Consider the following 56,541-nt stretch of genomic DNA (forward strand, 5'->3'; position numbering starts at 1 on the left):
AACCGAACTCGGCCAGGTACCCCTGAACCACAACGTCGATATAACTAAGCAGCACCGGATTGTCGTTCGTTGGCGGCTGATGCTTGCCGTCCTCGATGGCATAGATGGCCACGTCGGCTGTTTCGACGCCATGTTGCACCTCGGGTCCAAGCGGGACGCGCCTGTAAGCGCGCTCTCGGTGGTCCAGTGCTGCCCAATCTGCGCCAGGGACCGAGGCTATCATCCCCTCGATGTAATCCTCGCGATCCGGAACCGCAGTCAGATAACAAAGCTTGCGCAGCGGTGACCGTCGCCACGCGCGCCGCCACCCCGTCACCCGCGCGGGTTGCGCGTTCTCAAACGCATGGGTGCGGCGGTTCACAAGCGAGCCATAGCCGAAGAAAAACGGATCCTGCATGACCCTACCCTGCCGTGGCATGCAGTTGTGTTCAACCTCTTGCCGAAATCGGTGCAGACGGATAACGTATCGCCATCGCATCGGGAGAATCTGGCGAAAGCTGGTGCCGAAGGAGCAACCGCCCCGGTAAACTCTCAGGCCCACGGACCGATGCGGCGCACAGGACTCTGGAGAGAGGCACACAGATGCCCGCCGAAGGGATAACGATCTCAGGCGACACGGACAGAGGGGGCATCACTGGACGCCGAGGCGTCTGAAAGATGCCGGGCGCATGGCTTTCATGACTTACCGGTAGCAATTGGAGGAATGGCCATGGGTGCAGCCCAGGACGATCTGAAACGGACGGGTCTTTACGACCTGCATCTGGAGCTTGGTGCCAAGATGGTACCGTTTGCCGGTTACGAAATGCCCGTACAATACCCGCTGGGTGTGATGAAAGAACACCTGCACACGCGGTCGGCGGCGGGACTGTTCGATGTCAGCCATATGGGTCAGGTGATCCTGCGCGGTGACAATCCCGCCCTGTCGCTGGAACGGATTGTGCCGCAATCCATCGTGCCGCTTGCGGAAGGGCGGCAACGCTATGCCATGTTTACGAATGATGATGGCGGCATTCTGGATGACCTGATGGTCGCGAACCGGGGCGACCACCTGTTTTTGGTCGTGAACGCCGGGTGCAAGGACGCCGACATCGCCCATATGCGCGCCCGCCTGACCGATTGCGAGATTGAGGTGATTGAGGACCGCGCCCTTCTGGCCCTGCAAGGCCCTGCCGCCGAAGCCGCGCTTTCGCGTCTTGTGCCGTCGGCCAGGGACATGAAGTTCATGGATGTCGCCGTGGTCGACAGCGACTATGGCGAGCTGTGGCTGTCCCGCTCGGGCTATACCGGCGAAGATGGTTATGAAATCTCGGTGCCCGACGCCCACGCCGACGCCTTCACCCGCGCCCTTCTGGCGATGGACGAGGTTGAACCGATCGGCCTTGGCGCCCGCGACAGCTTGCGGCTTGAGGCGGGGCTGTGCCTTTACGGAAATGATATCGACACCTCGACCACGCCGGTCGAGGCCGCGCTGGAATGGGCCATTCAGAAGGCGCGCCGCAAAGGGGGCGAGCGTGAAGGCGGCTTCCCCGGTGATACGCGCATCCTGTCGCAGCTTGAAAACGGCGCAGACCGCCGCCGCGTTGGCCTGTTGCCTGATGGCCGTGCGCCAATGCGGGCGGGAACTCAGCTTTATGCCTCGGCCGAGGCGGACACACCGATTGGCCATGTCACGTCAGGCGCATTCGGCCCCTCGATCGAGCGGCCCATGTCGATGGGCTATGTCACCACGGATCACGCCGAAATCGGCACCACGCTTTACGGCGATGTGCGCGGCAAGCGCCAGCCCGTCACGGTCGCGGAGACACCCTTCCGCCCCGCCACCTTCAAACGTTGACCCTATATTTCCAGCAGGAGACACAAGATGAAATATACCGAAGAACACGAATGGCTGCGCGAAGAAGACGGCGTTTACGTGGTGGGCATCACCACCCACGCGGCTGAGCAACTTGGCGACGTTGTCTTTGTCGAACTGCCCGAAGTGGGCGACACAGTCTCCAAGGATGACGAAATCGTCGTGATCGAAAGCGTCAAGGCCGCGTCCGACATCCTCAGTCCGCTGGATGGCGAGATTACCGAGGTGAACGAAGCCATCGTCGATGAACCCACCAAGGTCAATGAAGACGCCGAAGGCGAAGCGTGGTTCTTCAAGATCAAGGCGTCCGACACCAGCCCGTTGGACGACTACATGGACGAAGCCGGATACAAGAAATTCATCGGCTGATCCACAGGCCACGCGCCATCAAACACAGGGTCAGGGGCCAACACGGCCCTTGCCATTCCCCTTTGCCCGCCCCCCGTACGGAGAAACGCAATGTCGTTCACGCCCACCGGTTACAAACCCTATGATTTCGCCAACCGCCGCCATATCGGCCCCTCGCCCACTGAGATGGACGAGATGTTCAAGACCATCGGCGTGAAGGATCTGGACGAGTTGATCGACCAGACCATGCCGAAGAGCATTCGCCAGAAGGAACCTTTGGACTGGGGTCCGGCGCTGTCGGAACGCGAGGCGCTGCACAAGATGCGGTACACGGCGGCACGCAACAAGGTCATGCGGTCCTTGTTGGGTCAAGGTTATCACGGGACAGTGACGCCCCCGGCAATCCAACGCAACATTCTGGAAAACCCCGCTTGGTACACCGCCTACACACCCTATCAGCCCGAGATTTCGCAGGGCCGGCTTGAGGCGCTGTTGAACTTTCAGACGATGATTTCAGACCTGACCGGGCTTGAGATTGCGAACGCCTCGCTTCTTGATGAAGCGACGGCCTGCGCCGAGGCGATGACCATGGGCCAGCGCATCGCCAAGTCGAAAGCCACAAAGTTCTTTGTGGACGAAGGCTGTCATCCGCAAAACATCGCCGTGATGAAAACCCGTGCCGAGCCGTTGGGGATCGAAATTGTCATCGGCGACCCCGAAAAAGATCTGGCTGCAGACGAGGTGTTCGGCGCGATTTTCCAATACCCCGGCACCTATGGCCGGGTCAGTGACTTCACGGACCAAATCACCGCCCTGCACGAGGCAAAGGCGGTTGGCATCGTATCCGCCGACCCGCTGGCGCTGACCGTACTGAAAGAACCGGGCGCAATGGGGGCTGATATCGCGGTCGGCTCGTCGCAGCGCTTTGGCGTGCCGATGGGCTTCGGCGGCCCGCACGCCGCCTATATGGCGACCGCTGACAAGCACAAACGCGCCATGCCGGGTCGCCTGATCGGCGTGTCGATTGATGCGCGCGGCAATCAGGCCTATCGCCTGTCGCTGCAGACCCGCGAACAACATATCCGCCGCGAAAAAGCGACCTCGAACGTCTGCACTGCGCAGGCGCTTCTGGCCGTGATGGCGGGTTTCTACGCCGTGTTCCACGGCCCCGAAGGCTTGAAAGCCATCGCGCAAGACGTGCATCTGAAAACCGTGCGTCTGGCCAAAGGGCTTGAGGATGCGGGCTTCACCATCACTTCGAAGCACTTCTTCGACACGATCACCGTCCATGTGGGCGCGCTGCAGAACACCGTGCTGAAATCGGCCCGCGAGGAAGGTATCAACCTGCGCCCGGTGGACAGTGAATATGTCGGCATCACGCTGGACGAAGCCACCCGCCCTGCTGTGATCGAAGGGGTCTGGCGTGCCTTTGGCATCACCCGCGGCTATGACGACAGCGACAACGAATATCGCCTGCCGGATGCCAGCCTGCGCACGTCAGATTACCTGACCCACCCCGTGTTCCACATGAACCGGGCCGAGACCGAGATGATGCGCTATATGCGTCGTCTGGCCGATCGCGATCTGGCTCTTGATCGCGCCATGATTCCGCTGGGCTCTTGCACGATGAAGCTGAACGCGGCGGCGGAAATGATGCCCGTGACGTGGCGCGAGTTCGCCTATATCCACCCGATGGCGCCGGAAAACCAGGTCGAAGGCTATGCCGAGATGATCGAGGATCTGAAGCAGAAGCTGTGCCTGATCACCGGCTATGACGATATGTCGATGCAGCCAAACTCGGGCGCGCAGGGTGAATATGCGGGGCTCCTGACCATTCAGGCCTATCACAAGGCCCAAGGCCAGGGGGACCGCAATGTCTGCCTGATCCCGATTTCCGCGCATGGCACGAACCCTGCCTCGGCCCATATGGTTAACATGGATGTGGTGGTCGTGAAGTCCGCTGAAAACGGGGATATCGACCTTGATGATTTCCGCGCCAAGGCCGAAGCCGCGGGCGACAAGCTGGCGGCGTGCATGATCACTTATCCGTCCACCCACGGCGTGTTCGAAGAAACCGTGCGCGAGGTTTGCCAGATCACCCATGACCACGGCGGGCAGGTCTATATCGACGGGGCGAACCTGAACGCGATGGTTGGCTTGTCGAAACCCGGCGAGATCGGCGGGGATGTCAGCCACCTGAACCTGCACAAAACCTTCGCCATTCCACATGGCGGTGGCGGCCCCGGCATGGGTCCGATTGGTGTGAAGGCTCACCTTGCCCCGCACCTGCCCGGCAACGGTTTGGTGGGCGAAGAAGGCGCCGTGTCCGCCGCGCCCTTCGGATCGGGCTCGATCCTGCCGATCAGCTGGGCTTATGTCCTGATGATGGGCGGTGACGGGCTGACACAGGCGACCAAGGTGGCGATCCTGAACGGCAACTATATCGCGACCCGCCTGAAAGGGGCGTTCGACGTGCTGTTCACGGGCAAAAACGGTCGCGTGGCGCATGAATGCATCATCGACACCCGCCCCTATGCCGACAGCGCGGGCGTGACCGTGGATGACATTGCCAAACGTCTGATCGACAACGGCTTCCACGCACCGACGATGAGCTGGCCGGTGGCCGGCACGCTGATGATCGAACCCACCGAGTCGGAAACCAAGGCCGAACTGGATCGCTTCTGCGACGCGATGCTTGCCATCCGCGAGGAAATCCGCGAGATCGAAGAGGGCAAGATCGACCCGGAAAACAACCCGCTGAAGAACGCGCCCCACACCTATGTGGACCTCGTTGGCGAATGGGACCGCCCCTATACCCGCGAACAAGGGTGCTTCCCGGCAGGCAGCTTCCGGGTGGACAAGTATTGGTCGCCGGTAAACCGCGTGGACAACGCCTATGGCGACCGGCATCTGGTCTGCACCTGCCCGCCTTTGTCAGATTACACCGACGAAAGCTAAGCGGCGTTTAACGAATGAGAACGGGCAGTGGAGCAATTCACCGCCCGTTTTTCTTTACACCTTGAATGTTCAGCCCACATTGCGATCGCCTGAACCGAGGGGTGGGCGAGTAGCGCCCGCCCCGTGGGGGCGGTTCGGGTGCTGTCCGTGCAAACACGGACAGACCAAGGTTTCTTATGCCTTTGACCGCTCCAACATCCCGAACAAGTCACGCGGATCATCAGGGTCGGCCAACATATCAAGCTGGGTGAAAAACTCTGTCCCCTCAATCGCTTTCGAGATGTAGCGCAGGGCCGAGAAATCCTCGATCGCGAAGCCCACGCTGTCAAACAGGGTGATCTCTTTGTCCGATCTCCGTCCCACGGCCTGCCCGGTGATCACCTGCCACATCTCGGTGATCGGGTGATCTTTCTCCAATTGCTGAATCTCGCCTTCGACCCACGTTTGTTCAGGATACTCCACAAAGATTTTCGATCGCAGAAGAATGTCGCGGTGCAGCTCGGTCTTGCCGGGGCAGTCGCCTCCGATGGCGTTGATATGCACCCCCTCGCCGATCATGTTGTCGGTCAGGATCGTTGCATATTGCTTGTCGGCGGTGCAGGTGGTGATGATCTGCGCGCCTTCCATGCTTTCCTCGCCGGTCTTACACGGCACGACGGTCAAGCCGGACCCTTGCAGGTTGCGCGCGCATTTCTCGGTCGCGGCAGGGTCGATGTCGTAAAGCCGCACCGCGTCGATGCCGCAGATCGCTTTGAAAGCAAGGCATTGGAATTCAGACTGTGCGCCATTGCCGATCATCGCCATCGTGGTCGCGCCTTTGGGCGCCAGATGTTTCGCCACCATCGCCGAGGTCGCCGCGGTGCGCAGGGCGGTCAGCACCGTCATTTCACTGAGCAATTTCGGATAGCCGCTGTTCACATCCGCGAGCAGTCCAAAGGCGGTGACGGTCTGCAGCCCTTCCTTGGTGTTCTTCGGGTGGCCGTTCACGTATTTGAACCCATACATCTCACCGTCCGAAGTGGGCATAAGCTCGATCACCCCAACGTCAGAATGGCTGGCGACGCGGGGGGTTTTGTCAAACAGATCCCACCGTTTGAAGTCGGCTTCGATTTCGTCGGCAAGGTCAACCAGCACCTTTTCGATGCCGATATGGTGGACAAGTCCCATCATGTTTTCGACCGACACGAAGGGCACATAAGCAAGTTCAGAGGGCAGAGGCGGCATTGGGCGTCCTTTCGAAGATCAATAGCTTTGGGTGCGGCGGTCAAGCACACGGCGGCCGAACAGGCTGGCGGTCAGGTCCACCATCAGGCGCGCGGTGCGGCCGCGATCATCCAGAAACGGGTTCAGTTCGACCAGATCCAGCGACGTGACAAGACCGCTGTCGTGCAGCATCTCCATGATGTGATGGGCCTCGCGGAAGGTGGCGCCGCCGGGAACCGTGGTGCCGACAGCGGGCGCAATGTCGGGTTCGATGAAATCCACATCAAGGCTGACATGCAAAAGCCCGTCAGCCGCCGCGACCTGATCCAGAAACGGAAGCAGCAGCTTGGCGATGCCGTGTTCGTCAATCGCCCGCATGTCATACGCAAGCGCGTCCGAGGCTTGCAGCAAATCCCGCTCCATCCCGTCCACGGACCTGAGACCGATCATGCAGACATTTCGCGATTCCAGCGGCGCGGGCAAGGGTTTGCCAAGTATGTCGGGAAACCCCTCCAATCCGCAGGCGAAGGCCACGGGCATGCCATGGATATTGCCGCTGGGGGACGAGGCCGGAACATTGAAATCGGAATGCGCGTCCAGCCACAGCACGAATTGCGGGCGCCCCAGTTCGGCAGCGGCGGCGACATGGCCGGTAACGGTGCCCATCGACAGGGCGTGATCCCCACCCAGATAGATCGGCAGCACATCCTGTTTCGCCAGATCATAGGCATGACGATGCAGGCTGCGCGCCCAGCCCGCAACCTGTGGCAGGAGTTTCAGATGCGTGTATTCGGTTTCAAGCGCGTCGACCTCGTCGCGTTGCGCATCGCCCAGATCGACCACCTCGTGCCCCAGTGACGCCAGTTCCTCGGCAAGACCGGCGGTGCGATAGGCCGCAGGCCCCATGATGCAGCCGCGACGACCCGCGCCTTCCTCGATCGGTGCACCAAGCAGATGGATGTTGGTCATTGGGCCTCTCCTTCAGGTGTGGATCGCGGCAAGGTTAGTCATGGCAGCGCATCAGGGTCAGCGCATCAGGGTGTGGGTGATCATAGCATAGGCAGGATTTCACTAATAATGAGCAAATTGCTCATTATCTTTTAAATGTATTGTCATTTTGATAGGGTTGCTTATCACTGCCTCATGCATATCTTTGATGACCTCGACCGCAACCTGATCGCCATTCTGCGCGAGGACGGACGCGCCCCAATCTCGAAACTGGCTGAGATTCTTGGTGTCTCGCGCGCCACGGTGCAGGCGCGGCTTGATCGGTTGCTGGACACCGGTGCGGTGTTGGGATTCACCATCCGCGCGCGGCAGGACCACGGGCCGGATGGCGTTCACGCCATCATGATGATCGAAGTGTCCGGCAAATCCGCCACGGCAGTGATCAAGCGCCTGCGCGGCCTGCCGGAACTGCGCAGCCTGCATTCCACCAACGGAAAATGGGATCTGGTGGCGCAACTGACGGCCGACAACCTGACCCATTTCGACCGCATCCTGCACGATGTGCGGATGGTCGAAGGCATCACCAACAGCGAAACGAGTATCTTGCTGAGCACCGTCTGACCCCTTGACGCAAACCTGCACCGGCATCATATGCTGTCCAATGAATGTAATGGAGCGCCCCATGTCCTCTTCCGCAAAAATGACCTGCCTTGATTGTGGCAGCGTAAATCGTGTCCCGACCGACAAGCTGACCGCCGGCCCCAAATGCGGCACCTGTGGGGCGAAACTGTTCGATGGCAGGGTGCGCGAGCTGGATCCGGCCACCCTGTCGAAAGCCGCACGAAACGACGACACGCCGCTTCTGGTGGATTTCTGGGCGCCCTGGTGTGGCCCCTGCCGTATGATGGCCCCGGCATTTGCGCAAGCCGCGCAGAGCATGGCGACAGACGTGCGGTTCGCCAAGATCAACACGCAGGAACATCCAAACGTTTCGGCAAAGAACAACATACGCGGCATTCCGGCCCTGATCCTGTATCAGAACGGCAAGGAAATCGCGCGTCATGCCGGGGCGATCCCCGCCAACGCGATCGAGGCTTTCGCGCGCACGCATATCAAAACGTAAGCCCGCCAATATTTCCTGACTATTTTTGTCGGAACCACTTTACGATATCTTGATCCGGCATTAGAACGGGGCGCAATTCCAAGGAGCTTGCGATGCGCGCCCCGGCAATCCTGGCCTTCATTCTGTTCGGCTGCCACATGGCACATGCCAAGGACGCCCCGCCATGGGGCGAGCCGCACCTGTCACCCAGCCCGCGCACCCAGGCAGAACAAGACCGTATCCGATCCACGCTAGGGGCCAATCCACGCGGCCTTTCGGCATATGAGACACGCCCAGCCGGCGCCGCCACCTCGATGTCCCCATCTGCACGGGCGCCATTCTCTGACCCTGTGATCGGGCTGACGGCAGACCAGAAGCTGGATTTCAGGCTGGGCGAGGCGCTGTTTGAGAAACTTTGGGTGCAAGGCCCTGCCTCGACCATCTCGTCCGACGGGCTTGGCCCGCTTTACAATGCCCGCGCCTGTTCGGCTTGCCACCTGAACGACGGGCGGGGCTATCCCCCGGCACATCCCGACGACACGACTCCCGGTCTGGTTCTGCGCCTGTCGCAGATCGGGGCAGACGGCAAGACGCACCCCGACCCCCAGTATGGCTTTCAGATACAGGATCATGCGACTTCCGGGCAGATCGCCGAAGGGTCGCTTGCGATCACCTATGCCCCGCAGGTGACACGATTTGCGGATGGGACGCACATCGACCTCCACACTCCGACATACAGCGTTGTCAACCCGTCTTCCGGCCCCATTGATGAAAGCACCCTGACCTCGCCCCGCGTCGCGCCGCCGATGATCGGGCTGGGGTTGCTTGAAGCGATCCCCGAAACAGACATTCTGAAGAATGCAGACCCCGATGACGCTGACAATGACGGCATCTCGGGGCGCCCCAACCGTGTCTGGTCGCGCGAGTTCGATCAGTGGATGCTGGGCCGGTTCGGCCACAAGGCGGGCAACCCCACCATTCGCCAACAAACAGCCGAGGCGGCGCATGGCGACATCGGCCTGTCCAGCACCCTTTTCCCAGCCCATTATGGCGATTGCACCCCGAAACAGACAGACTGCCGGGCCGCGCGCAATGGCAACTCTGCCCAGCAAGACAATCAGGAGCTTGGCGACACGGCGCTGGACCTGATGGCCTTTTATGCCGCGAACCTTGCGGTGCCTGTGCGCATAATGGCACAGGTACCACAGGTGCTGCGCGGCAAATCGCTGTTTCACGATGCTGGTTGCGCCGCCTGCCACACCCCGGCCTTCGTCACCCATCGCCTGCCCGATGATCCCGCCCGTTCGTTCCAACTGATCTGGCCTTACTCCGACCTGCTTTTGCACGATATGGGGGACGGATTGGCAGATCACCGCCCGGAAGGTCAGGCGTCAGGCCGGGAATGGCGCACGGCCCCTTTGTGGGGCCTGGGCAGCACGGAACGGGTTGGCGGGCGGAAGGGCTTTCTTCATGATGGACGCGCACGCTCGGTGCTGGAGGCCATCATGTGGCACGGGGGCGAAGCCACCGCCGCCCGTGAAAAGGTGCGCCTGCTGGACGTTGAAGATCGTGCGGCGTTGATTGCATTTCTGGAGTCGCTATGAGAACCCTTGCCACCCTCATGTCCGCCTGCCTGCTGCCCGGGATGCTCTGGGCGGCCGATCCGCAAACCGCCACCAATCCCGCCGTCGATCATGTCGCTCTGACCGATCAGGTGCTTGTGGTTCTGGACGATCAGTTCAGCGCCTTTCGTGATGACACCGCCCGCTTGTCCAAGGTCGCGCAGGCGTTCTGCGACGGCACCGCCAACCGGCAACAGGTGACGCAGGCGCTTGCCGCAGCATGGAATGCCTGGGCGCCGCTGGATGCCTATCAGTTCGGCCCGATCGAAACGCAGGCCGCCGCGCTGACGGTCAATTTCTTTCCCGACAAGAAGAATTTCGTCGGACGCGCGGTTGCCGAACTGTTGAAGCGACCAGCACAGGAACAGGCGGATCCGGAAACGGTTGCAGCAGCCAGCGCCGGCGCGCAGGGGCTGCCGGCACTGGAGCGTTTGCTGTTTGACGATGTTCAAACCTGCCCGGCGCTGATCGGCGTGTCGGGCAACCTGGCCCGGATCGGCGCGGCCCTTCATGACGGATGGTTCGCCCCCGAAGGGTGGGCCGATCTGGTCCGGGATGCTGGGGCTGACAACCCGGTCTATCTGTCCCATCAGGAGTTTACGCGCCAGATCTTCACGGCGCTGGATTTCTCGATCCTGCGTCTGCGTGAACACCGGATCGGACGCCCCCTTGGCACCTATGAACGCAGCTTCCCCACACGGGCCGAAGCATGGCGGTCGGGCGTCACCAACGACATCATGATTGCCCAGCTTGACGGCTTGATCGCGATGGTTGACGACGGTTTTTCCGATGCGGTTCCCGACGCGACACGGGCCGAGATCGTGAAAATCGCGCGGGATGTTCAGGCGCGTATCCACGCCATTGGTGCGCCGCTGTCCGAGGCGCTGGATGATCCGCAAACGCGCATCCGGGTCGAGGCTTTGCAACCCATGTTGGACCATCTGAAATCCCGCCTTGACCAGCAAATCGGAGAAAGCCTGGGCGTCGATGCCGGGTTCAGCGCCGGAGACGGAGATTGATGGGATGAAGCGACGCCGTTTTCTTGCAGGGGCGTCGGCCAGCCTTGGGCTGAGCGGATGGGCGACAGGGTCCTGGGCTGCCGCCGGGGCGCCCGATTTCATCACGGCGGGAAACCGCGCCGACAAAACCTCGTGGTTGGTGGGGCTGACACGCGCTGGCGATGTGGTGTTCCAGATCGCCCTTCCCAGCCGGGGTCATGCAGCAGCCATTCATCCGCATATGGCGCAGGCGGTCGCTTTTGCGCGTCGTCCGGGTCGTTTTGCCGTGGTCATTGACTGCACCGATGGCCGCGAACTTGCGCGATTGACGACACCCGCCGGACGGCATTTCTATGGCCATGGTGCTTTCTCGGCCGATGGCAAGCACCTGCTCACGACCGAGAATGATTATGACACCCCCGCGGGTGTGCTGGGCATCTGGGACGCATCCGACGGCTTTCGTCGGGAGGGCGAGGTGTCGTCAGGTGGGATTGGCCCGCATGACATCCTGCGCCTGCCGGATGAGGGATTTGCCATCGCCAATGGCGGCATCCAGACACATCCGGACATGGAGCGCGCCAAGCTGAACCTGCCGACCATGCGCACCAATCTGACCTATTTGAACGTCGAAGGCGCGATCGTGGACCAAGTTGAACTGACCGGCGCGATGCATCAGAACTCGATCCGCCATATCGCGCTGGACGGCACCGGCGCGGTGGTGGCCGCGCTGCAATGGCAGGGGGCACCAGGGAAAGATGTGCCGCTGGTGCTGCGACACCGCCGCGGTGACGACCCGACCTTCCTGCCGCATCCCGATCAGACCCGCCTGAAAAACTATGCCGGGTCCGTTGCCGTTTGTCCGCAGACCGGAGACATCGCCGTTACCGGACCGAAGGGCAGCACCGTGATCTATTTCGACGCAACGGGCCAGCCAAGCGGGTCAACCCAACATGGCACTGCCTCAGGGGTTGCGCCCGCGCCGCAGGGCGGATTGATGATCACCCGGGACGGCGGTTTGGTCCATCGCGCCAACGGGGTCGAGACCCTGATCCCCGTCGAAGGGGGCTGGGCATGGGACAATCACCTGATCGCGCGTCAGTCCAGATAGGTCCAGCTGTCAGCGCCATCGAAATGCCGAACTGGGATCGCAGCCAGATCATCGGGTGGCACCATGCGAAGGTTCAGCGCAAAGCGATCCTGGTCAGCGTTCTTGCCCGGTGCCCAATGCGTGACGCAGCCACAGGTCATGCAGGCACAGAAATCCAGCATGTGATCGCCCCAGCTATAGCGCGTCAGGTGGTCAGCACCCGTCAAAATCGAACCTTCGCTAGGCGGACAATGGGTCCATAGCGCGGAATATCTTCTACAAATCGAACAATTGCACGATACGACGTATTTTGGGCGGGCAACTTCGAATGTCACGGCGCCACAATGGCAGGAACCTTTGAGCTTCTCTGGCATGGCGTATCCTCCTGATCAAAACTGACACAATGAAAAAGGCCCCGCAATCGCAGGGCCTTTCCTTGGATGGTGTTGCACTTATCCGTCCTTGCGGATCGTCTCGTTCTTAGGATCATAGGGGCTGTCGACCGTGATCTCTGCATCCCAGAGCTTGTCGAACATCTTGACCTTCAGCTTGGTGCCCGGCACCGCCAGTTCAGGGCGCACATAGCCCATCCCGATGGATTTGCCGAACGCGACCGAGTAGCCGCCCGAGGTCAGGCGACCCACCTTGGTATCCCCGTCATACAGCGCCTCGCGGCCCCACGGGTCGGCGTCGTTCGGCCCGTCGATCAAAAGCGTCACGCATTTCGACCGGATACCGGTTTCCAGCATTGCCTCTTTGCCGTGGAAGTCTTTTTCCAGGTCGATAAAACGCGGCAGGTCGGCCTCTTGCGGGGTGGCATCTCGGCCCAGTTCCGTACCGAAGGCGCGATAGGATTTTTCCTGCCTAAGCCAGTTTTGCGCCCGCGCGCCGACCAGTTTCATGCCGTGCTTTTCGCCCGCCGCCATCAGCAAATCCCAGAGGTAGTTCTGCATCTCGATCGGGTGATGAAGCTCCCACCCTAATTCACCCGTATAAGCCACGCGGATCGCGTTCACCGGGCACATGCCCAGCTCGATCTGGCGCGCGGACAGCCACGGGAACCGTTTGTTCGACAGCGCGGTGGCCGGATCAGCATCCTTGATCACCTCGTTCAACACATCGCGCGATTTGGGGCCAGCGATGGCGAAAACACCCCATTGGGTGGTGACATCCTGAATTTCGATATAGCCGAACTCGTCCATCTTATCCTCGGCGGCCTTGCGCAGGAAATCGGCGTCATATTCCGTCCAGGCGCCCGCCGACACGAGGTAATATTCGTGCTCTTTCATCCGCACGATGGTGTATTCGGTGCGCGTCGTGCCCGCATCGGTCAGCGCATAGGTCAGGTTGATGCGACCAACCTTGGGCAGTTTGTTGCAGGTGAACCAGTCCAGAAACGCAGTCGCGCCCGGCCCTTTGACCACATGCTTGGTGAAGGCGGTGGCGTCGATCAGGCCGACCCCTTCGCGGATCGCCTTGGCTTCGTCCACCGCGTATTGCCACCAGCCGCCCCGGCGGAAGCTGCGCGCGTCGTGATCGAAATTCTCGGGCGCATCCAGCGGACCATAGTAGTTCGGGCGTTCCCACCCGTTCACCCAGCCGAACTGTGCGCCCTTTTCCTTCTGCCGGTCATAGGCGGGCGAGGTGCGCAGGGGCCGACAGGCCGGGCGCTCTTCGTCCGGGTGGTGCAGGATATAGACATGCTCATAGCATTCTTCGTTCTTGCGCGCGGCAAACTCGGTCGTCATCCAGCTTTGCGTGTATCGTTTCGGGTCCAGCGACGCCATGTCGATTTCGGCCTCGCCATCGACCATCATCTGGGCAAGATAGTAACCCGTGCCACCCGCCGCCGTGATGCCGAAGCTGAACCCTTCGGCCAGCCACATATTGCGCAGGCTCGGCGCCGGGCCGACCAGCGGGTTGCCATCGGGGGTGTAGCAGATCGGTCCGTTGAAATCGTCCTTAAGCCCGCTGTCGGCGCAGGACGGCACGCGTTCCGCCATCGCCATGTATTGGTCCGCGATCCGGTCCAGATCAAGCGGGAACAGGTCTGCGCGAAAACTGTCCGTTACGCCGTATTCAAACCGAGCCGGAGCGCCGTGTTCATAAATGCCAAGGATCCAGCCGCCACGTTCTTCGCGGGCATAGGATTCGTTGTCTGCATCGCGCACAACCGGATGCTCCGGGTTGCCGGCTGCGCGCCATTTGACCAGCTCGGGGTCCTGGTCCATCACGATGAAGGTGTGTTCGACCGGGATGGCGGGCATCTTGATGCCCAGCATCCTGGCGGTTCGCTGCGCGTGGTTGCCCGATGCAGTCACGACATGTTCGGCGGTGATCACCACCTGTTCGTCCGACGCCACAAGGTTGCCGCCCTTTTCCACCATCTTGGTGCAGGTCACTTCCCAATGGGTGCCGTTCCAGTGAAACGCGTCCGCCTGCATCTTGCGCACGATCTCGACCCCGCGTTGACGCGCGCCCTTGGCCATCGCCTGCGTCACATCTGCGGGGTTAATGTAGCCATCCGTGCTGTGATAGAGCGCGCCCTTCAGGTCCGAGGTTTCGATCAGCGGCCAGCGGGTCTTGATCTCGTCCGGGGTCAGCCATTCATAGGGTATGCCCACCGTTTCGGCGGTCGAGGCATAGAGCATGAACTCGTCCATACGCTCCTGCGTTTGCGCCATGCGCAGGTTGCCCACCACGGCAAACCCGGCGTTCAGACCGGTTTCTTCCTCCAGGGTCTTGTAGAACTTGACGGAATAATCGTGGATATGGGTCGTCGCGTAGGACATGTTGAACAGGGGCAGAAGCCCCGCCGCATGCCAGGTCGAGCCCGACGTCAGCTCGTCGCGTTCCAGCAACATCACATCGTCCCAACCCGCCTTGGCAAGGTGATAGGCGATCGAGGTGCCAACAGCACCACCGCCGACGACAAGGGCTTTGACTTGGGTTTTCATGGGGCGACTCCCTTCGGGCTTATGCGTTGCATCATACATGGCGCACGGTCAGCAAACGTGCCAAGCCAGCCCGACCTTTGCCTGCGGAAAAACGACATCGGGACCGTATTCAGCGCCCCAGCGCCTCGCCCAGCCGGGTGACGGGCAGAACGGGGCCGATCAGCGCCGCCAATTCGGCGCGGCGCGGGTTGGTCGGGTCAAACAGCGTCATGCACATGTAATCCTCGACCATAGCCGCCTGCGCCTCGAACCCATAGGACAGATAGGCGCCAGCCTCTCGCCCCGGCCAAAAGTAGGGATCACCCGGTCGCAAGCTTTCAGCCCCCGACCGGAAAGGCGTGTATCCGGTGCGGTCGCGGTTCTGCCACTGCCAGACATGCACAAGTTCGTGCATCATCAATAGGGCGTGCGGCATGGGCAGGCTGTTGGGCCAGCCTTCGAACATATCGTCGCGATAAAGGTCGCGTTTCAGAAACACCTGATTCCACAGGACAAAGCCTGCCGGGAACTCGATCCTGCGCACAGGCTGGGGCACGCGGTCGCACACGCCCTTGGGCAGCTTGCGCGCGTCCTGTCTGGGGGCGTCGGCTGGTATCGGATCAGGGTTCGGCAATGGCAGCACGCCAATCCCGGCCCGCACACGCACCTTGTCGGTGTCCAGACTGTCGCCGAACACCAGTTGCGACATCTCGACCTCGGTGTCCGACAGGGGACGCGCGCAGGCGGTCAGCACCACCAACAGCCCCACCCCCAGGATCAGACGTGCGATCATGTTATACCCGTGAACCTAAAGCATCCCCGGCACGACCTGATCGGGCGGGCGGTGGCCGTCGGCGAACGTCTTGATGTTGATCAGCACCTTCTCACCCATCTCGATCCGCCCCTCGACCGTGGCCGACCCCATATGCGGCAGCGCCACCACGTTGGGCAGGTCGCGCAGGCGTGGATTGATCTCGTTCCCGTGCTCATAGACATCCAGCCCGGCACCTGCGATCTCGCCCGCGCGCAGCATCCGGGTCAGGGCGTTTTCGTCAATCACCTCGCCGCGCGAGGTGTTCACGATCACCGCCTCGGGCTTCATCAGCTTCAGACGGCGCGCATTCATCAAGTGGAAGGTCGATGGCGTGTGCGGGCAGTTGATCGACAGCACGTCCATCCGCGCCACCATCTGGTCAAGGCTCTCCCAATAGGTGGCTTCCAACTGCTCCTCAATCTTCGGGTGCACACGCTTGCGGTTGTGGTAATGCACCTGCATTCCGAACGCCCGCGCACGGGCCGCGACAGCCTGACCGATCCGGCCCATGCCAAGAATGCCCACGCGCCGCCCCTGAATGCGGTGGCCCAGCATCGCGGTGGGCGACCAGCCAGGCCATTCGCCCGTCGCCATCAAACGAATCCCTTCCGGGAACCGCCGGGTGACGGCCAGGATCAGCGCAATCGCCATGTCTGCAGTGTCATCGGCCGAAACCCCGGCGGTGTTCGAGACCAGGATACCACGCTGCCGCGCCGACCCCACGTCGATGTGGTCGACCCCGGCACCGTAATTGGCGATCAGACGCAGCCTGTCACCCGCGCCCGCCAGCATGTTCGCGTCGATCTGGTCATTGATAGTCGGGACCAGCACATCGCAGCGTGTCATTGCGTCGGCCAGTTCGGATCGGGTCATCGGCGTGTCATCATCCCGAAGCTCGACATCGAAAAGTTCTTTCATCCGGGTCTCGACGACCTCGGGCAACCGTCGCGTGACAACAACACTCAGACGTTCAGCGGCCATGCCTGCCCTCCCTTTGGCTTTTCTTTTGCGCGTCTCAATGACAAAGTGACAAGGAACGAGGCAAGGTACAAGCACCGCCGGAACGCAAACGAAAGAAAATTGCGCGGGCGTCGGTGTGACACAGGAAATGAGGGCGGAAATGCGGTGTTCCAGCAGGCTGGCAGTGGTGGCGATCGCCATTATTGCAGTGCTTTTTACGCACCTTCCCACGGCACAGGCCGAACAGGCGTCGCAAAAACGCGGCTCTGTCACCAATCTGCCGATTCCCCGCTTTGTTTCGCTGAAAACCTCGGAAGGGAACGTGCGGCGCGGTCCGTCCCTGCGCCATCGCATCGACTGGGTGTTCAAACACCCCGGTATGCCGTTGGAAATCATCGGAGAGTTCGGGCATTGGCGACAGGTGCGTGACCGTGACGGCGTTGGCGGATGGGTGCATTATTCGCTTTTGTCGGGGGTGCGCACAGCAATTGTCGATTTCGACCTCAGCCCGCTTTACAACCGCGCCGATACAGAAAGCCAGATCGACGCCTATCTTGAGGCCGGCGTCATCGCGCGGCTTGAAAGTTGCGGCCTTGACTGGTGCCGGGTCAAGGCTGACGGCATCCGCGGCTGGACGCTGAAATCGAACCTCTGGGGTGTCCGCCCCAACGAAGTGATCGACTGACCGGCCCGACCACCCTTGCGCCCAACATGACCGCTGGGTAAGCCGGGAACATGACGGACGAGCGCATCAGACTGAACCTTTCCGCTGGAATCGCCTCGGCCCTGGTGGCAGTGACCCTGGTGGCGCTGAAGCTGTGGGCCTTGGGACAGACGCAGTCACTGTCGGTGGCCGCGTCGCTGGCCGACAGCGCAATGGATCTGATGGTATCCCTGGGAGCACTGGCCGCGATCTGGTATGCCGCGCGGCCCGCCGATGATGACCACGCCTTCGGGCATTCCGCGGCCGAGGATCTGGCCGCCCTGGGGCAGAGCCTGTTCATCATGGCTTCGGCCGGGGTGATCACATGGGCGGCCATCGCCCGGATGCTGTCGGGTGAACCTGCACCGATCATGGCCCATCAGCGCGGCATTGCCGTCATGGTCATCTCGATTGTCCTGACCGCCGCGTTGGTCCTGTGGCAAAGGCGAGTGGCGGCGCGCACCGGGTCGGCGGTCGTCAAGGCCGACAGCCTGCATTACCTGGGCGACCTGATCCCGAACATCGGCGCGATCCTGTCGCTTTGGGCAGCCGCGCTGTTCGGGATGGAGGTGATTGACAGCGTCGTCGCCATCGGGGCTGCGATCATGCTGGTTATCGGGGCGCTGCGCATTTTCAAGACCGCGTGGGACGGGTTGATGGACCATGCCGCAGACCCGGACCTTGTGGCCGGGGTCGAGGAGATCGCCCGCACCCACCCCGGCGTGCACGGCTTTCACGACCTCAAGACCCGGCGATCGGGTTCGATCACCTTCGTGAACATGCATATCGAGCTGGACGGCACGCAAAGCCTAAATGACGCCCATGCGATCGGCGCCAGCCTGCGCCGGGCGATCCTGCATGCCTATCCCGACACGGATGTGATGATCCACAAGGACCCGGTCGGGGTAACACCGCACCCCGACGACCCTTCACGCCGGGACGCTTAACCTCAGGCGGTGGCCAGACCCCGCCCTTTCAGCAATGCATCGACACCGGGCAGCCGCCCGCGGAACGCGGTATAAAGGTCTTCGGCGTCGACCGATCCGCCTTTCGACAGGATGTGGTCCTCAAGCTTTCTGGCCATTGCGGGGTCAAACGCATCGCCGGTTTCCTTGAACGCCTCGAACGCATCGGCATCCATCACTTCGGACCACATGTAGCTGTAGTAGCCGGACGAATAGCCGTCGCCCGCAAAGACATGCGCAAAATGGGGTGTGGCGTGACGCATGTTGATGGCGGGCGGCATCCCGATCCGCTCCAGCGTCGCCGCTTGCGCCGCCATCGCGTCGTCTGGCGCGGGACCATCGTGGAAATCAAGATCCACCAGCGCCGAGGACAGAAACTCGACGGTCTGAAACCCCATGTCATGGGTCGAAGCTGCCAACAGGCGCTGCAACAACGCCTTCGGCATCGGTTCGCCGGTCTTGGCGTGCGTGGCAAACTTGCCCAGCACCTCGGGCACTTCCAACCAGTGTTCGTAAAGCTGGCTGGGCAGTTCCACGAAATCGCGCGCCACCGATGTGCCCGAGATCGACGGATAGGTCACGTCCGACAGCATCTGGTGCAGCGCATGCCCAAATTCGTGAAACAACGTGCGGGCGTCATCCCAGGACAAAAGCGCGGACTGGCCCGGTTCGGGTTTGGCGAAGTTGCAGACATTCACGACCACTGGCCGAATATCACCCGCCAGTTTTTGCTGGCTGCGGATCGCCGAACACCATGCACCCGATCGTTTCGATCCACGCGCAAAGTAATCACCGATGAACACCGCCAAGTGTTTTCCGTTCCGCGTGACCTCCCACGCGCGGGCGTCGGGATGATAAAGCGGCACGTCAAGCGCGGCAAAGTTCAACCCGAACAAGCGGTGAGCGGTGTCAAACGCGGCGTCGATCATCCGGTCGAGTTGCAGGAAGGGCTTGATTTCGGCCTCGTCCAGATCATGTTCAGCCTCGCGCCGCCGTTCCGCGTAATAGTGCCAATCCCATGGCTCCAGATCGCCGTTGTGACCGTCGGCATGCAGCATTTCTGTCATTTTGGCGGCATCTGCTTCGGCGGCTTTGCGGGCCGGTTCCCAGACCTGCATCAGCAGGTCGCGCACCCGGTCAGGATGGCCGGCCATCTCGGTTTCCAGCTTGAATTGCGCGAAACTGTCATAACCCAGAAGCCGCGCGCGTTCCTCGCGCAGAGCCAGCGTTTCGGTGGCAATCGCACGGTTGTCGGTGTCGCCGCCATTCGCCCCACGCGCGGTATAGGCCATGTAAGCCGCCCTGCGCAGATCGCGCCGAGGCGAATGCTGCAAGAATGGCGTGATGACAGACCGCGATAGTGTGATCGCAGGGCCATCGCATCCTTTGTCGGCACCGGCCGCACGGGCGGCGTTGATGACGAAATCAGGCAGGCCTTGCAGATCATCCTCGTCCAGCGGCAGGAACCAGGACCGTTCATCGGACAGCAGGTTCTGGGTGAACTTGGTCCCAAGACTTGCCAGCTGCTCTTGCACGTCTTTCAGCCGGTCGCGATCACTGCCTTGCAGCCTGGCCCCCGAACGCACGAAACGGCGGCGCGTCAGCATCAGCACACGGGCTTGTTCATCCGTCAGATCCAACGTGTCGCGGGCTTGCCACAATGCCTCGACGCGCGCGAACAGGGTCTCGTTCATCATCACTTCGGACGAAAACGCGGCCAATCGAGGGGAAAACTTGCGCTGCAACGCTTCCCGCGCGGGCGTGCTGTCGGCACCAGCGACGTTGTAGAACACGCCCAAAACCCGATCCAGCGCGGCATCGGACAGCTCCAACGCCTCGATCGTGTTGGCGAAGGTTGGGGCGGCTTTGGCGTCGGTGATCGCGGCGATCGCGGCGCGTGTCTGATCCAGCGCGGCATCGAAGGCAGGTTCAAAATCCGCATCCTGGATGTCATCGAAGGGCGGCAGGTTGAACGGGGTGTCCCAGCGGGCCAGAAGCGGATTGGTCATCGGCAAGTCTCCTTTGCAGGGAAGCTATGCTTCACGATGCAGGATTACCACCCGTCCCGGCAGCCTTTCGCCTGTTCAGTCCTGATCAAGATCGCGACGGAAGGTGTCGCAGTCCAAATCACCGATCTGCGAAGTGCCGGTGCGGATGAACCCCACCTTTTCCAACACCCGTTTCGACGCGATATTGTCGCGCAGCACACGCGCCTCAAGCGCCCAGATACCCCGGTCGCAGGCCTCTTGGCAGATCAGGGCAACGGCGCGCGTGGCGATGCCCTGCCCGCAATGAGCCCGCCCGATGCGATAGCCCAGTTGCGCGACCCCATTTTCCAAAGCCGTCACATTCACCCGGCCGACAATCCGACCGCCGATTTTCAGCAGAAACATCATCTCGCCTGCCTTCACCTGCTCGCGGATCAGGTCGGTCAGGGTGTCGAGCTTCCAATAGATATCCGGCCTTGGCCCGACCTGTGTTTCGAACCAGTCACGGTTCTTGCGCTCGAACGCGAACAGGCCCGGCGCGTCACCTACGCCAAGCGGAGCAAGTTCCAGATCAGCCACAGCAGGGGCACCCGTCGCGTTTGGCGGTGCGAATGACCCGCGTTTCGGCATACATCGCGTCATAGATCAGCATTCGCCCGCGCAAGCCCTCGCCCGCGCCGGTGATCTCTTTGATCGCTTCGGTCGCCATGATCGCACCGATGATGCCGGGCAAGGGCCCGACCACGCCCGCCTCGGCGCAGTTGGGGGCAAGCCCCGGTGCCGGGGCCTTGGCAAAAATGCATTGATAACAAGGCGCACCATGGGCCGGGTCGAAAGTGGAAACCTGACCTTCCCACTGGCTGAGCGCCCCGCCAATCATCGGGATGCCAAGTTTTGCCGCCACCCGGTTGACCAGATAACGGGTTTCGAAATTGTCCGTGCCTTCCAGAACGAGGTCGTAATCGCGCATCAGGTCCTCTGCGATCTCATCCGTCAGACGACGTTGGTATGGCCGCACGTTGATCGCGGGGTTCTGTGCCTTCATTGCGGCTTCGGCGGAAAAGACCTTGGGCACGCCGATATCGGCATCCCGGTGGATGACTTGCCGTTGCAGGTTGGAATTGTCGACCACATCGTCGTCGATCACGCCGATGGTGCCCACACCTGCCGCCGCCAGATACAAAAGCACGGGCGAGCCAAGCCCACCTGCCCCCACCACAAGGACACGCGCGTTTTTCAGGGCCACCTGCCCCGGCCCTCCGATTTCGCGCAGCACTATGTGGCGGGCGTATCGGTTCAGTTCGGTATCCGTGAACGGGCCGTCTTGCGTTTTTGCCACAGGCACGCTTGGCGCGCGGGCTTTCATCCACGCCAGCCCGCGCCCGTAAAGCGCGCCCAGCGCAATCACGGCAAACAGCACAGCCCACGAGGTGAAGTTGCCGCCCAGCGCCTGACGTATGCCCGCGCCTTCCGGCAGAACAAGATGGCTGATCAGAACCACAAGCGCCAGAAGCGCGGTCAACTGCCAGCGGCGCGCAACGGACAAGCCGCCAAAACTGCCGCCCACCCAGATCACTGCCGCCCAGATCAGAACCCAGATCACCTTTGCCCCCGATTATCCACGCCCGGTCGAACCAAACCCGCCCGCGCCGCGCGTCGTGTCGGACAGGTTGTCGGCCAGGGCATAGTTCGCCTGCACCACCGGGGCAATCACCGCCTGCGCAATGCGATCTCCGTGACCAATGACGAATGGCGCATCCCCAAGATTGATCAGGATCACCCCAAGCGGGCCGCGATAGTCACTGTCGATGGTGCCGGGCGCATTCGCCAGCGTGATGCCGTGCTTCGCGGCCAGCCCCGAACGCGGGCGTATCTGCATTTCAAACCCGTCGGGAATTTCAACGCGTAGGCCCGTTGGCACGATGCGCCGCTCCATCGGGGCAAGCGTCCAGCCGGCTTTGCGATCCGCATCCGGCAAGTTCGCGCGCAGGTCTGCCCCGGCCGAGCCAGAGGTTTCATAGCAGGGCAGGGAAACGGCCGGGTCGGCGTCGGGTTCCCGCAAGACGTTGATGGTCGGCATTAGGTGTCACCCCCGATCTCGTCGGCAATTCGGGCAGCGAGTTGTCGTGCCACGTCATCCTTTCCCATACGCGGCCAGTCGTCAGCACCTTGGTCTGTTATCAACGTCACCGCGTTTTCTGACCCTCCCATAATGCCGGTTTCCGGGCTGACATCATTGGCGACGATCCAGTCACAGCCCTTGCGGTCCCGTTTGGAGGTGGCGTGGTCGACCACGTCATGGGTTTCGGCGGCGAAGCCGACAACAAGGGCGGGGCGACCTTTCTCCATCTGGCTCACGGTGGCCAGGATGTCGGGGTTTTCGGCGAACTCCAACACCGGCAAACTGCCCTTCTGATCTTTCTTGATTTTCTTGTCCGATGCGGATGCCACCCGCCAATCCGCCACCGCGGCGGCAAACACCGCAGCATCTGCGGGCAATGCGGCCTGAACGGCGTCCAGCATCTGTTGCGCCGTCTGCACCCTGACCACCGTCACCCCGCCGGGGGGCGGCACGTCAGCAGGACCGGTGACAAACGTCACATTCGCCCCAAGGGCCGACAACGCGCGCGCCAGAGCTGTGCCCTGTGCGCCTGACGAACGGTTGGCGATATAGCGCACCGGATCAATCGGTTCATGGGTGGGGCCGGATGTGACAAGCACGTGCTTGCCCTTCAACGGGCCGTCCATCAGGGCAGCTTCAACAGCGGCCACGATGTCCAGCGGTTCTGACATCCGGCCGGGGCCAAACTCTCCACACGCCATGGCCCCGTCGGTCGGCCCGACAAAAAGCACACCATCCTCTTTCAGCGTGGCGACGTTGCGCTGGTTTGCCGGATGCTCCCACATCCGCACATTCATCGCGGGGGCCACCAGAACGCGCTTGTCCGTCGCCATCAAAAGGGTCGAGGCCAGATCATTGGCCAGCCCGCCCGCCATCTTGCCCAGAAGATCGGCGGTCGCCGGGGCCACGACCACCAGATCGGCGGCGCGGCTGAGTTCGATATGGCCCATCTCGGCCTCGTCCGTCAGATCAAAGAGGTCGGTGTATACCTTCTGCGCCGCCAGACCGGACGCCGACAGGGGCGTGACAAATTCCTGCCCTGCACGGGTCAGAACGGGCGTCACCTCGGCCCCACGTTCGCGCAGACGACGGATCAGATCCAGCGCCTTGAAGGCCGCGATGCCGCCGCCGATGATCAGAAGAATATGTTTGCCAGCCAGCATGGACGCCCCCGGTTTTGGTTCTTCAAACAGTTACGGGACCAACGCGGATGGATCAATGGGCAGGACGATACACGGTCACTTGAAAGTGTCGCACGGGTCGGGACGATCTACGGCGGGGGCATCATAGACAAGGTCATATCCGCCTTCGGGAACCTGCCCGTCCTCGGCCTGGCCGATGCTTTTGACCACAAGTGCCGGGCGCGCCTGCCCCAGCATGGCCGGGACCCCCCAATCCTTGCGGGCATGTCCATTGCCGGTGATGATGATCACCGGCTTTCCTGTGGAGTCGAGCGCATCCAGCGCCGCCTTGGCCAGCGTGGCATCGCGCAGGCGCTGCACCTCGATCATGCCGCCCAGTGCGACGCGTGGAATCGCCTCGCAATGGGCGAAGAACTGAAGCTCGATCCGTTGGTCGTGCTGATCCCCGGGCAGAGGTTGGTCCAACCCAAACAGCGCCGAATCCCCGTCAAAATGTGCCGCCACGCCGTCAGTGTAACTCGCCCGGGCCACCTCACGCGACACGGCAGCCCCAAAGATCGCGGCATCCGAGGCGGTGAAGATCGGCAGATACATCTCGAAATCGGGCCAGCCGGCCTTTTCCCACGCGGAGCCAAAACCCGCCATGTCCCGGGTCATGTCGGTCACCTGATCAGGTGTCAGCATCTCAAGCACAAGGGCTTTGGGCTGCAAGGCCGCGACGATCTGTGCCTGGACCGCATGATGGGCGGGATTGTCGTGGGTTTCCCCGATCACCACCACATCCGCCGTCGCAAGCCCTGCCAGATCATCGGCACTGGGGCCGCGTTCAAGGGCATGCGCGATGGACGGGATCACTAGCGTGACAAGGGCAGCGACAAGTCTCATGCCCCAAGGCTATGTCCGGCGACCCGGTGCCTCAAGTGCTTTCGGCTTGGCGGACCCTGTGTCGCAGTGCTAGGCAAATGCCATGGTGCTTTCGCTTCCTCCTCTGACGCTCGTTCTGGGCGGTGCGGCTTCCGGCAAATCGGACTATGCGGAACGGCTGGCCGCAGCGACCGGGCGTCCGATGCTTTATGTTGCCACCGCGCAGGCCCATGATGGCGAGATGTCCGCCAAGATCGCGCGCCATCAGGCGCGACGCGGTGCGGGCTGGCGCACGGTCGAGGCCCCGCTCGACGCCACCCCAGCCCTGACCACCGCTGACAGCGCCGAGGTCATCCTGTTCGACTGCGCCACCATGTGGCTGTCCAACCATCTGCTTTCTGGCGCATTTCTGCCAGATGCCGAGACCGGTTTGATCGCCGCGCTGTCCAACTGCACCGCGCCGGTCGTCATCGTATCAAACGAGGTTGGTGCAGGCATCGTGCCGGACAATGCACTTGCCCGTCAGTTTCGCCAAGCCCAGGGCGAATTGAACCAACGCCTTGCCCAGCGGGCCGATCTGGTTGTGACGGTGATGGCAGGCCTGCCAATGACCCTGAAAGGCCAACTGCCGGACGACGCCCCATGAACACGCCGGTCAGTTGGTGGTGGGTGCGGCATGGACCGACCCACGCAAAAAGCATGGTGGGCTGGCGCGACCTGCCCGCAGACTTGTCGGACACCGCTGCGCTGTCGCGCCTGTCCGATGCGCTTCCGGAACCTGCGGCCCTCGTATCGTCGGACCTGTCGCGCGCTGTGGCAACGGCAGATGCTTTGGCAAACAGGCGCCTGCGCCTGCCCCACCAGCGTGACCTGCGCGAGTTCAACTTTGGCGATTGGGACGGGCTGCACTGGAACGAGGTTGCCACCCGAGACCCGGACCTGTCGCGTGCCTTCTGGGAAGATCCCGGCCCACACCAAGCCCCGAATGGAGAAAGCTGGCACCAGCTTGCGACGCGGGTTTCTGCGACAGTTGACCGGGTGACATCCGACGGTCATCGCCATGTGATTGCCGTGGCGCATTTCGGGGTGATCCTGACCCAGATCGCACGGGCGGGAAACATGACGCCCTATGCGGCGCTGGGACATAAGATCGACAACCTGTCAGTGACGCGGCTGGATTGGGATGGGCGGCTCTGGTCCGTCCATTCAATCAATCACCGGCCCTGACAACCGACGGCGACGCTCGGTTTGCCGGCTTTGGTTAACCATTCAGTAACCACGACCGGCTAGGCTTTCAGGGACACAAAACAGGATCGGTGATGGTTGCGCGGATAAACACGGTCGCATTCGAAGGCATTCGCGCCCGGCTGGTCGAGGTGCAATGCGCCCTGTCACCCGGATTGCCGGGTTTCTCGATCGTCGGTCTGCCCGACAAGGCGGTGTCCGAGGCACGTGAACGCGTGCGCGCGGCGCTGTCCTCCATGTCCGTTGCCTTGCCGCCGCGCAAGATCGTCATCAACCTGTCGCCCGCCGACATCCCCAAGGAAGGCTCGCATTTCGACCTGCCGATTGCCATGGCCCTGCTGGCTGAAGCCGGGATTCTTGCACATGAAGACATTGCGGACGTGGTTGCGTTGGGTGAATTGGCGCTGGACGGCACATTGCTGCCTGTGACCGGCGCCTTGCCCGCGGCACTCGCCGCTGCCGAAAAGGAAATGTCGATGTTTTGCCCCCGGGATTGCGGGGCCGAAGCGGCATGGATCGGAGCCACCAAGGTGCACGCCGCCCCTTCGCTTGCTGCGGTCTTGCAGCATTTCACCGGGCAGACCCCGCTGAACGTGGCCGAACCCGGCAAGGTCACATCCGAAACGACCACCAAAGACCTGCGCGATGTCAAAGGACAGGAACGCGCCAAACGCGCCCTGGAAATTGCGGCAGCCGGGCGCCATCACCTGTTACTGGTCGGGCCACCCGGATCCGGCAAATCCATGTTGGCGGCCCGGTTGCCCGGCATTTTGCCATCCATGTCCCCTGCCGAGGCGCTTGAAACCTCGATGATCCATTCCGTCTCTGGCCTGTTGGACGGGGGTGGTATTTCGCAGTCACGCCCCTTCCGCGCCCCGCATCACACGGCCTCGATGGCGGCGATCGTGGGTGGAGGGCGCGGTGCAAAACCGGGCGAGATCAGCTTGGCCCATAACGGTGTTCTGTTCATGGATGAATTTCCCGAGTTCAGCCGACAGGTGCTTGAAACCCTGCGTCAACCGCTGGAAACCGGCGATGTGACTGTGGCGCGGGCGAATGCGCATGTGCGCTATCCCAGCCGGTTTCTGCTGATCGCTGCGGCCAACCCGTGCAAATGCGGGCACCTGACCGATCCCGGCCGGGCCTGCAACCGTGCGCCCCTGTGTGGCGAGGATTACATGCAACGTATCTCTGGCCCGCTATTGGATCGGTTTGACATGCGGGTCGAGGTGCCGCCGGTCACCTTCCAGGATCTGGATCTGCCCGCCAATGGCGAGCCCTCCGTCAACGTAGCCCAGCGTGTGACTCAGGCCCGCGCCATTCAGGCTGACCGTTACGCCGGGCTCAGCGATGTCACCACGAATGCGGATATCGAAGGAAAGACCCTGACCGAACATGCCAGCCCGGATCAGGACGGGCGCGAGACACTGCTGAAAGCGTCCGAACGGTTCGGATTGTCCGCGCGTGGGTATCACCGCGTGTTGCGAGTTGCGCGCACCATTGCAGATCTGGCCGAAGAACCGCAGGTCACCCGCAAGCATGTGGCCGAGGCGCTGAGCTTTCGTCTTGTGTCCCACCGCGAAACTGTTGGGTGATGAACTCGGCCACGCGCCGCAACGCCTGGCGGGCTTCGGGCACACAGCCATCCAGGATCACCCAAACATGCGGCGCGTCGGGCCATTCATCAAGAACGACCTGACCACCCGCCGCGCGCAGACGCTCGGCCATACGCAGGCTTTCGTCGCGCAGGATCTCGGTCGTCGAGAACTGGAGGAATGCAGGCGGAGGTGACCGGAAGCTATGCAGAATGGGCGAGGCGCCTTCATCCTCGGCCGCTTGTCCTCTCAAATAATGTTTAACGATGAGGTCGCGTCGCTCGGAAGGTAGGACCGGGTCTCTGGACAGATTGTCCCGGAAAGATGGCGAGGTGAAACGCAAGTCAACCACCGGTGAAAACGCAAAGACAGCGCGTGGTGCAGGCAGTTGCTCTTCAATCCGGGCCAGAACGGAAAAAACCAGCCCGCCACCGGCACTGTCGCCTCCGATGATGATGTTTCGCGGGTCATAACCTGTGTCCAGCAAAGCCGCGTAGGCTGCCACGCAATCATCCAGACCTGCCGGGAACGGATATTCGGGCGCCTTGCGATAATCCGGCGCGCACACCCGTATCCCGGTCAGCCATGACAGACGTGCCAACATTTTGCGATGGGTGCGGGGCGATCCCGCGACAAACCCGCCGCCATGCAGATACAGGATCACCCGGTCGGAAGGGGTTGGCCGCGTGGCGGGACGGGTCTCGACCCAAAGGACACCGAGGGTATTCGCAAGCGTCGCGTCCCGATACCACGCCAATGGGGGCGCACGAAGGATCCAGTCGCTTGCATGTTCGAACTCGCGCCGGGCGCGCGGTATGTCGTGAATATGGCGCAGCCGGGATTTGACAATCAAGCGCCCGCAAAACCGGGCCGTTGCAAGTTGCCAGCTCACATGCGACGCGCCTCGATCGCCTGCCAGATCTTTTCGGCGACGTTCACGCCGTCGAACCTCTCCAACTCCTGAATACCAGTGGGCGAGGTCACGTTGATCTCGGTCAGATAATCGCCAATCACGTCGATTCCGACGAATACTTGGCCCTTTTCACGCAGAAGCGGCCCGATGGCGTTGCAGATTTCGCGGTCACGTGCCGTCAGGCCGACCTGTTCAGGGCGACCGCCCACATGCATGTTGGATCGGGTCTCGCCCGCAGCGGGCACCCGATTGATCGCGCCGACCGGCTCGCCGTCGACCAGAATGATGCGTTTGTCGCCATTTGACACGTCGGGCAGGAACTTCTGCGCGATCAGCGGCTCGCGGTTGATGCCCGCAAACAGCTCGTGCAACGAGGCAAGGTTGCGGTCGTTCACGTCCAGCCGGAACACACCGGCCCCTCCGTTGCCATAAAGCGGTTTCAGAATGATGTCGCCATGCGCATCCTTGAAGGATTTCAGCGTGGCGAAATCGCGCGCGATCATTGTGGGGGGCGTCAGGTCCGGAAATTCCAGCACCAAGAGTTTTTCGGGATAATTGCGCACCCAGAACGGATCGTTCACAACCATCGTGGCCGGATGGATCATGTCCAGGATATGTGTCGTGGTGATATACCCCATGTCGAAAGGCGGATCCTGCCGCAGCCAGACAACATCAAAATCCCTGAGATCGACAATGGTGCGATCACCCAGCGAAAAATGATTGCCCGCCTCGCGCCGTACGGTCAGGGGCCAGCCCTGCGCAGAGACCGTGCCTTCCCGATAGCTCAGATGATCCGGGGTGTAGTAGAACAGCGAATGTCCGCGCGCCTGTGCCTCTTCCGCGATCCGAAAGGTGCTGTCCGCATCAATGTTGATGTGGTCGATGGGATCCATCTGGATGGCGACTTTCAGCGACATGACACACTCCTGCTTTGGTTTCCCCTACATGGGACAGCCGGGCGGAATGCGCAATGGGCTTCAATATGCCAAAGCGTTCTCGATGATATCGGTGGCACCCTGCGCGTTCACCAGAGCCACGTCAAAGCGACAAGGCGTCATCTGCCCTTTCGGCTCGCGTTCAAGATATTCGCAGGCGGTGGCATGGATGCGCTCCAACTGCGCCCGGGTGATCCGCTGGGCTGCGCGCATGAAATCACGAGATTTCTTGACCTCGACAAACACCACTGTGTCGCCATCGCGCGCGATCAGATCAACCTCGCCATAGGTGCCACGCCAGCGGCGCGCTTCGACATGTTGGCCCCGGCAGTCATAGTCGCGCGCCACAATATCTTCGGCAGCCTGTCCTGACAGATAGGAAACCAGCCCGCTCATCTTTTCGTCCCAAGCTCAAGTGCGGCCTGATAAACCTTGCGTCGCGGCAGGCCCAGCGCCTGCGACACCGCATTGACCGCGTCTTTCATCGACATATCCTGCATGGCCTTGATCAACATATCCTCCATCGCGCCCGCGTCCTGAACATCGCCCGGACGATCCAGCACAAAAACCACTTCGCCCTTGATCGGTGTGTCCGCCAACTGCTGCGCAAGGTCCGAAACAGTTCCGCGTTTTACCTCTTCGAATTTCTTGGTCAGTTCGCGACAGATCGCGGCCTGACGGTTATCTGCCCCAGAGGAACACAATTCAGCTAACAATTTCTGAACACGTTTGGCGCTTTCAAAAAACACAAGCGTTGCTGGCAGCGGAAGCAATTCGGAAAGCCATGTTGCCCGCGCGCCTTTGGCAGCCGGTGGGAAGCCGGCAAACAGGAACCTGTCGGTGGGCAGGCCCGACAAGCTGAGCGCGGCCAGGGTCGCGGACGCACCGGGCAGCGCGGTCACATGCTGGCCGTTTTCGGCCAGATCGCGCGCCAGCGCAAAACCCGGATCGGCGATCAGGGGGCTGCCGGCTTCGCTGGCATAGGCAACCGATTTGCCCGCTGCGATCAGCTTGCCGATGCCTGCCCGCGCGGCGTCTCCCGAATGATCGTGATAGGGGATCATCTTCCGTCCGTTCAGGGCGATGCCGTGAATATCCATCAACTTGCGCGTGGTTCGCGTGTCTTCGGCGGCAATCACATCCGCCGAAGCCAGAACATCCAGCGCCCTGAGCGTGATGTCGCGTGCATTTCCGATCGGCGTCGCCACAAGATAGAGGCCCGGATCAAGCTGGGTGTTTTGGGGTTTCACACTGGACCTGCCGATTGTTGCGTCTATGATATGTCCGTCTGCATCGGCCGTTCGGTGCCGTGTCTGGGAAAGGATTATCGTATGTTCTCTGTTTTCGTCCGCACCCGCAAGGCGATCGGTCTGCTGTTTGCCATTTTGGGACTCACCGCGCTTGCCGCCTGTGGCGTTCAGGGCCCCCAGGTCGGACAGAACATCAACCCCGGAAAACCTGTCCCTGTGGCGCTTCTGGTGCCCGGCGGGTCGGGGTCGGCGAATGATGCGAACCTTGCTGTTTCGCTTGAAAATGCAGCCCGTATGGCGATGGCAGAGCTGTCGGGGGTCGAGATCGAACTGCGCGTCTACAATACCGGCGGCAGCCCGAATCAAGCGGCCGCAATGGCCACCAAGGCGGTGAATGACGGCGCCAAGATCATCCTTGGCCCGGTCTTCGCACAAAGCGCAAACGCGGCAGGCGTTGCGGTGGCGCGGCGCAATGTCAACGTGCTGAGCTTCTCGAACAACACCGGTATTGCGGGCGGCAATGTCTTCGTGCTGGGCAACACGTTCGAAAACGTTGCAAACCGACTGGTGCGTTACGCCGCGCGCAATCGCAAGGGGCGCATCATGATCCTGCACGGCAACGATCAGGCCGAGGTTCAGGGAAGCCAGGCCATTCAGGCGGCGATCTCGAACTCCAGTGCGACACTGGCCGGAACCGCATCGTTCGAGCTGTCGCAGAACGGCATTATCAACGCGATGCCAACGATCAGTTCCAAGGTCAAAAGCTCGGGCGCGCAGTCGGTGTTCTTCACGTCGGGCACCTCGGGCGCGCTGCCCTTCCTGGCCGGTCTTCTGCCTGAAAACGGCGTCAGCCCTGCCACCACCCAGTTCATCGGCCTGCAACGCTGGGACATCCCGTCAAACGCGCTGGCCCTGCCCGGCGTTCAGGGCGGCTGGTTTGCCATGCCCGATCCCGGATTGTCCAGCCGTTTCGCCAGCCGCTATCAGGCGCGCTATGGAGCCTCGCCCCACCCGATTGCGGGGCTTGCCTATGATGGCATTGCCGCGATTGGCGCGCTTGCGAAATCTGGTCGCGCAAACGCCCTGACCTCGACCGCGCTGACCCAGTCGCAAGGGTTCGTGGGCGTCAACGGCATCTTCCGCCTGCGCCCCAACGGCACCAACGAACGCGGTCTGGCCGTCGCGCAAATTCAGAACAATCAGGTCGTCGTGATCGACCCTGCGCCCAGAAGTTTCGGCGGTGCCGGGTTCTGAGCCGGACCGGGACGCCTTCGCCCCGGTCCCCGATCTGATTTGCCCTCCGCAAGACATCATTGATGGCGATGCGTTGTGGGCAGACCTGCAACCAGAGTTCGACGACGCCCCGGACGCGGCGGCCGTACGCGCCGCAACCGTGACCCGGTTGAGAAGCGCCATGAAAACCGGGCGCGAAGCCATCGCAAACGCCTTGACCGAACACCCGCGCACGGCCTATCCCGCGATTGCGTCCTATGCCTATCTGACGGATGGTATCGTCACGCTGATCTATCGGGTGGCGGTCGAGCAGTTGCACCCCTTGGCAAATCCCACCGCATCCGAACGGATCGCGCTGCTTGCCGTGGGGGGCTATGGCCGGGGCGAAATGGCGCCCCAATCCGATGTCGACCTGCTGTTCCTGACGCCGTACAAAATCACGCCCTGGGCGGAAAGCGTCATTGAAAGCATGCTTTACATGCTGTGGGACTTGCGGCTGAAGGTGGGCCACGCCTCGCGCACGATCAACGATTGCCTGCGACTGGGTGAAGAGGATTTCACGATACGCACCGCCCTTCTGGAACAGCGTCACGTCTGCGGCGATGCCGACCTGGCCCGGCAACTGGATGACGAGCTGTGGAACAAACTGTTCAAGCACACGCTGGCGGAGTTCATCGAAGCCAAGCTGACCGAACGCGACACGCGGCACGAAAAGCAGGGTGATCAGCGGTTCATGGTCGAACCCAATGTCAAGGAGGGCAAGGGCGGACTGCGCGATCTGCAAACGCTGTTCTGGGTCGCCAAGTATCAGCACCGTGTCAGAGAACCCCAGGACCTTGTGTCAAAAGGAGTGTTCACCGAAGACGAGTTCGACACCTTTCGTGACGCCGAGGAATTCCTGTGGGCAGTTCGCTGTCAGTTGCACCTCGTCACCAATCGTCCGGCGGATCAGTTGACCTTCGACCTTCAGGTCGAAGTGGCCGACCGGCTTGGGTTCAAGGACACCGAAGCGCGGCGCGGGGTCGAACATTTCATGCAGGCCTATTTCCGCCATGCCACCCAGGTCGGTGATCTGACCCGCATCGTGCTGAGTGCGCTTGAGGCCGAACAGTTGAAAGAAGCCCCGGCCCTGCTGCGCCTGTTCAAGCGCCGCAAGCGGCTGAAACCGGGATACCGCGAGAAACACGGCCGTCTGGACGTGGTCAGCGAAACCGATTTCCTGTCCGACAAGCTGAACCTGCTGCGCCTGTTCGAAGAGGGTTTGCGCACGGGCATGCTGATCCACCCCGACGTGATGCGCCTGGTATCGGCCAATCTGGACCTGATCGACGACGATATGCGCAACAACAAGGAAGCCAACCGGATCTTCCTTGATCTTTTGCTCAAACACGGCAATCCGGAGCGTGCGTTGCGCCGGATGAACGAAGTGGGCGTGCTGGCCGCTTTCATCCCCGAATTTGAACCGATCAAGGCGATGATGCAGTTCAATATGTATCATTCCTATACGGTGGACGAGCACACGATTCAGGTGATTTCGAATTTCGCCCAGATCGAACGGCGCGAACTGGACGACGAGTTGCCGATATCGACCGAGATCCTGAAGCGGGGGATCAATCGTAAGGTTCTGATGGTGGCCATGCTGTTGCACGACATCGGCAAGGGCCAGCCGCAGGACCATTCCATCCTCGGGGCGCAGATCGCCCGCAGGGTTGCCCCCCGGCTGGGCTTGAATGCCAAGGACAGCGCGACCGTGGAATGGCTGGTCCGCTATCACCTTCTGATGTCGGACATGGCGCAGAAACGCGATATCGCCGATCCGCGCACCGTCCGTGATTTCGCCAAGGCGGTAAAAACGATGCGGCGGCTGGAGCTTCTGACGGTGCTGACGGTTTGCGACATTCGCGGTGTCGGGCCGAACACCTGGAACAACTGGAAGGCCACGCTGATCCGCACACTTTACAACCAGACACAACGCGCGCTGGAAGACGGGATGGAGGACTTGAATCGCGCCACCCGTGGTGCCGAGGCGAAGCGCGCCCTGCGGCAGGAGCTGTCAGACTGGAGTGCGAAAGACCTGCGCGCCGAAACCGCCCGCCACTATGACAGCTATTGGCAAGGGCTGCATGTCACCGCGCACAAGGTTTTCGCCAATCTTCTGCGCGACATCAAGGATGACGAGGTGCGCATCGACATCTATGAGGATGAAGAACGCGACGTGACGCGCGTCTATTTCGCGCTGGCCGATCACCCCGGCATCTTTTCGCGGATCGCGGGTGCGCTGACGGCGGTGCGGGCCAATATCGTGGATGCGCGGACCTATACCTCGAAAGACGGGTATGCGACGGCGTGTTTCTGGGTGCAGGATGCCGACGGGCACCCGTTCGATGTGGCGCGCAAGGAACGCATCGAAAAGATGCTCCATCGGCTCTTGAAAGGCGAGGTGATTGCGACCGAAGCCAACGCCAATAGCGAGAAGCTGAAAAAGCGCGAGCGGGTGTTCAAGGTGCCCACCCACATCACCTTCGACAATGACGGATCTGAAATCTATACGATCATCGAGGTCGACACGCGCGACCGCCCCGGCCTGCTGCATGACCTGACCCGGACACTGGCAAATGCAAATATCTATATCGCCTCGGCGGTGATTGCGACCTATGGCGAACAGGTGGTGGACTCGTTCTATGTCAAGGATATGTTCGGGCTGAAGATCATGGCCGAACACAAGAAACTGCAACTCGAAGCCAAACTGCGGCAGGCGATCGAGCAAACGGCCGAAAGGGCAACGGCATAATGGCATCCAGACTGGCGCGTGGCTTCATGACCGTGGGGGGCTGGACCATGGCCAGCCGCATACTTGGTTTCGTGCGGGATATCATGATCGGGGCCTTCCTGGGATCGTCTGCAGTGGCCGAGGCTTTTCTGATCGCCTTTTCGCTGCCCAACATGTTCCGCCGCTTCTTTGCCGAAGGCACGTTGAACGTGGCTTTCGTGCCCATGTTCGCCAAGAAGCACGAAGGCGGCGAAGGCGCGATGGAGTTTGCGCGTGACGCGATGTCGGGGCTGGCGTTCATTCTGGTGATCTTCACCATCATCGCGCAAATATTCATGCCCGCGCTTGTCTATGCCATGGCATCGGGCTTTGCCGAAGACAACCGCTTCGATATGGCCGTTACCTATGGGCGCATTGCGTTTCCCTATATCCTGTTCATCTCGATTGCCGCGCTTTTGTCGGGCGTTCTGAACGCCACTGGGCGCTTCATGGCGGCGGCGGCGGCGCCCGTGCTTCTGAACGTGATCTTCATTACGGCCATGTTCGTGGCCGATAGCCTTGACATGAACATCGGTGACGCGCTGGCATGGACGGTTCCGGTCGCCGGGATGGCGCAGGTGGCGCTGGTCTGGGTCGCGGCCAGCCGCGCGGGCTATCGCCTGCTGCCGCGCCGGCCGCATATGACACCCGAACTGAAGCGCCTGTTCATCATCGCAGCCCCTGCCGCCCTGGCCGGAGGGGTGACGCAGATCAACCTTCTGGTGGGCCGTCAGGTCGCCAGCTTCTTCGATGGGGCGGTGGCATGGCTTTACTATGCAGACCGTCTGTATCAATTGCCGCTGGGTGTCGTCGGCATCGCCATCGGCATCGTGCTCTTGCCCGAACTGTCGCGCAACCTGCGGTCAGGCGACAATCTGGCCGGGCGCAATGCATTGAGCCGCGCGGGCGAGCTGTCGCTTGCACTGACCTTCCCTGCGGCTGTGGCCCTGATGGTGGTGCCCACGCAACTGGTCGAAGTGCTGTTTCAACGCGGCGCGTTCTCGGCGGATGACACGGCATCGACCGCGCTTGCCACGGCGATCTATGGCGCGGGCCTGCCTGCCTTCGTGCTGCAAAAGGTGCTCGCCTCGGTCTATTTCGCGCGGGAAAACACCCGCACACCGTTCCATTTCGCGATTGTCGGGATGATCGTCAACCTTGTGGTCGCCGTCGGGCTGAGTTACTGGATCGGCTTCATCGCCGCCGCCATCGGCACCACGGTGGCAGGCTGGGCGATCACCGGGCTGACCTGGATCGGAGCAGCCCGCATGGGCGAAGACACACGCTTTGACGCCCGGTTCTGGCGCCGCTTCTGGCGGCTGGCCGCTGCCAGTTGGGCCATGGGTGCCTTGTTGTGGGTTCTGGTTGTGATCATGGGGCCGATGTTCGGCATCCCCGGTCTGAAGATTGTGGCACTGGTGGTTCTGGTCGTCAGCGGCATCGTCGCCTATGGCCTGCTGGGCCAGTGGTTCGGCGCCTTCCGTCTGTCCGAGATCAAGGCCACGTTCCGCAGGGGATAAGACCCCTAACGCGCACGCAACCGAGCCAGCACCCGCGACCAGCCGCCGGGGCTGACCAGAAACGACAGACTGAAGCCCGCGGCAAAGCCCGCAATCTCGGACACCCAGTTCAACCCGGCCCCGAACAGCAACCCAAAGATCAGTTGCAACAGCATCAGGAAGGCGATGATGCGAAAGGCCGAAAGCTGATTGCCACCCGTTGCGGCCAGATTGGTCCATAGCAGGAACGTGTATGCCCCGATCAGGCCATAGACCGCGGGAAAGCCCCCGAACAGGATCACCGGCGTATCCCACAGCACCCAATAGGCCAAAGCCCCCGCAATCGACGCCCCGAAATAGACCACCAGAAAGGCGAGCGGCGAAAACACCTCGCCCACCATCTTGCCCAGCGCCAGCAGAAACACGAGCACGAACAGAAGATGGGTGAAGCTAAGATGCAGGAAAGGATAGGTAAAGAACCGGGCCAGATCGCGCAGGGTGAAGCTGCTGGTCTCAATCATCTTGGCAAACAGCGGTTCATAGAACCCCCATTCCTCGATCATCGAAATGCGCCAACCAGCAGCCTGCGGCCCACCGATGAAACCGCGGCTGCCTGCTGCGAACACAAGCTCGATCCCCACCAGAAACACCGCCAGCGCGATCACCACCGGCGGCAGTGGGTTTACGGGGCTTTCTTCGCGGTAACTGCTCATATCGCGCTCTCCTTCGCCACTTCTGTGCGGGCCTTTCTTGACGGCCTTTGCCCACATGGGTAAGCGACGAGGGATCAGAAATCCAGACGGAGTGATACTATGACCAATCACACGCCACGCGTCTTCTCGGGCGTCAAGCCTTCGGGCGGGCTGCAATTGGGCAACTACCTTGGGGCCATAAAGCGATTTGTGGACATGCAAGGACAGGATTTCGAGGCAGTTTATTGCGTCGTTGATCTGCACGCGATCACCGTCTGGCAGGACCCCAAAGAGCTGAAGGATGCCACCCGCGAGGTCACGGCAGGCTATCTTGCCGCCGGGATTGATCCGTCGAAGTCTGTGTTGTTCAACCAGAGCCAGGTGCCCGCCCATGCCGAGTTGGCCTGGCTGTTCAACTGTGTCGCGCGTGTGGGCTGGATGAACCGCATGACCCAGTTCAAGGACAAGGCCGGCAAGAACGCCGAAAAGGTCTCGCTTGGTCTTTATGCATATCCGGCGCTGATGGCGGCTGACATTCTGCTCTATCACGCCACCCACGTTCCCGTGGGCGAGGATCAAAAGCAGCATGTGGAGCTGACGCGCGACATCGCCGCCAAGTTCAACCACGATTTCGGTGCCGAGGATTTCTTTCCACTGCCTGAGCCGATTATCGAAGGGCCAGCAACGCGGGTGATGAACCTGCGCGATGGGTCTAAGAAAATGTCCAAATCGGGGGAAAGCGACATGGAACGCATCAACATGACCGATGATGCCGACACCATTGCCAAGAAGTTCAAGAAGGCACGCACCGACCCCGACCCCCTGCCCGACACGCTTGAGGGCCTTAAAGGTCGTCCCGAGGCGCGCAACCTTGTGGATATCTATGCAGGCCTGTCCGAAACTTCGCCCGAAGCGGTCATTGCCGAGTTTGCAGGCGCTGGTTGGGGCAAGTTCAAGCCGGCATTGGCCGATCTGGCCGTCGCGAAACTGGGTCCGATTTCCCAGGAAATGGCCCGGTTGATGAACGACAAGGCCGAGATTGACCGCGTATTGGCACAGGGCGCCGAACGTGCCGAAGCGATTGCGCTGCCGATCCTTGACCGAACCTATGACATCATGGGGTTCCTGCGGTCCCGTCGGGGCTGAGGCGGGCACAGACACTGCCTCTACGAACGGCAAAGGGCGCGGCATGATCCGCGCCCTTTGGCGTTCCGGGCGTTCTGCGCTAGGCTGACAATCAACAGCCAGAAGGAGCGCGCCATGAAACGGAAGGAATACTCGGGTCAGGACATCACCGTCGGCTTCGATCTTGGGCGATGCATTCATTCGCGAAACTGTTTCCTGCAACTGCCCAAGGTGTTTGACCCCAACCAGCGCCCCTGGGTGCAACCAGAGCAGGCCACGGTTGAGGACGTCGCCGCCGTGGTCCGCGCCTGCCCCTCGGGCGCGTTGACCTATCGTCGCAAGGACGGCCGGAACGAACAGCCGCCACAGATCAACAAAGTGGCCGTTCTTGAAAACGGACCATTGGTCATGGCCGGTGATCTGTCGGTTGAGGGAGGCGAAACGCAGACCCGCGTGGCCCTGTGCCGTTGCGGGCTGTCGAAAAACAAGCCCTATTGTGACAACAGCCATGTGGATGCAGGTTTCGTCACGACCGGCGAGCCCGCACCCAAAGTCCCACCGTCAAAAGACGCGCAAGAGGGCGCTGTTAATGTGGACCGGCAACCCGACGGCCCCTTGAAGGTCGCCGGGAATATCGAATTGTGCACCGGCACGGGCAAACGCATTGCAAAGCTGGGCATGGCCTATCTGTGTCGCTGTGGCCAGTCAAAAAACAAGCCGTTTTGTGACGGTAGCCACAAAGACGCCGGGTTCAAAGACTCGGCAGAGTGACGGTTCCGCATCGGCAAGGGGGGGGGGGGCTTGTATTGTTATAACATTACTTTATCTGTCCCTTCATGTCACAAATGCCAACCATCAGGCAAAAGGCCCTGCCCGAGGACATGCGCCTTTTGCTTCGGGACTATCCACGCGAGGCGTGGCCGGATCACCCGAATTTCGCCGCCTCCATCCAGAACTGGATGGGCGCACATGTCATGTTCGGACAATTGGCGGAACTCATCCGTCTGAACACCGAAGCGTATCTTGAGAAACAGTTCGACCCGGACGACCACGCCCGTCGCCTGTCGCATTACGGAAACCTGCTGGTGCGCAACCTGCATGGGCATCATCATTGGGAAGATCGCCGCTTTTTCCCGGAATTGTCAGCCGCAGATGGAAGATTCGATCCTGGATTGCAGACGCTTGAATCCGATCACCTCGTGCTTGACAACCTTCTGGATCGATTCACGCGCCAATCCAATTGTGTGGTAACATTGACCCAGATGGACGAACCGCAAGCGCGTGAGGAAGCCAACCGGGTGCACGAAATGACGACCGTGCTGGAGGGGTTTCTGACACGTCATCTGACGGATGAAGAGGATCTGGTCGTGCCGATCCTGCTGCACCACAAGATGCGCGGTTGATCCGGGGTGCCTGCGCCGATGCGCGTGGGCACCTCAATCAGGAGGACCGACATGTTCACGACCGAAACCCTGGATTTTCTGCAAGACCTGAAAGCCAACAACACGCGGGACTGGTTCGCCAACAACAAGGCGCTTTATGAAACCCACATCAAGACCGCGGCGAAAACGTTCAGTGACGACCTTGCCCAGCGTCTGGCCGCGCGCTACCGCACCGATGTCAGCGCCAAGATCTTTCGCATCCATCGCGACCTCAGGTTTTCCAAGGACAAGACCCCTTACAATACGCATGTGCATATCGGCTTTGGCGACGCGGCGACCGGGGCGGCTTGGATGTTTGGCCTGCAACCGGATGATCTGGTCATCGGATACGGCATGTTCACCTTCGACAAGCCGCACCTGACCCGTTGGCGCGAGGCTGTGCAGGGGCGGCCGGGCGATCAGTTGATCAACCTGATGGAAACAGCGCGCCAATCGGGGTTGCGCCTGTCGGAACCCGAGCTGAAGCGCGTCCCTTCCCCCTATCCGGCGGACCATCGCAACGCCACTTTGCTGCGGCGAAAAAGCATTGCGATCTGGCGGGATGACCTGCCATTGGAGCACGCGCTGGGGGGCGACGCCGGGGCCGATTTAGCCCACGCAATGCGCGTTTTCGACCCGGTCCGAGACTGGATGATCGACCATCTTCCCGCCTGAATGGCCTAGAGCTTCAGCGGTCGATGCCCAACTTGCGGCACAGCGTTTCCAGCGTCGCGCGCTCAGTGGTCGACCACTCAGCCTTGCGTGACTTGAACAGCGTAGCCTGGCTTTTATGCACCGGCCCGCCAGCCAGGATTTTCAGATGATTGGCGCGCAGGGTTTCCCCGGTCGACGTGATGTCGGCCACCGCCTCTGCGGTTTCGTTCTTTACCGTCCCCTCGGTCGCGCCCTGACTGTCCACCAACTGGTAATCGGCCACGCCGTGGTCGCGCAGGTGATCACGGATCAGGCGGTGATACTTGGTCGCGATGCGCAGCCGGAACCCATGTTTCGCCCGGAAGGCGGCGGCGGCAGCATCCAGATCATCCAACGTGTTCACATCGACCCAACATTTCGGCACCGCGATGATCAGGTCAGCATGGCCAAATCCCATCGGCGCAAGCTCGATCACCTTCTCGTTCCACGCGCCCAGCTTTTCACGCACAAGGTCTGACCCGGTGACGCCAAGATGGATACGTCCAGCGGCCAGTTCGCGCGGAATTTCCCCAGCCGACAGAAGCACCAGTTCCACCCCGTCGATCCCATTGACCGCGGCGGCATATTCACGATCTGATCCGGTCCGCGACAATTCAATTCCCGCCGTCCCGAACCAGTCGAAGGTTTTTTCCATCAGCCGCCCCTTGGACGGAACACCCAGCTTCACGGTCATTGCCCCGCCTCGCCTGTCAGTTCCAGCGTCAGTTCCGGGCGGATCACTCCCCCCACTGCGGGAATGTCGCGCCGGTCGCCGTTCTGGTTGCCCAGAACGCGGGTCAGCGCATCATAGCGCCCGCCGGTCGCAACGGGCGGCAGGTCCGGCCGCGTTTCGGAATAGAAGCCGAACACGAACCCATCATAATATTCCATCGAGGTGCGGCCATAGCTGCCTTCGAAATCAAGCCGTGCCACATCGACACCACGCCGCTCCAACGCCTCGGCACGTGCTTCTAGCCGGTCGACCGCTGCGGCAATCGCGGGCATGTCCACGGCGATGTCACGCAGATGCTCCAACACATTCGCCGTCGTCTCGCGCAACCCCAGAAGATCGTCAAGCAGCTCGACCTCCTGTGCTGAAATCGGGGTGGCGACGGCATCCTCGCGCAAGGCGACCACCCGTTCGGCAATCTCGGAGGGAGAGCGCAGCCCGATATGGGGCGTATCAGCGTCGAAAGGATCATCCGCTGCCAACAACTGCGCGCGCCCGTCTGGCAGGGGTGCGCGCCCGGCAAAACGGTCAAGAAGCGCGCGGAATCGGCGTGGACGCCAGATGTGACGCAAAAGAGCCGCCTTGCGGCGCTCGGTCGTGCGCAGTCCACGCACGGCGGCCAGCAACAGCCCCATGTCCCCGGTGGCAGCGCGCAGGTTCAGGGGGGCGAGCACCTCTTTCAACAACGCAAACACTTCGGCATCCGCCTCAATGGGCGCTGCACGGTCGAACACCTCGTAACCCACTTGGAAATACTCGGATGCGCGATGTCGGGCTTCATCCTGCGCGCGAAACACCTCGCCCATATAGGCATACCGAGCGGGTTCGGCCCCCTCAGCCATGTGCATCTGCACCACCGGCACAGTGAAATCCGGACGCAACATCATCTCGCCCAGATCCGGGTCATGGGTCACGAACGCACGCGCGCGGATGTCTTCACCATACAGATCCAGCAGCGTTTCGGCGGGTTGCAGGACGTCAGCTTCGACCACGAAGGCCCCTTGCGCTTCGAAGAAGGACAGGAAGCGCGTGGCCTCAACCCGGACGCGTGCCTTGTCAGCCATCATAGCCCTCGACGATCTCGCGCACTTTTGCGACCAGTTCCGACCGGTCGCATTCAAACTGGCTGGGGCGTTCTTTCCATTCTTCAAGCGTGGCGTTCTCGGCGATCTTGGCCCCAAGGATCAAATCCTTGACTTGCACTTTTCCTGCCTCGAACTCGTCAGACCCCGCGATAATCGCCACGGGAGAGCCGCGCTTATCAGCATATTTCAACTGATTGCCGAAATTCTTCGGATTGCCCAGATACACCTCGGCCCGGATGCCCGCACCGCGCAACTCGCCTACCATCGCCTGGTAATCCGCCAGCCGCGCCTTGTCCATGACGGTCACAACGACGGGGCCAACCTGTTTGCCCCCCATCCGCCCCTTGGCGCGCAAGGCTGCCAGCAGACGATCCACCCCGATGGATACACCCGTTGCCGGCACCGCCTGCCCGGTGAACCGCTTGACCAGATCGTCATAGCGACCGCCCCCCGCGACCGAGCCGAACTGACGCGGACGACCCTTTTCGTCGAGGATCTCGAACGTCAGCTCTGCCTCGAATACCGGGCCAGTGTAGTAGCCAAGACCGCGCACCACCGAAGGGTCGATGACGATGCGGTCAGGGCCATAGCCTTGGGCGGCGAGCAGCATCGCAATCTCTTCCAACTCGGCCACGCCTTCCGCGCCGATGGCGCTATCGCCTACCGCCCTGCGCAGGTTCGCCAAAGTCTGATCCGCGGTATTCCCTTTGGACGTCAGAAAAGCCAACACCGGTTCGGCCTGCTCATCCGACAGCCCAACCCCGTCAATATAGGCACCCGACGCATCCAACCGTCCCTGACCCAAAAGCTCGCGCACGCCGGCCTCGCCCACCTTGTCGAACTTGTCGATGGTGCGCAGAACGGCGTCCCGAACAGGGCCTTCGTCAACGCCCATCACCTCCAACACCCCGTTCAAAACCTTGCGGTTGTTCACCCGCACCACATAGTCGCCGCGCGGAATGCCGACGGTTTCCAGCGTGTCGGCCAGCATCGCGCAAATTTCGGCATCCGCAGCCATGCTCGCGGTGCCCACCGTATCCGCGTCACACTGATAAAACTGGCGAAACCGTCCCGGTCCCGGCTTTTCGTTCCGCCAGACCGGCCCCATCGCATAGCGGCGATACGGGGTGGGCAAGTCGTTGCGATGCTGCGCATAAACACGGGCCAGCGGCGCGGTCAGGTCATAGCGCAGCGCCAGCCAGCTTTCGTCCTCGTCCTGCCAGGCGAACACGCCCTCGTTCGGGCGATCCACGTCAGGCAGGAACTTGCCCAGCGCCTCTACCGTTTCCACCGCCGAGCTTTCCAGCGCGTCAAACCCATAGCGATGATAGACCGCCGCGATCTGGTCGAGCATCACTTTCCGCTCGTCCACCTCTGCGCCGAAATAATCGCGAAACCCCTTGGGCGTTACGGCCTTGGGGCGGGGCTGTTTCTTCTGCTTGGCCATGGCTGGTCCCGGTTCAGGTAAGTGTCGCGGGCGGTCTATCGGATGGGCGCGTCGGGGGCAAGGAAAGCCTGCCGCAGGGACAGACGGAAAAAACCGCTGGGCCCGGGCGCGCGACCACGCTATCACGCCCCCATGACACAAGATCGCCTGACTCAACTGGAAGAAACCGTCGCCCACCTGACCCGCCAGGTCGAGGAACTGAACGAGGTTGTGGCCCGGCAGGACACGGAGCTGTCAAAAATGACCCACCGGGTGCGTATGCTGTTGGAACGCGAGGCAGAGCGGGAACAGGCCAACTCTGGTGGTGTAGTCTTGGGGGACGAGCGGCCGCCCCATTACTGACATCCAGGTTTCTTCTGGCTAGAAATATCCTCGGGTGAATGCGCGCTAGCGCAGAGGGACAAAGCCCCTTACACCTCTTCCACATCTACCACACCCGGCAGCGACTTCAATGCGCCCTTGATTTGTGGGTTCAGCGGAAATGGCTGGCCCAATGTCATCTCGACCTCGCCGGGCAGGGTGGGATCCATCAGACAGACAGAAACTTCGCCAGGCCGCACATTGCGCGCCTTCTCGCTCGCATCCTGCAACAAATGCGCCACCTGTGTCAGCGTGTCCGCCTGATCCAGATACAGCTTCAGCGCCACGCCACCCGCATCGGCAATCACCGCATCCAGGGGTGCGACAGACCGGCCGCGCGGGTCGAACTGGCCTTCCTCGAAGCGGCCTTCCAACTGCATGACCACCTGCATGGTTTCGTCAAAGACCTTGCGGCAGGCTTCGAAATCATCGGCAAACAACAGGATGCCCGACACCTGCTCGGTCGGGTCGTCGATATTCAGGCGGAAGAACTGGTTGCCCCGGGCGGATTTGCGCGCCTGCAGCCCGCTGACATTCACCGCCACCTTACCGACGGCGGCGCCGGACCGCTCGGCCTTGTCGCGCAGCTCGCGCAGGGTCATGATCCCCTTGCGTTTCAACGCGGGCAGGTAATCATCCAGCGGATGGCCAGACAGATAAAACCCGATCGCCTTGTGTTCTTCGGCCAACCGTTCATTGGGCAACCAGTCGCCCACCGGGGACAAGCGCGGTTCAGGCAGATCGTCACCCGCCTCGCCAAACAGCGACACCTGATTTGAGGCACGCTGATCATGGATCGCGGCAGAGTAACTGACCAGCGCATCAAGGCTGTCGAACACGCGACGGCGGTTGGGGTCCAGTTCATCGAATGCACCCGCGCGCGCCAGCATTTCCATCGGGCGTTTGCCGACACGTTTCAGATCAACGCGGCGGGCAAAGTCAAACAGAGTGGCAAAGGGCTTGTCGATCCCGTCCACCTTGCGCCCTTCGACCACCAGCTTCATCGCCTCGATCCCGACATTCTTCAGCGCCCCCAGCCCATAGACCACGCGGCCCTGATCAACGCTGAACGTCTCAAGCGATCGGTTGACGCAGGGCGGCACGATCTCGATCTCCATGCCCCGCCGCACTTCGTGGGCATAGACGGACAGCTTGTCGGTCAGGTGAATATCGCAGTTCATCACGCCGGCCATGAACTCGACCGGGTGGTTCGCCTTCAGCCATGCGGTCTGATAGCTGACCACGGCATAGGCAGCGGCGTGGGATTTGTTGAACCCGTAATTGGCGAACTTTTCCAGAAGGTCGAAGACTTCAGAGGCTTTCTTCTTGTCGACACCGTTCTCAGCCGCACCAGCCTCGAATTTCGGGCGTTCGGCGTCCATCGCCTCTTTGATTTTCTTGCCCATCGCGCGACGCAACAGATCCGCGCCGCCAAGCGAATAGCCCGCCATGACCTGCGCAATCTGCATCACCTGTTCCTGATAAACGATGATGCCCTGCGTTTCCTCAAGGATATGGTCAATCAGGGGGTGCACGCTTTCGATCTCGCGCAGCCCATTCTTGACCTCGCAATAGGTCGGGATGTTCTCCATTGGGCCGGGACGATAAAGGGCCACCAGCGCCACGATATCCTCGATGCAGGTGGGTTTCATGCGCCGAAGCGCGTCCATCATGCCGCTGCTTTCCACCTGGAACACGGCAACGGTCTTGGCGGCGGCATAGAGCTTGTAGGTCGCTTCATCATCCAGCGGGATGGTGTTGATCTCGTTCTCGGTCCCTTCAGGCGGTTCATATAGAGTTTCACCATTCGGGCCCGTATGGATATCGCGCCCCTGTCCACGGATCAGATCCACGGCATTCTGGATCACGGTCAGCGTTTTCAGGCCCAGAAAGTCAAACTTCACAAGACCGGCCTGCTCTACCCATTTCATGTTGAACTGGGTCGCCGGCATGTCCGACTTGGGATCCTGATACAGCGGCACCAGCGCATCCAGCGGTCGATCACCGATCACCACACCCGCTGCGTGGGTCGAGGCATTGCGCAACAACCCCTCCACCTGCTGGCCATAGGTCAACAATCGGTCGACAACTTCCTCGGCGCGCGCTTCTTCACGCAGGCGCGGTTCATCCGCCAGTGCCTTTTCGATCGAGACAGGCTTGACCCCTTCGACCGGGATCAGCTTGGACAGGCGGTCCACCTGCCCGTATGGCATCTGCAACACCCGCCCCACATCGCGCACAGCCGCCTTGGACAGAAGCGCTCCGAAGGTGATGATCTGGCCGACCTTGTCGCGGCCGTATTTCTCTTGCACATAGCGGATGACCTCTTCCCGGCGATCCATGCAAAAGTCGATATCGAAGTCAGGCATCGACACACGTTCGGGGTTCAGGAACCGTTCGAACAGCAGCGAGTAGCGCAAGGGGTCAAGGTCGGTGATGGTCAGGGCATAGGCCACCAGACTGCCCGCACCAGAACCGCGCCCCGGGCCAACGGGGATCTCGTGATCTTTCGCCCATTTGATGAAATCGGCCACGATCAGGAAATAGCCGGGGAAGCCCATGCCCTCGATGATATCCAGCTCGAAATCCAACCGTTTCTGGTATTCTTCGACGCTGACCGCGTGGGGGATCACGGCAAGGCGGGCCTGCAAGCCCTCGTTGGCCTGACGACGCAACTCCTGCACCTCGTCATCGGCAAACTTCGGCAAGATCGGGTCGCGGCGATAGGCCATGAAGGCACAGCGGCGGGCAATCTCGACCGTGTTATCAATCGCCTCGGGCAAATCAGCGAACAGCGTGATCATTTCCTCGGGGCTTTTGAAATAATGCTGCGGCGTCAGGCGGCGTCGACCTTCCTGCTGATCAACATAGGCGCCCTCCTTGATGCAGATCAGCGCGTCATGGGCTTCGTACAGCTTTTGCTGCGGAAAATAGGCATCATTGGTCGCAACCAGCGGGATGCCCATCTGATAGGCCATCTCGACAAAGCCCTGCTCGGTCGCGCGTTCGGCCTGTGTGGTTTGGCCGCCGTCACCGGGATGGCGTTGCAATTCGACATAGAGCCGGTCGCCATAACAGGCATGGAACCGCTTCATCAGGGCTTCGGCCTTCGGTCTTTGGCCGGCTTGCAACAGCTGGCCGACCGGTCCAAGTGCTCCGCCCGTCAGGCAGATCAAGCCGTCCGCGTATCGTTCCAGTTCATCAAGTTTCACCTGCGGCAGCTCTCCGCCCTTGTCGATGTAAAGGCAGGAATTGAGCTTCATCAGGTTCTCATACCCGCGCTCGGACTGCGCCAGCAGCACGACCGGCGCGGCAGGGCGAGGTTTTTCGCCGGGCGCGGGCTTGTCGAAAGCCACGTCGACCTGACAGCCAATGATTGGTTGCACCCCCTGCCCAGCCGCGGTGACGGAAAACTCCAGCGCCGCGAACATGTTGTTGGTGTCGGTGATCGCCACCGCAGGCATGCCCGCCGCCACGCACAGACCCGGCAGCTTCTTGACCGGAATCGCACCTTCCAGCAGCGAATACTCCGTATGAACGCGCAGGTGAATGAATCGGGGTTGGTTCGTCATGTTGCCAAACTAGACGACCGCCCGGCGGGGGGAAAGCGCAGAAAGGATCACGTGGCGGGGTGCAGAATTTCGATCCGGTTGCCGAAGGGATCTGCGGTATAGAAACGTTTGAAACCCGCAAGGTTCTGATCCCATTCAACCGGGTATTTCGCGTCGCCCAACCGCCGCGCCAAGGCGTCAAGTTCATCGCACAGAAAGGCGGGATGGGCTTTGCGCGCCGGCGTAAACGGCGTTTCCACACCCAGATGGACGCGCACGTCGCCTTGCCGAAACCAGACCCCACCGCGTGCCGCCAGCGCCTTGGGCTTCGATTCCGTTACAAACCCCAGAAGGTCTGAATAAAAGCCGATGGCTTGCGCTTCCTGCCCCTGTGGCATGGCCAGCTGAACGTGATGAAGTTGCGTAATCATTTGCGCTCCAATATTGGCATACATTTGCATACATATTGCCCATTCCCAAATCAAATCAAATCGCTGCATCCTTGCTGCGCCTGCGAAGAAGGAAATTCTTGCCAGAAGGGCGATTCTCGGCTTTGTTTGATAGACAGAAAAATAAACCCCGCCTGTTTTCTACGCCGCATCGAGGGCAGGCAGACCGGGGCCACAACAGGGTAACGCGGCAGGACGAATCTCATGGATATCGCCTTTCTTCTGAACGGAGAGAGTGTGACGCTGCATGACGTGGACCCCACACGGACCACGCTGGATTGGCTGCGCGACTCCCAGGGATTGACCGGCACCAAGGAAGGCTGCAACGAAGGCGATTGTGGGGCGTGTACGATCATGGTCACCGACAGCGACGGGGCGAAGGCGGTCAATGCCTGCATCCTGTTTCTGGGCCAGTTGAACGGTAAATCCCTGACCACGATCGAGGGGTTGGCGCAGGGCGACCAACTGCACCCGGTCCAGGATGCGATGGTCGAGAAACACGGATCGCAATGCGGTTTTTGCACACCCGGCATCACAATGTCCCTGGCCGCTGCGCATCTGAATGACGATCAGAACCATGATGACGTGCTGGCAGGCAACCTGTGCCGCTGCACGGGCTACGCCCCGATCATCCGCGCCGCCCAGGATGCCGCGCAGACACCCGTGCCCGAGGGGTTCGACCCGACCCCCAGCAGTTTGCCCGAAGCCGCCGACCACGCCGATATCGCGCGGCCGGAAACATCGGAGGCCTTGGCCCATGCTTTGATGACCTCACCCCATGCCACGCTGATTGCCGGGGCGACGGATGTCGGGTTGTGGGCCACCAAGGCGCTGCGCGATCTGAACCCGGTGATCTTCCTGAACGGGGTGAAGGATCTGAAAGATGTGAAAATCGGCGATAAGGACATTCGCATCGGCGCCGGCGTCACGCTGGAGTTTTTGCGCAAGGTCATCGCCCCGCTCCACCCGCATTTCGCCGAGATGCTGCGCCGGTTCGCATCGGTCCAGGTGCGCAACGTGGCCACGATCGGCGGCAATATCGCCAACGGATCCCCCATTGGGGACACACCGCCCGCGCTGATCGCGCTTGATGCAACGCTTCATCTGCGACGCGGCGATGATCGCCGCGCCATCCCGTTGGAACAGTTTTTCATCGACTATGGCAAGCAGGACCGCCAACCGGGCGAGTTTGTCGAAGCCGTTTCGTTCCCGCGCCAACCGGACCGGCTGCGCGTGTATAAACTGTCCAAACGGTTCGATCAGGATATCTCGGCTGTTCTCGGCGCTTTTAACATCACTGTGCAGGACGGGACGATCACCTATGCGCGCATCGCCTTTGGCGGCATGGCGGGCATTCCGAAACGGGCATCCCATGTCGAAACCGCGTTGGTTGGCAAGGATTGGTCCGAGGCGACAGTTCGCGCCGCCCTGCCCGCGTTTGAAAAAGACTTTACACCAATGTCCGATATGCGGGCATCGGCAAGCTATCGCATGCGAACCGCGCAGAACATGCTGCTGCGTTATTGGCACGAGGATCAGGGCCACTCCACATCGGTGCTTGAGGTGCAGTCATGAGCGTTGGTCGCCCCCTGCCCCATGACGCGGCCCGCCTGCACGTGACTGGCCAGGCGCATTATGTCGATGACATTCCGACACCTGCAAACTGTCTGCATCTGGCCTTTGGGCTGAGCGACACGGCGCGCGGCGTGATCACCCATGCCGATTTGTCAAATGTGCGCCAGTCGCCGGGCGTGGTGGATGTGCTGACCGCCATCGACCTGCCTCATGCCAACGATGTCTCGCCCTCGATCCATGACGAGCCGTTGCTGGCGCAGGGCGAAGTTTTCTATCACGGCCAGCCGATTTTCCTCGTGATCGCAAATTCGCATCTTGCTGCCCGCAAAGCCGCCCGGAAAGCCAAGATCACCATCGACCCGCGCCCGGCGATCCTGACCATTGACGAGGCGATGGAGGCAGACAGCCGGTTCGAAGGTGGCCCGGTGATCTGGTCGCGCGGCGATGCTGCGGACGCCATAGAAACCGCCCCCCACACGCTTTCCGGGTCGTTCGAGATGGGCGGGCAGGAGCATTTCTATCTGGAAGGTCAGGCCGCACTGGCGATCCCGCAGGAAGCGGGTGACATGTTGGTGCACAGCTCGACCCAACACCCGACTGAAATTCAGCACAAGGTGGCCGAGGCGCTTGGCGTGCCGATGCACGGTATCCGGGTTGAGACCCGCCGGATGGGCGGCGGGTTTGGTGGCAAGGAAAGCCAGGGCAATGCACTCGCGGTGGCCTGTGCCGTGGCTGCCCAGCGCACCGGGCGGCCATGCAAAATGCGCTATGACCGCGACGATGACATGGTGATTACCGGCAAACGGCACGATTTCCGCATCACCTATCGCGCGGGCGTTGATGATCAAGGGCGCGTTCTGGGGCTGGAGGTCACGCAGCTTGCCCGCTGCGGCTGGTCGCAAGACCTGTCCTTGCCGGTGGCTGACCGTGCGATGCTGCATGCGGACAACGCCTATCACCTGCCTGCCGTCAAAATCGAAAGTCATCGCCTGAAAACCAATACGGCGTCGGCCACCGCCTTTCGCGGCTTCGGCGGCCCACAAGGTGTACTGGGAATCGAGCGCATTCTGGATCACATCGCGGCGGCGCGCGGATTGGACCAGGTTCAGGTGCGGCGGGTCAATTTCTACCGCGACGGGCAGACCACGCATTACGGTCAGACGATCGAGGGCTTTCACGTCCCGGCCATGACCGACGCCCTGTTGGCACGCGCGGATTACGCTGCGCGGCGGGCCGGTGTCGACAGGTTCAACGCCGAAAACCCGGTTCTGAAAAAGGGCCTTGCCTATTCGCCGGTCAAGTTCGGGATCAGTTTTACGCTGACCCATCTGAACCAGGCGGGCGCTTTGGTGCATGTCTATGCCGATGGGTCGATCCGCATGAACCATGGCGGCACCGAAATGGGGCAAGGGCTGTTTCTGAAGGTCGCGCAGGTCGCCGCCCGCAGCTTCGGTGTGCCCACCGAGGCGGTCAGGATCACCGCGACCGATACCGCGAAAGTGCCCAATACATCCGCCACCGCGGCGTCGTCGGGGTCGGACCTGAACGGGATGGCGGTGCAGGAAGCGTGCCTGACCATACGCGATCGTATGGCCGAGCATATCGCCGGGCTTTGGCAATGTGGCACAAAAGACATTTCGTTCGAGGATGGTATGCTGCACGGCCCGAACGGCAAGACCATCAGCTTTGCCGACGCCGCTGCCTCGGCCTATGAGACGCGGGTCAGCCTGTCGGCCACGGGCTTTTACAAGACGCCCGGTATCAACTGGGATCGGGCCAAGGGCCAAGGCCGTCCCTTCCTCTATTTTGCCCATGGTGTCGCGCTGACCGAGGTGGTCATAGACACGCTGACCGGTGAAAACCGTATCCTGCGCACCGACATCCTGCATGACGCGGGCAGCAGTCTGAACCCCGCGATTGACATCGGGCAGGTCGAAGGCGGCTATGTGCAGGGGGCGGGTTGGCTGACCACGGAAGAGCTGGTGTGGGATGACAAAGGACGGCTGCGCACCCATGCGCCGTCGACCTACAAGATCCCGGCCTGTTCCGACCGGCCGCGCGTGTTCAATGTCGATCTGTGGGACCAGCCCAACCACGAGAACACGGTGTTCCGCTCAAAGGCGGTGGGTGAACCCCCCTTGATGCTGGGTGTTTCCGCGTGGCTTGCGCTGGCGGATGCGGTGTCGGCCTGTGGCGACGGCTATCACGATCTGAACGCCCCGGCGACCGCCGAGGAAATTCTGGACGCCATCGAACGGGTGCGCACTGGATGAGCTTTGACCTGACCCAGCTGGCAGATACCATCGCCCGATACGGTCCCGTCGCCCGCGTGGTCGTTGCAGACACCGCCGGTTCAACCCCACGCGAAGTGGGGGCATCCATGCTGGTCTGGCGGGACGGGCAAAGCGGCACAATCGGTGGGGGGGAGCTGGAATATCGCGCCACCATCGCCGCGCGGTCACTGTTGTCCAATGGCGAACGCGCTGCTCTGAAACGCATGCCGCTTGGTCCAGATCTGGGCCAATGCTGCGGCGGGGCGGTCACTCTGTTGACCGAGTGTTTCGCGGCGGATGATCTTTCAAGCCTGGCGCGGGACCATATCGTTGCGCGACCGGTCGTGCCATTGGACGCCACACCCTTGGCGGTGAAACGCGTGCTGGACCAGGCGCGGTCGAAAGGGTTGCGCCCTGCCCCACAACTTTTGCATGGCTGGATGATCGAACCCGTGTCCCGGCCCGACACACCCGTCTGGATCTATGGCGCCGGGCATGTCGGGCGGGCGCTGGTCGATGTTTTGTCCCCGCTGCCCAATCTTGCCATCACCTGGATCGACACTGCGGTCGATCGGTTTCCAGCATGTGTCCCTGCGAATGTCTCGACTTTGCCGACACCCCATCCCGCGCGGGCGGTCGGGTTGGCCCCGCAGAACGCACATCACCTTGTCCTGACCTACAGCCACAGCCTTGATCTGGACCTGTGCCACGCGATCTTGTCACGACCCTTTGCCAGCGCCGGACTGATCGGGTCTGCGACCAAATGGGCACGGTTCAGCAAGCGGTTGGCCGGTCTTGGCCACGATGTCGAACAGATCAACAGTATTCGCTGCCCGATCGGAGATCCGGGCCTTGGAAAGACCCCACACGCCATTGCAATCGGGGTTGCCGCCGCGCTACTTGGCAGCGTGGCCGATAACGAAAAAAACAACAGGGGAATGCACGGTGACAGGGGATACGCGCCACCAAAACGCGCTGTTGACACTTGAGGGGATGACGAAAGCCTATCCGGGTGTCGTGGCCAATGATCAGGTTTCGTTTTCGATCCTACCGGGCGAGGTGCATGCCTTGCTGGGGGAAAACGGGGCGGGGAAATCGACACTGGTCAAGATGATCTATGGCCTGGTCAAACCGGATGCAGGGCAGATGACGCTGCGCGGCGAAAGCTTTGCGCCGGTCAACCCGGCGGCGGCACGCAGTTCCGGTGTCACGATGGTTTTTCAGCATTTCAGCCTGTTCGACGCGCTGTCGGTGGCCGAAAACATCTCGCTCGGCATGGACAATCCGCCTGACCGGCGCGTGTTGTCGGCCCGCATCCGCGAGGTGAGCCAGGCCTATGGCCTGCCGCTTGATCCGCATCGCGTGGTGGGCGATCTGTCGGCGGGCGAACGTCAGCGGGTCGAGATCATTCGCTGTCTGCTGCAAGACCCGAAGCTGTTGATCATGGATGAACCGACCTCGGTTTTGACTCCGCAAGAGGTTGATATTCTTTTCAAAACCTTGCGCAAGCTGACCGCCGAAGGCACCGCGATCCTGTATATCTCGCACAAGCTGGAAGAAATCCGATCCCTGTGCGAACACGCCACCGTCCTGCGTCTTGGCAAAGTGGTCGACACCTGCGACCCGCGCGAGAAATCGGCCCGCCAACTGGCCGAGATGATGGTGGGGGATACGCTGCACGTGCCCTCCCGCGAGGCCGCAGACCCCGGCCCCGTCGCCCTGTCGATGAACGACGTGTCGATGAAATCGCCATCCGAATTCGGCACCGACCTGCGCAACATCTCGCTTGAGGTGCGCAAAGGCGAGGTTCTGGGCATCGGCGGTGTGGCGGGCAATGGACAAGATGAATTGCTGGCTGTTCTGTCAGGCGAAGGCCGCGCCCAGACAGGTGCGATTACGCTAGGCGGTGACGATATCACCTTGCTCCACCCCAATGCCCGCCGGGCGCGCGGCCTGTTGACAGCGCCGGAAGAACGGCTGGGCCATTCAGCCGCGCCGGATATGAGCCTGACGGAGAACGCGCTTCTGACCGGCGCCGTGCGTGAAAAACTGGTTGACCGGGGCTTCCTGAAATGGGGCAGAACCGAAGATTTCGCCCGCCGTATCATCAAGGCTTTCGACGTGCGCACGCCGGGGCCGGACAATGCGGCGGGGTCGCTGTCGGGTGGCAATCTGCAGAAATTCGTGATCGGGCGCGAGGTCTTGCAACGCCCTGACGTGTTGGTCGTGAACCAGCCGACCTGGGGGGTGGATGCCTCGGCCGCGGCGGCGATCCGGCAATCGCTGCTGGACCTGGCCCATCACGGCGCTGCGGTGGTGGTGATCAGTCAGGATCTTGACGAGTTGATGGAGGTCGCCGACCGCTTCACCGCCCTGAACGAGGGCCGCTTGGCCGACCCCGTCCCCACTCAGGGGCTGGATGTTGAAACGATCGGCCTGATGATGGGCGGTGTGCACGGGGAAACAGCAGCATGATACATCTGGAAAAACGCCCACAACCGTCCAAATTCTGGGCAGGATTCACGCCGGTTCTGGCCGTCATCGCCACGATGATCGCCGGTGGCATCATGTTCTGGATGCTGGGCAAACCGCCCCTGGAAGCCATCCGCACGATCTTCTGGGATCCGCTGTTTCATGAAACCTTTGGCCCCTATTCCCGCCCGCAGCTTCTGGTGAAGGCAGGCCCGCTGATCCTGATCGCCGTCGGGCTGAGTCTCGGGTTCCGGGCGGGCATCTGGAACATCGGAGCCGAGGGGCAATACATCATGGGCGCGATCTGCGGCGCGGCGGTCGGGCTGGCCTTCTACCCCTCCGACAGCGTGCTGATCTTTCCGGCAATGGTGCTGGCCGGTGCGCTTGGGGGCTGGGCCTGGGCGATGATCCCGGGCGTGCTGAAAGTGAAGTTCGGCACCAATGAAATCCTTGTAAGTCTGATGCTTGTCTATGTGGCCGAGAACCTGTTGGCCTCCGTCAGTCAGGGGCTTTTGAAGAACCCCGAAGGCATGGGATTCCCCGGCTCGCGCAATTTTCGCGACTTTCCTGCCGCCTATAACACAGAACTGATCAGTGGCACCGGGATGCACTGGGGGGTGGCCGCAGCCTTCGTGGCCGTCATCTTTGCCTATGTCCTGCTGACCCGTCACATGCTGGGCTTTCAGGTGCGCCTGACCGGCGAAGCGCCGCGCGCCGCCCGGTTTGCGGGCGTCAATCCGACGCGTTTGATCCTGTTCTGCCTTGGCACGTCCGGCGCGCTGGCCGGGCTTGCAGGCCTGTTCGAAGTGTCCGGCCCTGCCGGGCAGGTCACGATCGACTTCAACTCGGGCTATGGGTTTACCGCAATCATCGTGGCCTTTCTGGGCCGCCTGCATCCCATCGGCATCCTGCTGGCCGGGCTTTTGATGGCGCTGACCTATATCGGGGGCGAGCTGGCGCAGTTGATGCTGGGTCTGCCTGCGGCGGCGATCCAGATGTTCCAAGGGATGCTGATGTTCTTCCTTCTGGCGATGGACGTCCTGTCGCATTACCGCATTCGTTTCAACACCCCCGCAACCGTTTAAGGAGAACGATGATGGATCTTGGTCAAATCAACCCGCTTCTTCTTCTCGCGTCCCTGATGGTGGCGGCAACGCCGATCCTTCTGGCGGCCATCGGTGAAGCGGTGGTCGAAAAGTCGGGTGTCCTGAACCTTGGCGTTGAGGGCATGATGATCACCGGCGCGGTGGTCGGCTTTGCCATCGGTGTCAATACAGGCAGCCCCGCCATCGGCTTTGTGGCCGCTGCGGCGGCGGGGGCGGCGCTGTCGATGCTGTTTGGCGTGCTGGTGCTATACCTCATGTCGAACCAGGTCGCGACCGGGCTGGGATTGACCCTGTTCGGCTTGGGCCTGTCCTCGCTGATTGGCAAACCTTACGAAGGGCTGAAGGCGCCAAGCATGGCAAAATGGGACATCCCCGTGCTGGGCGATATTCCCATTCTGGGACCGATCCTGTTCCGGCACGACCCCATGGTCTATGTCAGCCTGATTATCGTCGCCGCCACCTGGTATGTGCTGACGCGGACCCGCGCGGGCTTGATCCTGCGCGGTGTCGGCGAAAACCACGATGCGGCCCATGCGCTTGGCTACAAGGTGGTGCGCGTGCGTCTGTTGGCCATCGCGTTCGGTGGCGCCTGTGCCGGGCTGGGCGGGGCCTATGTCAGCCTGGTGCGGGTGCCGCAATGGGTCGAAGGGATGACCGCTGGTGCCGGCTGGATCGCCCTTGCCATCGTTGTGTTTGCAAGCTGGCGTCCGTGGCGTGTGCTGCTGGGGGCCTATCTGTTCGGCGGCATCACGGTGCTTCAGTTGAACCTGCAAGCCGCAGGCGCCGCGATACCGGTCGAAATCCTGGCGATGAGCCCCTATATCGTGACAATCCTTGTGCTTGTGGTTATCTCTTTGCGTGGCAATCATGGCGCACCGGGTTCACTTGGGCGCATCTTTCACGCGACGCATTAGGCCGGTCAGATGATCAAACCCGACATTCACGACATTCTGGACGGCCACAAGCCTTTGGGCGGTGTGAATGTCGGGCGTGTGATGGATGTGCTGATCGTCGCCTCGGCAGTTGCCATCGCGCTTGAAACCATGCCGCAACTGCCCGATCACCTGCGCCGCTTTCTGCTTGGGTTCGAGCTGTTTCTGCTGGTCGTATTCGCCATCGAATACCTGATACGTCTTGCCACCGCCAATCGCCCCTTGCGATATGCATTCAGCTTCTGGGGCATGATTGATCTGCTGAGCATCGCCCCTGCCATCGCCCTGATGACCCCGCAATGGATGGTTGTGCGCACGTTCCGCCTGTTGCGGCTGGTGCGGCTGCTGAAGCTGTTTCGTGGGTCACACGCGATGGAACGTCTGGTGGTGGCATTTCAGCAGGTGCGCGGCGAGCTTATGGTTTTCGGCGTGATTGCTGCGCTGATGCTTTATGTCTCGGCGGTCGGGATCTATATTTTTGAGCATGACGCCCAGCCCGAAGTCTTCACCTCGATCCCCGACAGCCTGTGGTGGGCAGT

General features: G+C 61.5%; 52 protein-coding genes and 1 riboswitch (2 of these 53 only partly in view). Of the genes, 28 read left to right on the plus strand and 24 right to left on the minus strand.

Going from position 1 to position 56,541, the window contains the following annotated elements; all coding sequences use genetic code 11:
* Nucleotides 1-397, minus strand: the 5' portion of a protein-coding gene (locus tag MUY21_RS03385; protein ID WP_248408963.1) for a gamma-glutamylcyclotransferase family protein. It extends 161 nt beyond the left edge of the window; 397 of the gene's 558 nt are visible here — the first part of the coding sequence; it begins with the start codon at nt 395-397; its stop codon lies beyond the left edge, outside the window.
* A gap of 71 nt (nt 398-468) precedes the next feature.
* A riboswitch (glycine riboswitch) is annotated at nt 469-557 on the plus strand.
* A gap of 152 nt (nt 558-709) precedes the next feature.
* Between MUY21_RS03385 and gcvT the strand changes: the two genes are divergently transcribed.
* The 3 genes from gcvT (at nt 710) to gcvP (ending at nt 5,158) form a co-directional block, all read left to right on the plus strand.
* The gene (gcvT, locus tag MUY21_RS03390; RefSeq protein WP_248408964.1) at nt 710-1,834 is read left to right on the plus strand and encodes a glycine cleavage system aminomethyltransferase GcvT; all 1,125 of its coding nucleotides are present in this window, start codon (nt 710-712) and stop codon (nt 1,832-1,834) included.
* Between the two features lie 27 nt (nt 1,835-1,861).
* Complete coding sequence (gene gcvH / locus MUY21_RS03395) at nt 1,862-2,221, plus strand: glycine cleavage system protein GcvH (protein WP_191286441.1); 360 nt, start codon at nt 1,862-1,864, stop codon at nt 2,219-2,221.
* A gap of 90 nt (nt 2,222-2,311) precedes the next feature.
* The gene (gcvP, locus tag MUY21_RS03400; protein WP_248408965.1) at nt 2,312-5,158 is read left to right on the plus strand and encodes an aminomethyl-transferring glycine dehydrogenase; all 2,847 of its coding nucleotides are present in this window, start codon (nt 2,312-2,314) and stop codon (nt 5,156-5,158) included.
* A 174-nt stretch (nt 5,159-5,332) separates the two neighbouring features.
* Here the strand turns inward: gcvP and MUY21_RS03405 are convergent, their stop codons facing one another.
* Together MUY21_RS03405 and rocF are read right to left on the minus strand one after the other, a co-directional pair.
* The gene (locus MUY21_RS03405) at nt 5,333-6,382 is read right to left on the minus strand and encodes an ornithine cyclodeaminase (protein WP_248408966.1); all 1,050 of its coding nucleotides are present in this window, start codon (nt 6,380-6,382) and stop codon (nt 5,333-5,335) included.
* A gap of 18 nt (nt 6,383-6,400) precedes the next feature.
* Nucleotides 6,401-7,330 (minus strand): arginase, encoded by a 930-nt coding sequence (gene rocF / locus MUY21_RS03410; protein WP_248408967.1) that lies wholly within the window; start codon nt 7,328-7,330, stop codon nt 6,401-6,403.
* Nucleotides 7,331-7,504: 174 nt separating this feature from the next.
* On the opposite strand from rocF, the gene MUY21_RS03415 reads away from it, so the two are divergent.
* The 5 genes from MUY21_RS03415 to MUY21_RS03435 all read left to right on the plus strand — a co-directional run bounded on the left by MUY21_RS03415 (nt 7,505) and on the right by MUY21_RS03435 (nt 12,139).
* On the plus strand, nt 7,505-7,930 hold the full coding sequence (locus MUY21_RS03415) for an Lrp/AsnC family transcriptional regulator (protein ID WP_191286658.1): 426 nt from the start codon (nt 7,505-7,507) through the stop codon (nt 7,928-7,930).
* 61 nt (nt 7,931-7,991) lie between these two features.
* On the plus strand, nt 7,992-8,432 hold the full coding sequence (gene trxC / locus MUY21_RS03420) for a thioredoxin TrxC (protein ID WP_248408968.1): 441 nt from the start codon (nt 7,992-7,994) through the stop codon (nt 8,430-8,432).
* Between the two features lie 92 nt (nt 8,433-8,524).
* Nucleotides 8,525-10,015: a di-heme oxidoredictase family protein gene (locus MUY21_RS03425; RefSeq protein WP_248408969.1), complete on the plus strand. Its 1,491-nt coding sequence runs from the start codon at nt 8,525-8,527 to the stop codon at nt 10,013-10,015.
* Nucleotides 10,012-11,052, plus strand: coding sequence for an imelysin family protein (locus MUY21_RS03430; RefSeq protein ID WP_248408970.1), 1,041 nt, complete (start codon nt 10,012-10,014; stop codon nt 11,050-11,052). Before MUY21_RS03425 ends, MUY21_RS03430 begins: the two co-directional genes overlap by 4 nt.
* 4 nt (nt 11,053-11,056) lie before the next feature.
* Complete coding sequence (locus tag MUY21_RS03435) at nt 11,057-12,139, plus strand: DUF1513 domain-containing protein (protein ID WP_248408971.1); 1,083 nt, start codon at nt 11,057-11,059, stop codon at nt 12,137-12,139.
* Here the strand turns inward: MUY21_RS03435 and MUY21_RS03440 are convergent.
* The 4 genes from MUY21_RS03440 to MUY21_RS03455 all read right to left on the minus strand — a co-directional run bounded on the left by MUY21_RS03440 (nt 12,127) and on the right by MUY21_RS03455 (nt 16,849).
* Nucleotides 12,127-12,345: a hypothetical protein gene (locus MUY21_RS03440; RefSeq protein WP_248408972.1), complete on the minus strand. Its 219-nt coding sequence runs from the start codon at nt 12,343-12,345 to the stop codon at nt 12,127-12,129. The genes MUY21_RS03435 and MUY21_RS03440 overlap by 13 nt on opposite strands.
* Before the next feature lie 225 nt (nt 12,346-12,570).
* Nucleotides 12,571-15,075, minus strand: coding sequence for an FAD-dependent oxidoreductase (locus MUY21_RS03445; protein ID WP_248408973.1), 2,505 nt, complete (start codon nt 15,073-15,075; stop codon nt 12,571-12,573).
* Between the two features lie 109 nt (nt 15,076-15,184).
* Nucleotides 15,185-15,847, minus strand: coding sequence for a hypothetical protein (locus MUY21_RS03450; protein WP_248408974.1), 663 nt, complete (start codon nt 15,845-15,847; stop codon nt 15,185-15,187).
* Nucleotides 15,848-15,862: 15 nt separating this feature from the next.
* Nucleotides 15,863-16,849 (minus strand): D-glycerate dehydrogenase, encoded by a 987-nt coding sequence (locus MUY21_RS03455; protein ID WP_191286452.1) that lies wholly within the window; start codon nt 16,847-16,849, stop codon nt 15,863-15,865.
* Nucleotides 16,850-16,988: 139 nt separating this feature from the next.
* Here MUY21_RS03455 and MUY21_RS03460 point away from each other — a divergent pair, with 139 nt between their 5' ends.
* Nucleotides 16,989-17,513, plus strand: coding sequence for an SH3 domain-containing protein (locus MUY21_RS03460; protein WP_248408975.1), 525 nt, complete (start codon nt 16,989-16,991; stop codon nt 17,511-17,513).
* Nucleotides 17,514-17,563: 50 nt separating this feature from the next.
* On the plus strand, nt 17,564-18,478 hold the full coding sequence (locus MUY21_RS03465) for a cation diffusion facilitator family transporter (RefSeq protein ID WP_248408976.1): 915 nt from the start codon (nt 17,564-17,566) through the stop codon (nt 18,476-18,478).
* A 2-nt stretch (nt 18,479-18,480) separates the two neighbouring features.
* On the opposite strand, the gene MUY21_RS03470 is transcribed toward MUY21_RS03465, so the two are convergent.
* From MUY21_RS03470 to MUY21_RS03495, 6 genes are all read right to left on the minus strand, one after another.
* Nucleotides 18,481-20,505 carry a M3 family metallopeptidase gene (locus tag MUY21_RS03470; protein WP_248408977.1) on the minus strand — a complete coding sequence of 675 codons (2,025 nt, stop codon included), beginning with the start codon at nt 20,503-20,505 and terminating at the stop codon, nt 18,481-18,483.
* Between the two features lie 75 nt (nt 20,506-20,580).
* The gene (locus MUY21_RS03475) at nt 20,581-21,063 is read right to left on the minus strand and encodes a GNAT family N-acetyltransferase (RefSeq protein ID WP_248408978.1); all 483 of its coding nucleotides are present in this window, start codon (nt 21,061-21,063) and stop codon (nt 20,581-20,583) included.
* Nucleotides 21,056-22,087 (minus strand): HesA/MoeB/ThiF family protein, encoded by a 1,032-nt coding sequence (locus MUY21_RS03480; protein ID WP_248408979.1) that lies wholly within the window; start codon nt 22,085-22,087, stop codon nt 21,056-21,058. The genes MUY21_RS03475 and MUY21_RS03480 overlap by 8 nt, the downstream gene beginning before the upstream one ends.
* A gap of 12 nt (nt 22,088-22,099) precedes the next feature.
* Nucleotides 22,100-22,564, minus strand: a complete 465-nt coding sequence (gene dut, locus MUY21_RS03485) for a dUTP diphosphatase (protein ID WP_248408980.1) — start codon at nt 22,562-22,564, stop codon at nt 22,100-22,102.
* Nucleotides 22,564-23,769 carry a bifunctional phosphopantothenoylcysteine decarboxylase/phosphopantothenate--cysteine ligase CoaBC gene (gene coaBC, locus MUY21_RS03490; RefSeq protein WP_248408981.1) on the minus strand — a complete coding sequence of 402 codons (1,206 nt, stop codon included), beginning with the start codon at nt 23,767-23,769 and terminating at the stop codon, nt 22,564-22,566. The genes dut and coaBC overlap by 1 nt, the downstream gene beginning before the upstream one ends.
* A gap of 75 nt (nt 23,770-23,844) precedes the next feature.
* Entirely contained in the window at nt 23,845-24,633 is a 789-nt protein-coding gene (locus MUY21_RS03495) for a ChaN family lipoprotein (protein WP_248408982.1), read from the minus strand.
* Between the two features lie 82 nt (nt 24,634-24,715).
* Here MUY21_RS03495 and cobU point away from each other — a divergent pair, with 82 nt between their 5' ends.
* From cobU to MUY21_RS03510, 3 genes are all read left to right on the plus strand, one after another.
* On the plus strand, nt 24,716-25,258 hold the full coding sequence (gene cobU / locus MUY21_RS03500) for a bifunctional adenosylcobinamide kinase/adenosylcobinamide-phosphate guanylyltransferase (RefSeq protein ID WP_248408983.1): 543 nt from the start codon (nt 24,716-24,718) through the stop codon (nt 25,256-25,258).
* Nucleotides 25,255-25,839 carry a histidine phosphatase family protein gene (locus MUY21_RS03505; protein WP_248408984.1) on the plus strand — a complete coding sequence of 195 codons (585 nt, stop codon included), beginning with the start codon at nt 25,255-25,257 and terminating at the stop codon, nt 25,837-25,839. Before cobU ends, MUY21_RS03505 begins: the two co-directional genes overlap by 4 nt.
* 92 nt (nt 25,840-25,931) lie before the next feature.
* Nucleotides 25,932-27,452: a YifB family Mg chelatase-like AAA ATPase gene (locus tag MUY21_RS03510; protein ID WP_248408985.1), complete on the plus strand. Its 1,521-nt coding sequence runs from the start codon at nt 25,932-25,934 to the stop codon at nt 27,450-27,452.
* On the opposite strand, the gene MUY21_RS03515 is transcribed toward MUY21_RS03510, so the two are convergent.
* From MUY21_RS03515 to rsmI, 4 genes are read right to left on the minus strand one after another with little or no spacing between them, the layout of a single operon-like run.
* Nucleotides 27,385-28,344, minus strand: coding sequence for an alpha/beta hydrolase (locus MUY21_RS03515; RefSeq protein WP_248408986.1), 960 nt, complete (start codon nt 28,342-28,344; stop codon nt 27,385-27,387). The genes MUY21_RS03510 and MUY21_RS03515 overlap by 68 nt on opposite strands.
* A complete protein-coding gene (gshB, locus tag MUY21_RS03520) occupies nt 28,341-29,282 on the minus strand; it encodes a glutathione synthase (RefSeq protein ID WP_248408987.1) in 942 nt (313 codons plus the stop codon). Before gshB ends, MUY21_RS03515 begins: the two co-directional genes overlap by 4 nt.
* A gap of 60 nt (nt 29,283-29,342) precedes the next feature.
* Nucleotides 29,343-29,696, minus strand: a complete 354-nt coding sequence (locus MUY21_RS03525; protein ID WP_248408988.1) for a YraN family protein — start codon at nt 29,694-29,696, stop codon at nt 29,343-29,345.
* Nucleotides 29,693-30,550, minus strand: a complete 858-nt coding sequence (gene rsmI / locus MUY21_RS03530) for a 16S rRNA (cytidine(1402)-2'-O)-methyltransferase (RefSeq protein ID WP_248408989.1) — start codon at nt 30,548-30,550, stop codon at nt 29,693-29,695. Before rsmI ends, MUY21_RS03525 begins: the two co-directional genes overlap by 4 nt.
* An 81-nt stretch (nt 30,551-30,631) precedes the next feature.
* On the opposite strand from rsmI, the gene MUY21_RS03535 reads away from it, so the two are divergent.
* The 3 genes from MUY21_RS03535 to murJ are packed head-to-tail and all read left to right on the plus strand — an operon-like array spanning nt 30,632 to nt 36,112.
* The gene (locus MUY21_RS03535; protein WP_248408990.1) at nt 30,632-31,804 is read left to right on the plus strand and encodes a penicillin-binding protein activator; all 1,173 of its coding nucleotides are present in this window, start codon (nt 30,632-30,634) and stop codon (nt 31,802-31,804) included.
* Nucleotides 31,791-34,574 carry a [protein-PII] uridylyltransferase gene (locus MUY21_RS03540; RefSeq protein ID WP_248408991.1) on the plus strand — a complete coding sequence of 928 codons (2,784 nt, stop codon included), beginning with the start codon at nt 31,791-31,793 and terminating at the stop codon, nt 34,572-34,574. The genes MUY21_RS03535 and MUY21_RS03540 overlap by 14 nt, the downstream gene beginning before the upstream one ends.
* Complete coding sequence (gene murJ, locus MUY21_RS03545; protein ID WP_248408992.1) at nt 34,574-36,112, plus strand: murein biosynthesis integral membrane protein MurJ; 1,539 nt, start codon at nt 34,574-34,576, stop codon at nt 36,110-36,112. Before MUY21_RS03540 ends, murJ begins: the two co-directional genes overlap by 1 nt.
* A 5-nt stretch (nt 36,113-36,117) precedes the next feature.
* On the opposite strand, the gene MUY21_RS03550 is transcribed toward murJ, so the two are convergent.
* Nucleotides 36,118-36,804 carry a rhomboid family intramembrane serine protease gene (locus MUY21_RS03550; protein ID WP_248408993.1) on the minus strand — a complete coding sequence of 229 codons (687 nt, stop codon included), beginning with the start codon at nt 36,802-36,804 and terminating at the stop codon, nt 36,118-36,120.
* Nucleotides 36,805-36,903: 99 nt separating this feature from the next.
* On the opposite strand from MUY21_RS03550, the gene trpS reads away from it, so the two are divergent.
* From trpS to MUY21_RS03570, 4 genes are all read left to right on the plus strand, one after another.
* Nucleotides 36,904-37,929, plus strand: coding sequence for a tryptophan--tRNA ligase (trpS, locus tag MUY21_RS03555; RefSeq protein WP_248408994.1), 1,026 nt, complete (start codon nt 36,904-36,906; stop codon nt 37,927-37,929).
* A gap of 114 nt (nt 37,930-38,043) precedes the next feature.
* Nucleotides 38,044-38,679, plus strand: coding sequence for a CDGSH iron-sulfur domain-containing protein (locus tag MUY21_RS03560; protein ID WP_248408995.1), 636 nt, complete (start codon nt 38,044-38,046; stop codon nt 38,677-38,679).
* A gap of 74 nt (nt 38,680-38,753) precedes the next feature.
* Nucleotides 38,754-39,311 (plus strand): hemerythrin domain-containing protein, encoded by a 558-nt coding sequence (locus MUY21_RS03565; protein WP_248408996.1) that lies wholly within the window; start codon nt 38,754-38,756, stop codon nt 39,309-39,311.
* A gap of 51 nt (nt 39,312-39,362) precedes the next feature.
* Nucleotides 39,363-40,004 carry a TIGR02453 family protein gene (locus MUY21_RS03570; RefSeq protein WP_248408997.1) on the plus strand — a complete coding sequence of 214 codons (642 nt, stop codon included), beginning with the start codon at nt 39,363-39,365 and terminating at the stop codon, nt 40,002-40,004.
* A 13-nt stretch (nt 40,005-40,017) separates the two neighbouring features.
* Here the strand turns inward: MUY21_RS03570 and hisG are convergent, their stop codons facing one another.
* From hisG to hisS, 3 genes are read right to left on the minus strand one after another with little or no spacing between them, the layout of a single operon-like run.
* Complete coding sequence (hisG, locus tag MUY21_RS03575) at nt 40,018-40,716, minus strand: ATP phosphoribosyltransferase (RefSeq protein ID WP_248408998.1); 699 nt, start codon at nt 40,714-40,716, stop codon at nt 40,018-40,020.
* Nucleotides 40,713-41,816: an ATP phosphoribosyltransferase regulatory subunit gene (locus MUY21_RS03580; RefSeq protein ID WP_248408999.1), complete on the minus strand. Its 1,104-nt coding sequence runs from the start codon at nt 41,814-41,816 to the stop codon at nt 40,713-40,715. The genes hisG and MUY21_RS03580 overlap by 4 nt, the downstream gene beginning before the upstream one ends.
* On the minus strand, nt 41,809-43,284 hold the full coding sequence (gene hisS, locus MUY21_RS03585; RefSeq protein ID WP_248409000.1) for a histidine--tRNA ligase: 1,476 nt from the start codon (nt 43,282-43,284) through the stop codon (nt 41,809-41,811). Before hisS ends, MUY21_RS03580 begins: the two co-directional genes overlap by 8 nt.
* Before the next feature lie 147 nt (nt 43,285-43,431).
* On the opposite strand from hisS, the gene MUY21_RS03590 reads away from it, so the two are divergent.
* Nucleotides 43,432-43,626, plus strand: coding sequence for a SlyX family protein (locus MUY21_RS03590; RefSeq protein ID WP_248409183.1), 195 nt, complete (start codon nt 43,432-43,434; stop codon nt 43,624-43,626).
* Nucleotides 43,627-43,694: 68 nt separating this feature from the next.
* Here MUY21_RS03590 and dnaE read toward each other — a convergent pair whose 3' ends face one another.
* Genes dnaE through MUY21_RS03605 form a run of 3 tightly spaced genes read right to left on the minus strand, consistent with a single transcriptional unit; the run spans nt 43,695 to nt 47,850 of the window.
* On the minus strand, nt 43,695-47,216 hold the full coding sequence (dnaE, locus tag MUY21_RS03595) for a DNA polymerase III subunit alpha (protein WP_248409001.1): 3,522 nt from the start codon (nt 47,214-47,216) through the stop codon (nt 43,695-43,697).
* Nucleotides 47,217-47,263: 47 nt separating this feature from the next.
* Entirely contained in the window at nt 47,264-47,626 is a 363-nt protein-coding gene (locus MUY21_RS03600) for a VOC family protein (RefSeq protein ID WP_248409002.1), read from the minus strand.
* 50 nt (nt 47,627-47,676) lie between these two features.
* Nucleotides 47,677-47,850: a hypothetical protein gene (locus tag MUY21_RS03605; protein WP_248409003.1), complete on the minus strand. Its 174-nt coding sequence runs from the start codon at nt 47,848-47,850 to the stop codon at nt 47,677-47,679.
* Between MUY21_RS03605 and xdhA the strand changes: the two genes are divergently transcribed.
* The 7 genes in view from xdhA to MUY21_RS03640 are tightly spaced (at most 11 nt apart) and all read left to right on the plus strand, a layout consistent with a single transcriptional unit that may run on beyond the window.
* Nucleotides 47,849-49,219 (plus strand): xanthine dehydrogenase small subunit, encoded by a 1,371-nt coding sequence (xdhA, locus tag MUY21_RS03610; protein WP_248409004.1) that lies wholly within the window; start codon nt 47,849-47,851, stop codon nt 49,217-49,219. The genes MUY21_RS03605 and xdhA overlap by 2 nt on opposite strands.
* Nucleotides 49,216-51,492 (plus strand): xanthine dehydrogenase molybdopterin binding subunit, encoded by a 2,277-nt coding sequence (gene xdhB / locus MUY21_RS03615; protein WP_248409005.1) that lies wholly within the window; start codon nt 49,216-49,218, stop codon nt 51,490-51,492. The genes xdhA and xdhB overlap by 4 nt, the downstream gene beginning before the upstream one ends.
* Nucleotides 51,489-52,481, plus strand: coding sequence for a xanthine dehydrogenase accessory protein XdhC (gene xdhC / locus MUY21_RS03620; protein ID WP_248409006.1), 993 nt, complete (start codon nt 51,489-51,491; stop codon nt 52,479-52,481). Before xdhB ends, xdhC begins: the two co-directional genes overlap by 4 nt.
* Nucleotides 52,482-52,485: 4 nt before the next feature.
* Nucleotides 52,486-53,967 (plus strand): ABC transporter ATP-binding protein, encoded by a 1,482-nt coding sequence (locus MUY21_RS03625; RefSeq protein WP_248409184.1) that lies wholly within the window; start codon nt 52,486-52,488, stop codon nt 53,965-53,967.
* Nucleotides 53,964-55,049, plus strand: coding sequence for an ABC transporter permease (locus tag MUY21_RS03630; protein WP_248409007.1), 1,086 nt, complete (start codon nt 53,964-53,966; stop codon nt 55,047-55,049). Before MUY21_RS03625 ends, MUY21_RS03630 begins: the two co-directional genes overlap by 4 nt.
* An 11-nt stretch (nt 55,050-55,060) precedes the next feature.
* Nucleotides 55,061-55,984: an ABC transporter permease gene (locus MUY21_RS03635; protein ID WP_248409008.1), complete on the plus strand. Its 924-nt coding sequence runs from the start codon at nt 55,061-55,063 to the stop codon at nt 55,982-55,984.
* 9 nt (nt 55,985-55,993) lie between these two features.
* A protein-coding gene (locus MUY21_RS03640) for an ion transporter (RefSeq protein ID WP_248409009.1) crosses the window boundary here: on the plus strand, nt 55,994-56,541 show its 5' portion. 241 nt of this gene lie beyond the right edge of the window; 548 of the gene's 789 nt are visible here — the first part of the coding sequence; it begins with the start codon at nt 55,994-55,996; the stop codon falls past the right edge of the window.

Origin of the sequence: Aliiroseovarius sp. S2029, assembly GCF_023195575.1 — a bacterium.
Lineage (GTDB): Bacteria > Pseudomonadota > Alphaproteobacteria > Rhodobacterales > Rhodobacteraceae > Aliiroseovarius > Aliiroseovarius zhejiangensis.

What these genes read in the sequence shown, in the direction of transcription:
- gcvT (WP_248408964.1), top strand. Translation starts at nt 710, where the DNA reads ATGGGTGCAGCCCAGGACGATCTGAAACGGACGGGTCTTTACGACCTG.
- gcvH (WP_191286441.1), top strand. Translation starts at nt 1,862, where the DNA reads ATGAAATATACCGAAGAACACGAATGGCTGCGCGAAGAAGACGGCGTT.
- gcvP (WP_248408965.1), top strand. Translation starts at nt 2,312, where the DNA reads ATGTCGTTCACGCCCACCGGTTACAAACCCTATGATTTCGCCAACCGC.
- MUY21_RS03405 (WP_248408966.1), bottom strand. Translation starts at nt 6,382, where the DNA reads ATGCCGCCTCTGCCCTCTGAACTTGCTTATGTGCCCTTCGTGTCGGTC.
- rocF (WP_248408967.1), bottom strand. Translation starts at nt 7,330, where the DNA reads ATGACCAACATCCATCTGCTTGGTGCACCGATCGAGGAAGGCGCGGGT.
- MUY21_RS03415 (WP_191286658.1), top strand. Translation starts at nt 7,505, where the DNA reads ATGCATATCTTTGATGACCTCGACCGCAACCTGATCGCCATTCTGCGC.
- trxC (WP_248408968.1), top strand. Translation starts at nt 7,992, where the DNA reads ATGTCCTCTTCCGCAAAAATGACCTGCCTTGATTGTGGCAGCGTAAAT.
- MUY21_RS03425 (WP_248408969.1), top strand. Translation starts at nt 8,525, where the DNA reads ATGCGCGCCCCGGCAATCCTGGCCTTCATTCTGTTCGGCTGCCACATG.
- MUY21_RS03430 (WP_248408970.1), top strand. Translation starts at nt 10,012, where the DNA reads ATGAGAACCCTTGCCACCCTCATGTCCGCCTGCCTGCTGCCCGGGATG.
- MUY21_RS03435 (WP_248408971.1), top strand. Translation starts at nt 11,057, where the DNA reads ATGAAGCGACGCCGTTTTCTTGCAGGGGCGTCGGCCAGCCTTGGGCTG.
- MUY21_RS03445 (WP_248408973.1), bottom strand. Translation starts at nt 15,075, where the DNA reads ATGAAAACCCAAGTCAAAGCCCTTGTCGTCGGCGGTGGTGCTGTTGGC.
- MUY21_RS03450 (WP_248408974.1), bottom strand. Translation starts at nt 15,847, where the DNA reads ATGATCGCACGTCTGATCCTGGGGGTGGGGCTGTTGGTGGTGCTGACC.
- MUY21_RS03455 (WP_191286452.1), bottom strand. Translation starts at nt 16,849, where the DNA reads ATGGCCGCTGAACGTCTGAGTGTTGTTGTCACGCGACGGTTGCCCGAG.
- MUY21_RS03460 (WP_248408975.1), top strand. Translation starts at nt 16,989, where the DNA reads ATGCGGTGTTCCAGCAGGCTGGCAGTGGTGGCGATCGCCATTATTGCA.
- MUY21_RS03465 (WP_248408976.1), top strand. Translation starts at nt 17,564, where the DNA reads ATGACGGACGAGCGCATCAGACTGAACCTTTCCGCTGGAATCGCCTCG.
- MUY21_RS03470 (WP_248408977.1), bottom strand. Translation starts at nt 20,505, where the DNA reads ATGACCAATCCGCTTCTGGCCCGCTGGGACACCCCGTTCAACCTGCCG.
- dut (WP_248408980.1), bottom strand. Translation starts at nt 22,564, where the DNA reads ATGCCGACCATCAACGTCTTGCGGGAACCCGACGCCGACCCGGCCGTT.
- coaBC (WP_248408981.1), bottom strand. Translation starts at nt 23,769, where the DNA reads ATGCTGGCTGGCAAACATATTCTTCTGATCATCGGCGGCGGCATCGCG.
- MUY21_RS03495 (WP_248408982.1), bottom strand. Translation starts at nt 24,633, where the DNA reads ATGAGACTTGTCGCTGCCCTTGTCACGCTAGTGATCCCGTCCATCGCG.
- cobU (WP_248408983.1), top strand. Translation starts at nt 24,716, where the DNA reads ATGGTGCTTTCGCTTCCTCCTCTGACGCTCGTTCTGGGCGGTGCGGCT.
- MUY21_RS03505 (WP_248408984.1), top strand. Translation starts at nt 25,255, where the DNA reads ATGAACACGCCGGTCAGTTGGTGGTGGGTGCGGCATGGACCGACCCAC.
- MUY21_RS03510 (WP_248408985.1), top strand. Translation starts at nt 25,932, where the DNA reads ATGGTTGCGCGGATAAACACGGTCGCATTCGAAGGCATTCGCGCCCGG.
- gshB (WP_248408987.1), bottom strand. Translation starts at nt 29,282, where the DNA reads ATGTCGCTGAAAGTCGCCATCCAGATGGATCCCATCGACCACATCAAC.
- MUY21_RS03525 (WP_248408988.1), bottom strand. Translation starts at nt 29,696, where the DNA reads ATGAGCGGGCTGGTTTCCTATCTGTCAGGACAGGCTGCCGAAGATATT.
- MUY21_RS03535 (WP_248408990.1), top strand. Translation starts at nt 30,632, where the DNA reads ATGTTCTCTGTTTTCGTCCGCACCCGCAAGGCGATCGGTCTGCTGTTT.
- murJ (WP_248408992.1), top strand. Translation starts at nt 34,574, where the DNA reads ATGGCATCCAGACTGGCGCGTGGCTTCATGACCGTGGGGGGCTGGACC.
- MUY21_RS03550 (WP_248408993.1), bottom strand. Translation starts at nt 36,804, where the DNA reads ATGAGCAGTTACCGCGAAGAAAGCCCCGTAAACCCACTGCCGCCGGTG.
- trpS (WP_248408994.1), top strand. Translation starts at nt 36,904, where the DNA reads ATGACCAATCACACGCCACGCGTCTTCTCGGGCGTCAAGCCTTCGGGC.
- MUY21_RS03560 (WP_248408995.1), top strand. Translation starts at nt 38,044, where the DNA reads ATGAAACGGAAGGAATACTCGGGTCAGGACATCACCGTCGGCTTCGAT.
- MUY21_RS03565 (WP_248408996.1), top strand. Translation starts at nt 38,754, where the DNA reads ATGCCAACCATCAGGCAAAAGGCCCTGCCCGAGGACATGCGCCTTTTG.
- MUY21_RS03570 (WP_248408997.1), top strand. Translation starts at nt 39,363, where the DNA reads ATGTTCACGACCGAAACCCTGGATTTTCTGCAAGACCTGAAAGCCAAC.
- hisG (WP_248408998.1), bottom strand. Translation starts at nt 40,716, where the DNA reads ATGACCGTGAAGCTGGGTGTTCCGTCCAAGGGGCGGCTGATGGAAAAA.
- MUY21_RS03580 (WP_248408999.1), bottom strand. Translation starts at nt 41,816, where the DNA reads ATGGCTGACAAGGCACGCGTCCGGGTTGAGGCCACGCGCTTCCTGTCC.
- hisS (WP_248409000.1), bottom strand. Translation starts at nt 43,284, where the DNA reads ATGGCCAAGCAGAAGAAACAGCCCCGCCCCAAGGCCGTAACGCCCAAG.
- dnaE (WP_248409001.1), bottom strand. Translation starts at nt 47,216, where the DNA reads ATGACGAACCAACCCCGATTCATTCACCTGCGCGTTCATACGGAGTAT.
- MUY21_RS03600 (WP_248409002.1), bottom strand. Translation starts at nt 47,626, where the DNA reads ATGATTACGCAACTTCATCACGTTCAGCTGGCCATGCCACAGGGGCAG.
- xdhA (WP_248409004.1), top strand. Translation starts at nt 47,849, where the DNA reads ATGGATATCGCCTTTCTTCTGAACGGAGAGAGTGTGACGCTGCATGAC.
- MUY21_RS03605 (WP_248409003.1), bottom strand. Translation starts at nt 47,850, where the DNA reads ATGAGATTCGTCCTGCCGCGTTACCCTGTTGTGGCCCCGGTCTGCCTG.
- xdhB (WP_248409005.1), top strand. Translation starts at nt 49,216, where the DNA reads ATGAGCGTTGGTCGCCCCCTGCCCCATGACGCGGCCCGCCTGCACGTG.
- xdhC (WP_248409006.1), top strand. Translation starts at nt 51,489, where the DNA reads ATGAGCTTTGACCTGACCCAGCTGGCAGATACCATCGCCCGATACGGT.
- MUY21_RS03625 (WP_248409184.1), top strand. Translation starts at nt 52,486, where the DNA reads ATGACGAAAGCCTATCCGGGTGTCGTGGCCAATGATCAGGTTTCGTTT.
- MUY21_RS03630 (WP_248409007.1), top strand. Translation starts at nt 53,964, where the DNA reads ATGATACATCTGGAAAAACGCCCACAACCGTCCAAATTCTGGGCAGGA.
- MUY21_RS03635 (WP_248409008.1), top strand. Translation starts at nt 55,061, where the DNA reads ATGGATCTTGGTCAAATCAACCCGCTTCTTCTTCTCGCGTCCCTGATG.